We start from the raw sequence: 56296 nt of genomic DNA on the forward strand, positions 1-56296 counted from the left end.
TGGGGCTTGTCTCAATACTGGAAACGATTAACCGGCTTAGCCGCATAACCTGAACCGCCGTATACGGAACCGTATGTACGGTGGTGTGAGAGGACGGCGGTTGTGAAACCGCCTCCTACTCGATCCGGGATTTGTTGATGGCGCGAGGCTAGATCCGTTACGGGGCGGCCTTTATGTCGACCTGATTTATCGGTACACGCAACTTCCCTGTGGACGCTGGCTTGCCAACAAGGGAGGCGTGTCAGACGTCGTAGAAATCTCCCACATATCTTTCAGGTTGCCGCTCGGAAGTGCGCTATCTAGCCTTTGAGTATTGCAGCCAATCATGCGATTGGCACTGCAAGCTCTTCGATAGTTTGCATGGTGTTTATCACTTGGTTGAACCCTCACAAACATCATCGCCCTGCATCAGTATTTGAGGTTCAAGAATGGATTTGCCGGGCGCAGTAACTCCCCGTGTCAATACGAGTACGGCGTTGGGGCAGGCGTTGATTTCGTTGTTCAAATCCGTCGAAACGGAACTGGTGCTTGATGACGCTGAGCCAGGCGTGGTCAAAGTCATTGTGTTCGGCGGGTGTGCAGTTCATCTCTACACAAATCATCGTGTTTCCACGGACGTCGATGCCGAGATTTACTCTGCTAAGGTCCCTGAAGGCCTTCATCTTCAAACCTTGCTCGCAGAGGTTCCTGAGCAATTTGTCGATGACCGATCCGGCCGATTGATGGAGTTGAACTACGACCTTCAATACCATACAAGCTTTGGTCCGATTCACGAGGACTATTGGGAGCAGAGTCTTCCCCTTGCAGAGTTCCCGATCGAGTCGCCGCTGCATGTCCACATTGCAGCGCCTGTCGACATCGCCATCTCCAAGCTGGGCAGAGCCACGGATCAGAACATTGGCGACATCATGGCGCTTCTCAGAGCTGGCTTCATAGTGACAACCGAACTCCGTCGGCTGGCATTGGAGGCAATTGATGTATATGTTGGCAACAAAGAGTCACCAACCTCTGTTCTTGCAAATATTCTGCAAGACTACCTGGAGAAATCAGATGGCGAAGCCCCTTAACGGCCACGTCCTCTCATCCACCTTGGACACCCTGGTCAAATGCCCTTTGAATCAAGCAGATGACGCAGCGCTTGTGAGCCTCGCCAAAACTGTTTGGTACTCGAACTCGAACTCGAACTCGAACCTTGAAAGTGAAGTCAGGGCTTTTCTACGGCGGCACACTAGCGAAGTCGAAGTTCGTCGTGCGGGTTACTTGCTTGAGCGGCTTACCCGTTTTGCCTGTGTATCTGATAGCCGCGTGTCGGAAACCTTTAGCGCCCTGGAGCTTTTTTCAAGCTCGACTCCCAAGCAAGAAGTGAAGCCACAGGCAGCTGTTTCGCTACGCAAGCGCCGTGATGAACTCGCTGCTATTTGGGGGCTGAGTGAAGGTCTTGGACTTAAGGCCCAGACACTCATGCCCTTTCAGACTCGGCATTACGCGGCCGAGCAACGCGCGGCGTTTTCCTGAGCCCAATCAGCATTACAAGAACCCGGCTTAGTCCGGGTTCTTGCTGCCTTACAGGGCCTCTTCGCGGGCAAGCCTCGCTCCTACGGTCAGCGTTTTACCTGTAGGTGAGAAGCGTGCTCGCGATGGCGATTTCAGACCTTGGCGCTCACCTCACTGCGATTAACCAACCCCTCTAGCGCTTCACTCAAACTCAGCGCCTTGTCACCTACCAACAGATGCCACACGCCGCCGTCCAGAGCGCTGACACCCTGGCAGCCCAGTTCCTTGAGCTGATATTCCGACAGTGCCTTGCCATTGGCCAGTTGCAGGCGAATGCGGGTCATGGCGACGCAGTCGAGTTGCAGGACGTTGTCGCTGCCGCCCAGGGCGCTCAGCCATTTCTGGGCTTCTGGAGCGGCCACCGGGGCAGCAGTCGGGGCCGTGTCGGTCACCACCGCGGCTGCCGTGACGGTTCTGCCGGCAGTCGGCATGGCTTGGCGTATTTCATCGGCAATGCTGTCCGCCAGCGGACCGACCACCACCTGCAAGCTGCCGCCTTTGCCGGGACGCACCACGGCCATGGCGCCGAGGGCCTTGAGTTTGTTGTCGCAGACCTTGTTGCGGTCGACCATTTCCAGGCGCAAGCGAGTGGTGCAGGCGCCGACGGTGATCAGGTTGTCGGTGCCGCCCAGGGCCTGGATGTAGGCCTCGGCGCGCTGGTTTTCGCTCAGCACGGTTTTTTCACCGGCAACGGTGTCTTCGCGGCCCGGGGTTTTCAGGTTGAAGCGTCGGATGCAGAAGTTGAACACTGTATAGTAGATCACTGCGTAGGCCAGGCCTACCGGGAACACCATCCAGCCATTGGTGGACTTGCCCCAGCCGAGAATCATGTCGATGAAACCGCCGGAAAAGGTGAAACCCAGGTGGATGTTCAGCGCATTGGTGATGGCCATTGAAAAGCCGGTCAGTAGCGCGTGGACCAGATACAGCAGCGGCGCAAGGAACATGAAGGCGAACTCGACCGGTTCGGTCACGCCGGTGAGGAACGAGGTCAGGGCCATCGACAGGAGGATCCCGCCCATCACCTTGCGCCGCTGGGGCAGGGCGTTGCGGTACATCGCCAGGCATGCCGCTGGCAGGCCGAACAGCATCACCGGGAACATGCCGGTGGTGAATTGGCCGCCTTTGGGGTCGCCGGCAAAGTAACGCGCGATGTCGCCGGTGACCAGGGCGCCGGTGGTCGGGTCGGTGAAGTTGCCGAACACGAACCACGCCATGTTGTTGAGGATGTGGTGCAGGCCGGTGACGATCAGCAGGCGATTGAGTACACCAAAGATGAACGCGCCGTAGCTGCCGCTCTCCAGCATCAAAGCGCCGAAGCTGTTGATGCCGTGCTGGATCGGCGGCCAGATCAGGCCGAAGACCACGCCCAGGCCGACGGCGACGAACCCGGTGACGATCGGCACGAAGCGCCGGCCACCGAAGAACGCGAGGTATTCCGGCAGCTTGATGTCCTTGAAACGGTTGTACAGCGCACCGGCCATCAGACCGCTGACGATGCCGGCGAGCATGCCCATGTTGATGCTCGAGTCGAGGACCTTGAGCGTGGAAACCATCACCAGATAGCCAATGACGCCGGCCAGGCCGGCGGTGCCGTTGTTGTCCTTGGCGAAACCGACGGCGATGCCGATGGCGAAGATCATCGCCAGGTTGGCGAAGATCACTTGCCCGGCGTCGTGGATGATCGCGATGTTCAACAGGTCGGTGTCACCCAGGCGCAGCAACAGGCCGGCAATCGGCAGGATTGCAATGGGCAGCATCAGTGCCCGTCCGAGGCGTTGCAAACCTTCGATGAAGAGTTGGTACATGGCGTGTCTCCCTGGATTTTTGTTGTTGTTCAGCTCAGAGGCCAATGTTGATGGCAGGCGTGGCGCACGGCGGCGGCGCTGCCGAGGTCGAGCAGGCTGGTGCTCAAGCGTTGGCACTGGGCGGCATCCAGCTGGCGCACCCGTTCCTTGATTTCGCCGATTTGCGGCGGGCTCACCGACAGCTCACGAATCCCCAGGCCAATCAGTACCGGGGTGGCCAGCGGATCGGACGCCAGCGCACCGCAAACGCCCACCCAACGCTGGTGCTTGGCGGCACCACTGCAGGTCTGGGCGATCAGGCGCAACAGCGCCGGGTGCAGGGCGTCGACCCGCGCGGCGAGGCCGGCGTGGTCACGGTCCATGGCCAGGGTGTATTGGGACAGGTCATTGGTGCCGATCGACAGAAAGTCCGCGTGTTCGGCCAGTTGCTCGGCCAGCAAGGCAGCGGCCGGAACCTCGATCATCACGCCCAACTCCGGGCGCAGGGTTATTCCAAGTTCGACGCACAGGGCGTCGAGGCGCTGGCGGATGTGCAGCAGTTCATCCACCTCGCTGACCATCGGCAACAGAATCCGGCAGCGGTTCAGGGGGCTGACTTGCAACAGTCCGCGCAGTTGTTGATCCAGCAGTTCCGGCCGGACCTGGGCCATGCGGATGCCGCGCAGGCCCAGCACCGGGTTGGCTTCGGCCGGCAAGGGCAGGTAATCGAGCTGTTTGTCGCCACCGACGTCGATGGTGCGGATGATCACCGACTTGTCGCCCATGGCATCCAGTACGGCTTGATAGGCCTGGCGCTGCTCTTGTTCGTCGGGCGCAGTCTGGCGATCGACGAACAGAAACTCGGTGCGCAGCAGGCCGACACCGTCGGCGCCGCCCTTGAAGGCATCGGCCGCTTCGCTGCTGGAGGCGACATTGGCGGCGACTTCGACGCGCAGGCCATCGAGGGTCAGTGCCGGATGGTGCGCGTGCAGTTGCTGGCGTGCCCGGCGTTGAAGGTGTTCGCGCTGGGCGTGCGCCACCTGCTCCAGGCGTTCGCTATCGGGTATCAGTTCCAGTCGCCCGCCGTCCGCGTCCAGAACCATGGCGCGGCCTTGGGGTTGCTCGAGCAGGGATGAGCCGAGGGCGACCAGGCACGGCAAGCCTTTGCCGCGGGCCAGAATCGCCACATGGGACGTCGCTCCACCCTCGGCCATGCACAAGCCGGCGACACCCTGTTCGCACAGTTGCAGCAGGTCTGAAGGGGTCAGCTCATGGGCGGCGGCGATGGCCCCGGCCGGCACGTCGTAGTGCCAGTCCTGGCCGAGCAGGGCGCGCAGAACACGTTGCTTGAGATCACGTAGGTCGTTGGCGCGCTCGGCCAGCAGCGGGTTGCCGAGTGTTTGCAGAACTTTGCACTGCACCTCGATCGACTGACTCCAGGCGTGGGTCGCGGCGCTGTCCTGGTCGATGGACTGGTGGGCGGCCTCCAGCAGTGTCGGGTCCTCGAGTAGCGCCAGATGGGCGGCGAAGATCTGTTCTTCTTCCAGGTGCTTATGTTTTCTGGCGTGCGCCAGGGTGCCGCGAATTTCGCTGCGTACCTGCTCCAGCGCGGTGTCCAGTGCTTGGCGTTGGGCTTCGGCCATGTGGCCGCCGGTGTCTTCCGGCAATTGCAGGGCTGCCAACTGGAACAACGGCCCGCCCACCAGTCCGGGGGCAGCGCAGACACCGTGCAACACGCCGTCTTCGGCGACGCGCGAGCGTTGGACAATGGGCGTGGGGGCGACAGCGTGGCGGTCGTCGTTGACCGCGCTGGACAGGGCGTTGAGCAAGGCTTGCAGCGCCGCGTTGGCATCCGCGCCGCGGCTGCTGACTTGCACCTCGTCCTGCTCGCCAATGCCCAGGCCCATCAAGCCGGTCAGGCTGTCGCACGACGCGGATTTTTCGGCGAAATGCAGCTGGGATTTACTGGTGAACAGTTGCGCGGTCTGGCGGATCAGGGCCGCCGGTCGAGCATGCAGACCGCCACGATGGGTGACGCGTATCTGGCCGCGGACTTCGTTGCCCTCGCCTTGATCTTTGGTGTGCGCTCCGTTTACCGCCTTCGGCACGATGTGCAGCAGTGGTTCGCCGACCTTGACCGATTTGAGGGTGATCGGCAGTACCTGGAAGTCCTGGCTGTTGGTCAGGATCAGCAGGCTGACCAGGCTTTTACAGCCCCGGGCGACCAGGTCCTGATCAAAGCGCAGCAGTGCATCGCCATTGCTGACCCGTGCGCCTTCCTCGACCAGTATCGAGAATCCAATGCCTTGCAAGTCGACGGTATCCAGCCCCAGGTGCAGCAGCAGTTCGGCACCGTTGTCGGCACGCAGGGTCACGGCGTGGCCGGTGCGGGCGACATGCACCACCACCCCGGCACAGGGGGCGTGTAGGGTGTTGTTCAGCGGGTCGATGGCGATCCCGTCGCCCATGGCGCCGCTGGCGAACACCGGGTCCGGGACTTTGGCAAGCGTGAGCACAGGACCGCTGAGCGGGGCACTGAGGGTCAGTTCGTTATTGTTGTTGTGCATGGCTCGGTACTCGATTCAGGCGTGTTAATGGGTGCGGGTCACTTTGCTCAAGTGACGTGGCTGGTCAGGGTCCATGCCACGGGCTTGCGCGAGGCCGGCGGCCATCACGTAGAAACTCTGGATCGCCAGGATCGGGTCCAGCGCCGGGTGTTCGGCGCGGCTCAGCGTCAGGTCGCGTTCGCTGACGTCATCGGGAGCTGCCAGCAACACATGGGCACCGCGTTGGCGCATCTCGGCGGCCAGGCTCAACAGGCCAGCCTGTTCGGCACCCCGGGGGGCGAACACCAGCAACGGGTAGTGGTTGTCGATCAGGGCCATGGGGCCGTGTTTCACTTCGGCACTGCTGAAGGCTTCGGCCTGGATCGCCGAGGTTTCTTTCAGCTTCAGTGCGGCTTCCTGGGCGATGGCAAAGCCGGCGCCACGGCCGATCACCATCAGCCGCTGGCAATCGCGCAGGACATCGACAGCCAGGCTCCAGTCCTGGGTTGCCGCTTCGCGCAACCCTTGGGGCAGGGCGAGGCCGGCTTCCAGCAACTCGGCGTCCTGCTTCCAGTGGGCAATCAAGCGTGCGCTGGCGGTGAGGGTGGCGATGAAGCTTTTGGTCGCGGCCACGCTGCTTTCAGTACCGGCACACAGTGGCAGGCTGAACTCGCACGCGGCCTCCAGTGGCGAGTTCTCGGCGTTGACCATGGCAATGCTCAAGGCCCCGCGCTTGCGCAACAGACGCAGGCTGTTGACCAGGTCCGGACTCTGCCCGGACTGCGAGAAGCCGAAGACCGCCTGGCCGCTGACCTTCAGCGGCGCCTGCTGCAGAGTGACCACCGACATCGGCAGCGATGCCACCGGAACGCCTACGTGCTGCATGGCCAGATAGGCGAAGTAGCTTGCGGCATGATCGGAGCTGCCACGGGCGACGGTCATCGCCACTTGCGGTGGCTGACGGTTCAAGCGCCCGGCAATCTCGATCATCAGTGGATCGAGCTGCTGCAGCTGGGTTTCGACGGCCTTGTACGAGGACAGGGCCTCTTCAAGCATTTTTGAAGTCAATGTCTTCTCCTTCGACCATCACGGCGGTCAGTGTGAGTGAGCGATCCAGGCGTACGCAGTCGGCCCAGGCGCCGGGTTGCAGGCGGCCGCGCTCAGGGAGGCCGAGGTAGTCGGCGGGAAATTGCGAAAGGCGTTGCGAGGCCTCGCACAGTGGCAGGCCGATCTTCACCAGGTTGCGCAGGGCCTGATCCATGGTCAGGGTGCTGCCGGCCAGAGTGCCGTCGGGCAAGCGCACGCCGCCCAGGCATTTGGTCACGGTGTGGCTGCCCAGCTTGTACTCGCCATCCGGCATGCCAGCGGCGGCGCTGGAGTCGGTGACGCAATACAGGCAGGGGATCGAGCGCAGGGCCACGCGGATCGCCCCGGGATGCACATGAAGCAGGTCCGGAATCAATTCGGCGTATTGGGCATGGGCCAGTGCCGCGCCGACGATCCCCGGTTCGCGGTGATGCAACGGGCTCATGGCGTTGTAGAGGTGGGTGAAGCTGGTGGCGCCGGCCTCAAGTGCCGCGACGCCTTCCTCGTAACTGCCCAGCGTGTGGCCGATTTGCATGCGTACGCCACGGTCGCTCAAGGCGCGGATCAGTTTGTCGTGACCGGCGATTTCCGGGGCAATGGTGATCACCCGGATCGGAGCCAGTGCCAGATAGGACTCGACTTCGGCCAGCAGCGCGGTGTGGGCGAAGTTCGGTTGGGCGCCCAGTTTTTCGGGATTGATGTACGGCCCTTCGAGGTGCACGCCCAAGACCCGGGCACAGCCTTCAGGGCGCTGCTCGCAGAATTCACCGACCTGCCCCAGAACGCGAGCGATCTCTTCGCTCGGCGCGGTCATGGTCGTGGCCAGCAGCGAGGTGGTGCCAAAGCGAACATGGGTGCGGGTGATGGTCTCGAAGGCGGGCGTACCTTCCATGAGGTCCCGGCCCCCACCCCCATGTACGTGCAAGTCGATAAAGCCCGGCAGCAGGTACGGCAAGTCGTTGTCCGCCGGGTTGCAGGGCTGGCCTTCGATGCGCACGATCCTGCCGTGTTCATGGATCAGGCGGCCGCGAATCCAGCCTTGGGCGGTGAGGATGTTGTCTTCGGACATAGGGCAGCTCTCAGGCGCAGACGGCGCGGTTTTAACGACGCAGTTCGGCTACAAAGTCGTAGTAGTCGTTGCGGCAATAGGTGTCGGTGACTTCGATCGGGGTGTTGTCTTCCAGGTAGCCGACCCGGGTCATCAGCAGCATGGCGGTGCCAGGCGCGATGCCGACCAGGGCGGCGAACTCGTCAGAGGCATTGATCGCCTGAATGTGTTGCAGGGCGCGCACCACCGGCTTGCCGATGCTGTCGAGGTAGTGATAAAGCGAATCGCCGATGGCTTGCGGCTGGGCAATGATCGAAGCGGGCAGGGTGCTCATCTCGATGGCCATTACGGTGTCGTCGGCTTTGCGCAAACGCTTGAGGTGCGCCACTTTGTCATAGGGTGACAGGGCGAGGCGGATCAGTTCTTCGTGGGTCGGCTGGGTGATTTCCCGCTCCAGCCATTGCGAGCTGGGCACGAACCCCTTGAGGCGGAGCATTTCGCTGAAGCCGGACAGCCGCGACAGCGGTTGTTCCAGGCGAGGCGTGATGAAGGTGCCCGAACCTTGGCTACGGCGGATCAGGCCTTGTTCGAACAACACTTCCAGGGCTTTGCGCGCCGTCACCCGGGAGATGTTCAGTGTTTCACTGAGGTTGCGCTCCGAAGGCAACGCCTGCTCGGCTTTCCATAGGCCGGCATGAATCGCAGCTTCCAGGTTGCGTGCCAGTTGCAGGTACAGGGGGGTGGGTTGGGTGTCGTCAGGGCGCAGGGCCAGGATGGGATTCATGTGAGGTTTCCGATGCGGATATTGGAGTGTTGTCGCCCGGTAGTGGCGAAAAACTAATACCACTTAAATACCATGTCAACGCTGGTGGTTCGCTCCGGGCGAGCAAAAGCTCGCTCCGCTGGAAGGTGCGGTGGCTTTGGGTTTTAAGTGGTATTAGAGGTGGTGATGACAACGGATCAGATCACTGTCTGCGCCGGTGTTTTTGAAGGGAGGTGGTATTGCAGGTGGGTTGTTGGTTGGGGCTGAATTTTTTTTGAATTATTTTTGATAAATGATGAAGGAGGAGACCGTTTCCACGCTCCTGCGTGGGAATGCAGTCCGCGACGCTCTGCACCACATCAACAGCCGAACGCGGAGCGTCCGTAGAGGCACTCCCATGCGGAGCATGGGAATGCTCAGGGGGAAGAGGGGGTTACGGTCGGATTTCGATCATCGTGCCGTCCGGCACCAGGCCCCAGACTTCGCGCATGTCGACGTTGCGCATGGCAATGCAGCCGTCGGTCCAATCCAGGGTATGGAACAGGTCCTCGGGGTTGTCTTCGGTGTCGGGGGTGCCGTGGATCATGATCATGCCACCGGGGTCTACACCTTCACGGCGCGAGCGAGCGGCGTCGCTGATGTTCGGATAGGAGATGTGCATGGCCAGGTTGAAGCGGTCACTGACCTTGCGCCAGTCCAGCCAATACAGGCCTTCTGGCGTGCGGCGGTCGCCAGCCATGAGCTTTTGCCCCCTGGGGTTTTTGCCCAGGGAAATGCGGTAGGTTTTGATGGTCTGTCCGTTATTGATCAGTTGCAACTGATGGGCGGATTTGAGCACCAACACTTTGTCGATGATTTTGCCGTCCAGGGTTTCCAGGGTGGAGGCCTGTGAAACAGCGACGAACGACAGACAGAAGAACGCGAGCAACCAGCGCATTGACACGATATCCCTGAAAGTACGGCGTACTTTTTGTTGTTTAAGTGATCGCAGGCTGAGCAAGCGGAGGAATGGATTCGCAGCGCACCGGAAATTCCCCTGTCCGGCGGTCAGCGAAGAAGCATTCTAGAGTACGGCCCACGGTGCGGAAAGCCAGCTCGGACCAAGGGATGTCTGCTTCTTCGAAAAGCTGCACTTCCAGGCTTTCCTGGCCGGCGGCGAAGTCCAGGTCCGCAAGCTCTGCACGGAAGAATACATGCACCTGACTGATGTGTGGCACATCGATCAGCGTATAGATCTTCAGGTGACGCACACGGGCGCAGGCCTCCTCGAAAGTTTCCCGAATGGCAGCCTGCTCCACGGTTTCGCCGTTTTCCATAAAGCCGGCGGGCAAGGTCCAGTAGCCGCGGCGCGGTTCGATGGCGCGGCGGCACAGCAGCACCTGGCGGCCCCAGGTCGGCAGGCAGCCGGCGACAATGTTCGGGTTCTGGTAGTGAATGGTCTGGCACTGGTCGCAGACGTAGCGCAGGCGGGAATCGCCTTCGGGAATGCGTTGGGTGACCGGGTTACCGCACTGGCTGCAGAATTTCATGCTGGGATTCCGTGGAGGCTGCGCCTATCTTGGCGTGCGGCGGTGTCTGTCGGCAAGTTGTCGTTTAGCGACATGCCGCCGTTCAAGGGCTTGGGCGCTCTGTGCGTTTGGTGCATGATGCATGGTAGCCAACAGATCGAGAGCACTCATGCTGGACGAGCTACTGCAGCGGGTCATCAACCATACGCCACGTACGCTGGAAACCGACCGGCGTTTCCCCGAGGCCGCCGTGTTGGTGCCGATTACCCGCAGCGACGAACCTGAGCTGATCCTGACCCTGCGCGCCAGTGGGCTCTCGACCCATGGCGGTGAAGTGGCCTTTCCCGGTGGACGCCGCGACCCTGAAGACCCCGACCTGGTGTTTACCGCCTTGCGCGAGGCCGAAGAAGAAATCGGCCTGCCGCCTGGCCTGGTTGAAGTGATCGGGCCCTTGAGCCCATTGATTTCCCTGCACGGTATCAAGGTGACGCCTTACGTCGGGGTGATTCCCGACTTCGTCGAGTACCGCGCCAACGATGCCGAAATTGCTGCTGTGTTCAGCGTTCCGCTGGAATTTTTCCGCAAGGACCCCCGCGAGCATACGCACCGCATCGATTATCAGGGGCGCAGTTGGTACGTGCCCAGTTACCGTTACGGTGAATACAAGATCTGGGGGCTGACGGCGATCATGGTCGTCGAGTTGATCAATTTGCTCTATGACGCGAAGATCAACCTGCATCAACCTCCCCACAGCTTTATCAATATTTGAAGCCATCGCGCGTAGGGCGTGAATCTGTCTTGCAAGTGAAAACCTGCCTGAGCCTTGAGGATAACCACCATGAAATACCGTCTGGGCGACGCCCGCGTCGAAACCCATCCACAGAGCTGGGTTGCACCCAATGCCGTGCTGGTGGGCAAGGTCAGGCTGGAAGAGGGGGCCAATGTCTGGTTCAACGCGGTGTTGCGCGGTGACAACGAACTGATCCTGATCGGCAAGAACAGCAACGTACAGGACGGCACGGTGATGCACACCGACATGGGTTACCCGCTGACTATCGGCACCGGTGTGACCATTGGCCATAACGCCATGCTGCATGGCTGTACGGTAGGCGATTACAGCCTGATCGGGATTAACGCGGTGATTCTCAATGGCGCGAAAATCGGCAAGAACTGCATCATTGGCGCCAATTCGCTGATTGGTGAAGGCAAGGAAATCCCCGACGGTTCGCTGGTCATGGGCTCACCTGGCAAAGTGGTGCGCGAACTGACCGAACAGCAGAAGAAAATGCTCGAAGCCAGCGCCGCGCACTATGTGCATAATTCCCAGCGTTATGCCCGCGATCTGGTCGAGCAGGAGCAATGAGTACCGCCGAACGCCCCGTGCCATCGCCCTGCGTGAGCATCTGCGCGCTGGACGAACAGGACATCTGCACCGGCTGCCAGCGCACGGTGGAGGAAATCACCCGCTGGAGCCGCATGGACAACGATGAGCGCCGCAAGGTGTTGGGGTTGTGCCATGAACGGGCGAAATCGAGTGGGTTGCTCTGGATGTTACCTTCGAAATCCAGTTCCTGAATCTTGCGAACTTTTGTAGCGAGGGAGCAAGCGCCCTCGCGACAGGTTATCTGTGCATCGAAGATGAAGTACCCTGTGCGCCAATTTCGACAGGTATTCCCCGCGTCCCATGCTCTTTCTCATCGCCTACATCAGCAGCGTGGTGCTGATCAATTACGCCTTTTCCACCGCACCGCACTTGGACATCATCTGGTCGGCGTGGGGCGGGTTGGTATTCGTGTTGCGCGATATGGTGCAAATCCGCTTCGGCCACGGGGCGATCATTGCCATGCTGGCGGCATTGGCGTTGTCCTATATCACCTCCGATCCATCAATTGCCCTGGCCAGCGCCACGGCGTTCGCCGTTTCGGAATGTATCGACTGGCTGGTGTTCAGTATCACCCAGCGACCGCTGCATGACCGGTTGTGGATAAGTTCGGCGCTGAGCATTCCCCTGGATACCTTCATTTTTTTCGGCATGATCGATGCCCTGACACCGGGGGTGATGCTCACGGCCCTGGGGTCGAAATTCGCCGGTGTGACGGTGGTCTGGCTGGCCATGGCCTGGCGTTTGCGCAAGAACGCGCTGGCGAGCTGAGCCAAAGCCTGCGGTTCATGTAAAATGCCGCGCTTTCTCCCTATGGGAAGCGCGGGGCAGGCCACGTAGGCCAATCACGCAGCATCCCTCGATGATTCGCTCCATTGAGGACCTTCAGATGACTCGTATCGGAACTCCATTGTCGCCAACCGCGACCCGCGTTTTGCTGTGTGGCTGTGGTGAGTTGGGCAAGGAGGTGGTGATCGAGCTGCAACGCCTGGGCGTTGAAGTGATTGCCGTGGATCGTTATGCCAATGCCCCGGCCATGCAGGTGGCTCATCGCAGCCACGTAATCAACATGCTGGACGGTGCCGCGCTGCGTGCAGTGATCGAAGCCGAGAAACCGCACTTCATCGTGCCGGAAATCGAAGCCATCGCCACGGCCACCCTGGTTGAGCTGGAGGCCGAGGGCTTCACGGTCATCCCGACGGCGCGCGCCGCCCAACTGACCATGAACCGTGAAGGCATCCGTCGCCTGGCCGCTGAAGAGCTGGACCTGCCGACATCGCCGTACCACTTCGCCGATACCTTCGAAGACTACCGCAAGGCCGTCGACGACCTGGGTTTCCCCTGTGTGGTTAAGCCGGTCATGAGCTCTTCCGGCAAGGGCCAGAGCCTGTTGCGCAGCGTCGATGACGTGCAGAAGGCTTGGGATTACGCGCAGGAAGGCGGTCGTGCCGGCAAGGGCCGGGTGATCATTGAGGGCTTTATCGACTTTGACTATGAAATCACCTTGCTCACCGTGCGTCATGTCGGCGGCACCACGTTCTGTGCGCCTGTCGGCCACCGTCAGGAGAAGGGTGACTACCAGGAGTCCTGGCAGCCACAGGCCATGAGCCCGATTGCCCTGGCTGAGTCCGAGCGCGTTGCCAAGGCCGTGACCGAAGCCCTGGGTGGCCGTGGCCTGTTTGGCGTGGAGTTGTTCATCAAGGGTGATCAGGTGTGGTTCAGCGAAGTGTCACCGCGGCCCCATGACACGGGCCTGGTGACCCTGATTTCTCAGGACCTGTCGCAGTTCGCCCTGCATGCCCGGGCGATTCTCGGGTTGCCGATCCCGTTGATCCGTCAGTTTGGCCCGTCGGCCTCGGCGGTGATTCTGGTGGAAGGGCAGTCGACCCAGACCGCGTTTGCCAATCTGGGCGCCGCACTGGCTGAGCCGGACACGGCGTTGCGCCTGTTCGGCAAGCCTGAAGTCAACGGACAGCGCCGCATGGGCGTGGCCCTGGCGCGTGACGAGTCGATTGAAGCCGCCCGCGCCAAAGCGACCCGTGCGTCCCAGGCTGTTGTCGTAGAGCTGTAACCGCGTCGCAGCTATCGCGAGCCAGGCGGCGCTCCGCCTGCTCGCGAAGCTTTTACTTTAGGCAACCTGATTCAGGTCGTTATTGCGCGTTTCCTTCAGGCACAGCACAGCGATCAGGCTGAGCACCGCTGCCGCAGACACATAGCCGCCCACCCAACTCAAGCCGCCCATCGCTACCAGCTTCTGCGCGAAGAACGGGGCTGCCGAGGCACCCACGATACCGCCCAGGTTGTAGGCCGCTGACGCGCCGGTGTAGCGCACGTGGGTTGGAAACAGCTCGGGCAGCAGCGCGCCCATCGGGGCGAAGGTCACACCCATCAGAAACAGCTCGATGCACAGGAACAGGGCTACGCCCCAGGTCGTACCGTGGGTCAGCAGGGGTTCCATGGTGAAGCCCGAGAGCACGGCCAGTACGCCGCCGATGATCAACACCGGTTTACGTCCGAAGCGGTCGCTGGCCCAGGCTGACAAAGGCGTGGCCGCGGCCATGAACAACACGGCAAAGCACAGCAGGCCGAGGAAGGTTTCGCGGCTGTAACCCAGGGTCGACACACCGTAGCTCAGGGAGAATACGGTGGAGATGTAGAACAGCGCGTAACAGACCACCATCGCCGCCGCGCCCAGCAGGGTCGGTGCCCAATACTGGCTGAACAGCTCGACCAGCGGGATTTTCACCCGCTCCTGGCGCGCAACCGCATTGGCGAACACCGGGGTTTCGTGCAGTTTCAGGCGTACATACAGGCCCACCATCACCAGTGCGGCGCTCAGCAGGAACGGAATGCGCCAGCCCCAGGAGCGGAACTGTTCGTCGTCCAGGGTCAGGGCCAAGGTCAGGAACAGGCCGTTGGCGGCGAGAAAACCGATCGAAGGGCCCAGTTGCGGGAACATGCCGAACCAGGCGCGCTTGCCCTTGGGGGCGTTTTCGGTGGCCAGCAAGGCCGCGCCGCCCCATTCACCGCCCAGTCCCAGGCCTTGTCCGAAGCGCAGCACACACAGCAGGATCGGTGCCCAGGCGCCAATGCTGTCGTAACCAGGCAGCACGCCGATCAGCGTGGTGCAGACGCCCATTAGCAGCAGCGAGGCCACCAGGGTGGATTTGCGCCCGATACGGTCACCGAAGTGGCCGAACAGTGCAGAGCCCAGGGGGCGGGCCAGGAAGGCGATGCCAAAGGTCAGGAAGGCCGAGAGCATCTGGGCGGTGCCGGAAGTCTGCGGAAAGAACACCGGGCCGATCACCAGGGCCGCCGCCGTGGCGTACACGTAGAAGTCGTAGAACTCGATGGCGGTCCCGATGAAGCTGGCCGTTGCCACGCGGGTGGCGGAGTTCGTCGGTTGGGCGGGTGCGGTATCGCTATAAGTCGTGCTGGTCGTCATGCAGTAATCCCTGACAGTCATGTGCTCCGTTGGAGCGAATTATTGTGGTTGAAACACCCAGGGATGTGGGTTGGGGCGCGGCAGAGGCTCAAGGTAGGAGCGTTCGCCGGAAGGTTGCGTGGTGGTGCCGATGGACTGGCCGCCGGACGCTGAGTGCGGGTAGCACGTTCCGGGGCGGGGCTTGGGTAAGCGTTTCGATTATAGGAAGGAGGCTAACGATTCAACAAGGGGGCTCAGCGTACTGTCGGCACCGATGACGTCAGCCAGATCAGTACCTTGCTGACACGGTTGTCTTCGGTTTCGAGGATTTCCAGGCGATAGCGGCCGATTTTCAGGCATACCGGGCAGTCCGGGATACTTTCCAGCGCCTCGGTCACCAGGCCATTCAGGGTTTTCGGACCGTCGCTTGGCAGGTGCCAGCCCAGGCTCTTGTTGAGCTCGCGGATGGAAGCCGCGCCGTCGATCACCAGTCGGCCATCGGCCTGGGGGTGAATGTGTGGGTTGTCGAGGCTGTGCTGGCTTTCGAATTCACCGACGATTTCTTCGAGAATGTCTTCCAGGGTGACGATACCTTCCACTTCACCGTATTCGTCGACCACCATGCCCAGGCGGCGCTGCTGTTTGTGGAAGTTCAGCAGTTGCAGCTGCAGCGGTGTGCTTTCCGGAACGAAGTAAGGTTCGTGGCAGGCCGCCAGCAAAGCGTCCTTGGTCAGGCTGGCGTCGGCCAGCAAATGACGGATCTGCCGGGTATTGAGCACCGCCTCGACCTGATTGATGTCACTGTGAAACACCGGCAGGCGCGTGCGTTTGTTGGCGCGCAACTGTTCGATGATCGCTTCGATCGGGTCGTCCAGGTTGATGCCGTCGACTTCGCTGCGGGGTACCAGAATGTCATTGACCGTAATGTTGTCCAGCGCATGAATGCCGGCCAGCGCGTGCGGACGGCATGCCGGGTGTTCCTGTTCGTTGTCGCTGTTCTGCGGTGCGGCCGGCTCTTCATCGCTTTGCTGCACAACCTTGGCCTTGCGGGCGAAGGGCTTGAGCAGCAACAGGCTGATACCGCTGAGCGCCCAGGCGATCGGGTAGATGATTTTCAGGGGCGTGGCCAGCAGGGTGTTACCCAGCATCAGCACGGTGTCCGGGTAGCGGCTGGCGAGGGTGCGCGGCAGGTAATCGGCGAACACCAGCAAGGCCGCGGTGGCACTCAGGCAGGCTAGCCACGGACCATTGTCTGCCCAGCCGAACACGGCCAGTAAGGTGCTGATGACCACGACCAGCGAGCGACACAGGGTATTGCATAGCAGCAGGCTGCTGAGCGGGAAGCGGAGTCTGGCGACCGGCTTGTCGCTTGAGCGTGAGGCGATGCGCTGGGCCTGCAGGTACTGGTGCGCGGCCTCGATGGCGGTGAACAGGCCCGACCAGAGGATCAGCAGGGCCAGCACGGCGAGCAATGGCCCTATGGGCAGGTTATCCATAACGAATGCCCGTCAGATGTGCAGGATGAATTCGCGGACCAGCTTGCTGCCGAAGTAGGCCAGCATCAGCAGGCAGAATCCGGCCAGGGTCCAGCGAATGGCCTTGTGCCCGCGCCAGCCCAGGCGAGTACGGCCCCACAGCAGCACGCTGAATACAATCCAGGCCAGGCAGGCCAGCAGGGTTTTATGTACCAGGTGCTGGGCGAACAGGTTGTCGACGAATAGCCAGCCGGAGATCAGCGACAGCGACAGCAGGGTCCAGCCGGCCCAGAGGAAGCCGAACAGCAGGCTTTCCATGGTTTGCAGCGGCGGGAAGTTCCTGATCAGGCCGGACGGGTGCTTGTGCTTGAGCTGGTGGTCTTGCACCAGCAGCAGCAGGGCCTGGAACACCGCAATGGTGAACATGCCGTAGGCCAGGATCGACAGCAGGATATGCGCGAGAATCCCCGGCGCCTCGTCGATCACCTGCACGGTGCCCGATGGCGCGAACTGCGCCAGTAGCACCGTCGTCACCCCTAGCGGGAACAGCAGCAACAGCAGGTTTTCCACGGGGATGCGCGAGCAGGCCAGCAGTGTCAGGGCGATCACGGCGGCGGCAATCAGGCTGGCGGCGCTGAAAAAGTCCAGGCCCAGGCCGATCGGCGTCATCAGGTGGGTAAGCAGGCTCGCGCTGTGGGTCAGGACGGCGAGGACGCCGAGCGTGACCAGCAGGCGTTTGTTCGCCTTGGCGCCTACGGCCAGACGAGAGCCTTGGTAGAGGGTCGCAGCGGCGTACAAGCAGGCGGCGGCGAGGGTCGTGAGTAAACTGGGTGACAAGGGGAGCATAAATCCTGTTAGGCAAGCCCGAAAGAGAATGAGTTTGGCATACAACCCTTGTCGCATGAAAGACCGCACAACCAGACGGCGGGTGTGCGCCAGACGCAGTCTTCGCTATAATCCGCGACCTGCCCACGCCGCAGGCTCGCCGAGCACATGTTTTTCACGGTCTGGGCCGCCATTACCTCGGTCTCCATAGGGCCTGAAAGGATCGCGCATGTTTGAAAACTTAACCGACCGTCTCTCGCAGACGCTGCGCCATGTCACCGGCAAGGCCAAGCTGACCGAGGACAATATCAAAGACACCCTGCGTGAAGTGCGCATGGCGTTGCTCGAAGCTGACGTCGCCTTGCCGGTGGTCAAAGACTTCGTCAACTCGGTCAAGGAGCGCGCTGTCGGCACCGAGGTGTCGCGCAGCCTGACGCCAGGCCAGGCCTTCGTGAAGATCGTCCAAGCCGAACTCGAAAGCCTGATGGGCGCGGCCAACGAAGATCTGAACCTGAGCGCCGTGCCACCGGCCGTCGTTTTGATGGCGGGTCTGCAGGGTGCCGGTAAAACCACGACCGCTGGCAAGCTCGCGCGCTTCCTTAAAGAGCGCAAGAAGAAGTCGGTGATGGTGGTGTCCGCGGACGTTTACCGTCCCGCGGCGATCAAGCAGCTGGAAACCCTGGCCAACGACATCGGCGTCACCTTCTTTCCGTCCGACCTGAGCCAGAAGCCGGTCGACATCGCTGAAGCGGCTATTAAAGAAGCGAAGTTGAAGTTCATCGACGTGGTCATCGTCGATACCGCCGGTCGCCTGCACATCGACGAAGAGATGATGGGCGAGATCAAGGCCCTGCATGCCGCGATCAAGCCGGTTGAAACCCTGTTCGTGGTCGACGCCATGACCGGTCAGGACGCGGCCAACACGGCCAAGGCCTTTGGCGATGCGCTGCCGCTGACCGGTGTGATCCTGACCAAGGTCGACGGTGATGCCCGTGGCGGTGCTGCGCTGTCGGTGCGTGCCATCACTGGCAAGCCGATCAAGTTCATCGGTATGGGCGAGAAGACCGAAGCGCTCGAACCCTTCCACCCCGAGCGTATTGCTTCGCGCATCCTGGGCATGGGCGACGTGCTCAGCCTGATCGAGCAGGCCGAACAGACCCTCGACAAGGACAAGGCCGACAAGCTTGCCAAGAAATTAAAGAAGGGTAAGGGCTTCGACCTCGAAGACTTCCGCGATCAGTTGCAACAGATGAAGAACATGGGCGGCCTTGGCGGCCTCATGGACAAGCTGCCGAACATCGGCGGTGTGAACCTGGCGCAAATGGGCAATGCCCAGGGCGCGGCAGAGAAGCAGTTCAAGCAGATGGAAGCCATCATCAACTCCATGACCCCGGCTGAGCGCCGTGACCCTGAGCTGATCAGTGGTTCGCGCAAGCGCCGTATCGCCATGGGTTCGGGTACCCAGGTGCAGGACATCGGTCGCTTGATCAAGCAGCACAAGCAGATGCAGAAGATGATGAAGAAATTCTCCGCCAAGGGCGGAATGGCCAAAATGATGCGCGGCATGGGCGGTATGTTGCCCGGCGGCGGCATGCCGAAAATGTAAAGATTTCGCGTCGACATACCTGTCGGCGCGGTCCCCACACGGACGTGGGACCAGCAGTGGCCCGCCTTGGCGGGCGCTGACTCGCCGTTGTTCGCAACGGCTCTATCGCAAATCTGGATGGCATGCCTATAGGCGCCGGAAAAAGTCATTTGCAAAAGTCCGGATATTCCTTAGAATATGCGGCCTTTCGGGCACCTATGCCCGCTGTGCATTTAGATTTGCAGCACCGACTACAGGAACTATGTTCACATGCTAACAATCCGTCTTGCCCTTGGCGGCTCCAAAAAGCGCCCGTTCTACCACTTGACCGTAACCGACAGCCGCAACCCGCGCGACGGTTCGCACAAAGAACAGGTTGGTTTCTTCAACCCTGTTGCTCGTGGTCAGGAAATCCGTCTGTCCGTGAACCAAGAGCGCGTAGCCTACTGGCTGAGCGTTGGTGCACAACCTTCTGAGCGTGTTGCTCAGTTGTTGAAGGAATCTGCTAAGGCTGCGGCCTGAGCAATATGAACGCGACGCCAGCCATTGCTGATGATTTGATCGTTATCGGCAAGATTTACTCAATACATGGCGTTCGCGGCGAAGTGAAGGTCTTTTCCTTTACTGATCCGATTGGAAACCTGTTGGACTACAAAACCTGGACGCTGCGGCGCGAAGGCGATGTACGGCAGGTAGAGCTGGTCAGCGGCCGTGTACAAAACGGCAAGTTTCTGGTCACAAAGCTCAAAGGTCTCGATGACCGTGAAGAAGCTCGTCTTCTGGCCGGTTTTGAAATCTGCGTGCCGCGTAACCTGTTTCCTGATCTGACCGACGGCGAGTACTACTGGTACCAGCTGGAAGGTCTGAAGGTCATCGACCACCTTGGGCAATTGCTCGGGAAAATCGATCACCTGCTGGAGACTGGCTCGAACGATGTCATGGTGGTCAAGCCTTGCGCTGGCAGCCTGGATGATCGCGAACGCCTGTTGCCCTATACGGAGCAATGTGTGTTGGCTGTCGACCTGGCGGCGGGCGAGATGAAGGTGGATTGGGACGCGGACTTCTAAACGTGGCTAACTTGCGCGTCGAAGTGATCAGTCTGTTTCCCGAGATGTTTTCCGCCATCAGCGACTACGGCATCACCAGTCGTGCGGTGAAACAGGGGCTCTTGCAGCTGACCTGTTGGAATCCGCGAGACTACACAACGGATCGACATCACACTGTGGACGATCGCCCATTTGGCGGTGGCCCGGGCATGGTGATGAAGATCAAGCCCCTGGAAGATGCTCTGGTTCAGGCCAAGGCAGCAGCCGGGGAGGCGGCGAAGGTAATTTACCTGTCGCCCCAAGGCCGTCAACTGACTCAGTCGGCGGTACGCGGGTTGGCGAATGAGGAAGCATTAATCCTGATTGCCGGCCGCTATGAAGGCATTGACGAGCGGTTTATTGAAGCTCATGTCGATGAAGAGTGGTCGATTGGTGACTATGTACTGTCTGGCGGTGAGCTGCCGGCGATGGTCCTGATTGACGCGGTTACGCGACTGCTGCCTGGAGCTTTAGGGCATGCGGACTCCGCCGAGGAAGATTCCTTTACGGATGGTCTGCTGGATTGCCCGCACTACACCCGACCGGAGGTGTATGCGGATCAGCGTGTTCCCGACGTGTTGCTAAGTGGCAATCACGCGCACATCCGGCGTTGGCGTTTACAGCAGTCCCTTGGTAGGACCTTTGAACGACGCGCCGATCTTCTGGAAAGCCGCTCGCTTTCTGGAGAAGAGAAGAAGCTGCTCGAGGAATACATCCGCGAGCGGGACGATAGTTAACAACGTATCGATGGTAGATCCGACGATTTACCTTAGGAGCACAGCATGACTAACAAAATCATCCTTGCACTCGAAGCAGAGCAGATGACCAAAGAGATCCCTACCTTTGCCCCGGGCGACACCATTGTCGTTCAGGTGAAAGTGAAGGAAGGCGACCGTTCGCGTCTGCAAGCGTTCGAAGGCGTTGTAATCGCCAAGCGTAACCGCGGCGTTAACAGTGCATTCACCGTTCGTAAAATCTCCAACGGTGTTGGCGTAGAGCGTACTTTCCAGACCTACAGCCCGCAAATCGACAGCATGGCTGTCAAGCGTCGCGGTGACGTACGTAAAGCCAAGCTGTACTACCTGCGCGACCTGTCGGGTAAAGCAGCTCGCATCAAGGAAAAACTGGCTTAAGTCCAGCTTCCGATGCAGAAAAAAGCAGCCTACGGGCTGCTTTTTTGTTGTCCGCAATTTATTCACAGCACCTCTGTACCAGGCCTGACTCATGACTCCCCGTGAACTAGAAATCGAACGCCGCACCGAACTCTCGGTAACCCGCGTCACCAAAGCTGTCTTCCCGTCGACCACCAATCACCACAACACCCTGTTCGGCGGTACGGCACTGGCCTGGATGGACGAAGTCTCGTTCATCGCCGCCACCCGCTTCTGCCGCTTGCCATTGGTGACCGTATCCACCGATCGTATCGACTTCAATCATGCGATTGCAGCCGGTTCCATCGTCGAGTTGGTGGGGCGAGTGATCAAGGTCGGCAACACCAGCCTCAAGGTCGAGGTCGAGGTGTTTGTCGAGAGTATGAGTTGCGACGGTCGGGAAAAGGCCATCCATGGCCAGTTCAGCTTTGTCGCGATCGATGAGGACAAGCGCCCGGTGCCCGTGTTACCCGGATTTGCGGCCTGACCCGAAACCACGCGGCAATCGGTCAGGCGTTGCTAGTCTCGGGTTGGATCAAGGCCACCAGTGTCCAGCCGGCTGCCGGTTTGAGCAGGCTGTCGGGTGTCACCACATGCACCCAGCCAGCGGTGTCGCGGGCGAACAGCAGTGTGGCGCGATCGCCATGCAGCGCCTGGTAGTCCGCCCAGCCAAAGCCGTCTGTCAGTTGGGTGGTGTAGAGTTCGGCGCCCTGGCCGAGCAGGCTGGCCAGCTTGGTGTACGTCAGCACCTGACTGCCCAGCAGTTGCCCGCGATGTTCGTGACTGGCCCGGTGCTTGTCGGTGCGCCGGCTTTCCTGGCCGCTGGCCAGGGAGAACATGCGCTGATGGCCGAACTCATGGCGAAAACGCATGGACGCCAGCGTGTTCAGTTCCCCCGAGGGGGACAGCGCCAGCAGATGACCGAGGCCGACCAGGTCCAGGTGGGCATCGGCGTGTTGCGAGGCCGGGTTACCGAAGTAAGTAGGCAAACCTTCCATGCGTGCCGCGCGAATGTTTTCCCAGCTCGAGTCGGTCAGCAGCACGCGACACCCCAATTGTTGCAACGCTTTGCCGAGGGTTCGCGAAGGACTGTTGGCGCCCACGATCAGGAAGCCGCTCGGAGCAGGCTCGGCGACTTTGAGCAAGCGGGCGAGCGGGCGGGCAGTGGCGCTTTGCAGCACCACCGTGCCAATGATCACGGCAAAGGTCAGGGGAACCAGCAGCAGGGCCCCTTGATGGCCGGCTTCATGCAGGCGGATGGCAAAGATCGCCGATACGGCCGCCGCGACAATCCCCCGAGGGGCAATCCAGGCCAGCAGGGCGCGCTCGCGCCAGTTCAGGTTTGAGCCAAAGGTCGATAGCACAACGTTCAACGGTCGGGCGATAAACTGAATCACCAGCAGCAGGATCAGCACGAACGGCCCGAGGGCGATCATGGCGTAAAGGTCCAGGCGCGCCGCCAGCAGAATGAACAGCCCCGAAATCAGCAGCACGCTGAGGTTTTCCTTGAAGTGCAGGATATGCCGTACGTCCACACCCTTCATGTTGGCCAGCCACATGCCCATCAAGGTCACCGCCAGCAAGCCTGACTCACTCATCGTTTCATTCGCGGCAATGAATATCCCCAGTACCGCTGCGAGCGCCGCCAGGTTGTGCAGGTATTCCGGCAACCATTGCCGACGGATGACGGTGCCCAGCGCCCAGCCACCGGCGATCCCGAACAGGCTGCCACATAGAATGACTCCGCCGAACGTCAACAGGCTTTGCTGGAGGCCTTGGCCTGCACCGCTGGCGATGATGAAGCTGTAGACCACCACGGCGAGCAGCGCGCCAATCGGGTCGATGACAATGCCCTCCCAGCGCAGGATGTTGGCAATCGAGGCGTTGGGGCGCACCACGCGCAGCATCGGCACGATCACGGTGGGGCCGGTAACCAGGGTCAGGCTGCCGAACAGAATGGCCAGCAGCCAGTCGAAACCCAGCAACCAGTGGGTGGCGACGGCGATCACGACCCAGGTCGACAGTGCGCCAAGGGTCACCAGGCGGTGCACGACGCTGCCGATTTCACGCCACTGCGACAGATGCAGTGTCAGGCTGCCTTCGAACAGAATCAGCGCCACCGCCAGTGAAACCAGTGGCATCAGCAAGGGACCGAACATCTCCTGCGGATCCAGCCAGCCCAGCACCGGGCCTGCCAGAATGCCACTGAGCAGCAGAAACAGGATGGCCGGCAGTTTCAGGCGCCAAGCCAGCCATTGGCAGCCTAGCGCCGCCGCGCCGATGCCACCGAAGGCCAATAGAATTTGCTGCTCGTTCATTGATGCTCCCTGTTCCTTGAGTTCGCCGGCTATGAAAGACTAGCGGTGGTTTTTTATCGTTCATTCTTTTTTGCGCGCAGCCCTGGCCTGCGTGTCTTGAGTACCCATGCCCGCCATCGAACACCCATTGATAGACCAGTTTCTCGACGCCTTGTGGTTGGAAAAGGGACTTTCCGATAACACCCGGGATGCCTATCGCAGTGATTTATCACTGTTCAACGGCTGGCTTCAGGAGCAGGGGATTGAACTGCCCAACGCGGGTCGCGAGTTGATTCTCGATCACCTGGCCTGGCGCCTCGAACAGCACTACAAACCCCGGTCCACGGCTCGATTTCTTTCCGGAGTGCGTGGATTCTATCGTTATCTGTTGCGCGAAAAGCTGATCATGGTGGACCCGACATTACAGGTCGACATGCCACAGCTGGGCAGGCCGCTGCCCAAGTCGTTGTCCGAAGCCGATGTGGAGGCCTTGCTGGCGGCACCTGACTTGAGCGAAGCGATCGGTCAGCGCGACCGCGCCATGCTGGAGGTCCTGTATGCCTGTGGCTTGCGCGTCACCGAGTTGGTCAGTCTGACGCTGGAGCAGGTCAACCTGCGCCAGGGCGTGCTGCGGGTGATGGGCAAGGGCAGCAAGGAGCGCCTGGTGCCGATGGGGGAGGAAGCGATAGTCTGGGTCGAACGCTACCTGCGCGATGGTCGTGGCGAAATGCTTGGCGGGCGTCCCAGTGATGTGCTGTTCCCCAGCCTTCGCGGTGAGCAGATGACCCGGCAGACGTTTTGGCATCGCATCAAGCACCAGGCCCAGGTTGCCGGCATCGGCAAATCCCTGTCGCCCCATACTTTGCGCCATGCCTTCGCCACCCATTTGCTCAACCATGGCGCCGACCTGCGGGTGGTGCAGATGTTGCTTGGCCACAGCGACCTGTCGACCACGCAGATCTATACCCACGTTGCCCGGGCACGCCTGCAGGACCTGCATGCCAGGCATCACCCTCGCGGCTGATCAGTCCGAGGCCTGCTTTTTGTGGGGGCGAACAAGCGGAACGCTGCCCGGCTTGCTCCCACAGAGGTCTGTGCCTGCCACAATGTCTTACGTCAGCCACAGTCGGCCACGCTGGCCTTATGTGATAGGCTTTGCCGGTTTGCACGATGGACGGTTATGACCCGGTGTCCCGGTACGGGCGTTCTAACCGACCCATTTGTCCGCCTTCAGGAGTTCTCATGCGTCTGACCCAGATATTCGCCGCCGCAATCATTGCGTTGGTCAGCACCTTTGCCGTCGCCGATGATGCGGCCGACAAAGCCATTCGTAAAAGCCTGGAAAGCCTCGCGCTCGACACGCCGATCGAATCCATCACCGCCAGCCCGCTGGCCGGTCTCTACGAAGTCAAACTCAAGGGCAGTCGTGTCCTGTACGCCAGCGCTGATGGTCAGTACATTGTTCAGGGCTACCTGTTCCAGCTCAAGGACGGCAAGCCGGTCAACCTGACCGAGAAAACCGAACGCCTGGGTATCGCCAAGCTGATCAATGGCATTCCGGTTGCTGAAACCGTGGTTTACCCGGCTATCGGTGAAACCAAGACGCACATCACCGTGTTCACCGATACGACGTGCCCTTATTGCCACAAATTGCACGCTGAAGTGCCGGCCTTGAACAAAATGGGCGTCGAAGTGCGTTATGTTGCATTCCCGCGCCAGGGCCTTGGCTCGCCGGGCGACGAACAGCTGCAGGCCGTCTGGTGCTCCGCTGACAAGAAAGCCGCCATGGACAAGATGGTGGAAGGCAAGGAAATCAAGGCTGCGAAATGCGCCAACCCGGTTTCCAAACAGTTCGCCCTGGGTCAGTCTATCGGTGTGAACGGTACACCGGCCATCGTTTTGGCCGATGGCCAGGTGATTCCGGGCTACCAGCCAGCACCACAAATCGCCAAACTGGCGTTGGGTGCGAAATAATCCTGTGTCGTCACGGTAAGCCTTTGACGATCATGGTGCGACGACAGACGTCGGCGTTCCATTAATAGAGAGCCGCACACCGTGTGGCTGTTTTCCACGGCCGACCTTGAGTCGGCCGTTTTATGGGGAGTTCACAGTGAAACCGGTCAAAGTAGGCATCTGTGGGTTAGGGACCGTCGGTGGCGGTACCTTCAACGTACTTCAGCGCAACGCCGAGGAAATTGCTCGTCGTGCCGGGCGTGGAATCGAAGTGGCACAAATTGCCATGCGCACGCCAAAGCCTCAGTTCCAAACGACCGGTATTGCGATTACCAACGATGTCTTCGAAGTGGCCACGAACCCTGAGATCGACATCGTCATAGAGCTGATGGGCGGCTACACCGTTGCCCGCGAGCTGGTACTCAAGGCCATCGAGAATGGCAAGCATGTGGTCACCGCGAACAAGGCATTGATTGCCGTTCACGGTAATGAAATTTTCGCCAAGGCGCGCGAGAAGGGCGTGATCGTGGCGTTCGAAGCGGCAGTAGCCGGTGGCATTCCAGTGATCAAGGCGATTCGTGAAGGCCTGTCGGCCAACCGCATCAACTGGGTCGCCGGCATCATCAACGGCACCGGCAACTTCATCCTCACCGAAATGCGTGAGAAGGGCCGTACCTTTGAAGACGTGCTCGCCGAAGCCCAGGCCCTGGGTTATGCCGAAGCCGATCCTACCTTCGACGTCGAAGGCATCGATGCCGCGCACAAGCTGACCATCCTGGCGTCCATTGCCTTTGGTATTCCGCTGCAATTCGACAAGGCTTACACCGAAGGCATCACCAAGCTGACCACCGCTGACGTGAACTACGCCGAAGCCCTGGGCTATCGCATCAAGCACCTGGGCGTGGCTCGCAGCACCGCCAGTGGCATCGAGCTGCGTGTACACCCGACCCTGATCCCGGCCGATCGCCTGATCGCCAACGTCAACGGTGTGATGAACGCGGTGATGGTCAACGGCGATGCGGCCGGTTCGACCCTGTTCTACGGTGCCGGTGCCGGCATGGAACCGACCGCTTCGTCGGTGATTGCCGACCTGGTGGACGTGGTTCGCGCCATGACCAGCGACCCGGAGAACCGTGTGCCGCACCTGGCCTTCCAGCCGGATTCGCTGTCGGCTCACCCGATCCTGCCGATCGAAGCCTGCGAGAGTGCCTACTACCTGCGTATCCAGGCCAAGGACCATCCAGGCGTACTGGCCCAGGTGGCGAGCATCCTGTCGGAGCGTGGCATCAACATCGAATCGATCATGCAAAAGGAAGTCGAAGAACACGACGGTCTGGTGCCTATGATCCTGCTGACGCATCGTGTGCTGGAACAGCACATGAATGATGCGATCGCCGCCCTGGAAGCCTTGCAAGACGTGGTCGGCCCGGTCGTACGGATCCGCGTCGAGCATTTGAACTGAAGCCGCTGCAGCGTCTAGCTCCAAGCTGCAAGTAAAAGCAATCAACACAGCGGCAAGCTACAAGCCGCAAACTGCAAACAAAGGCCAATCGCTTTTGACGTGCAGCTTGCAGCTTGCAGCTTGAAGCCCAAACCGAAGGTTTGATCTTATGCGCTATATCAGTACCCGCGGCCAGGCACCGGCCCTGAATTTCGAAGACGTATTGTTGGCTGGCCTGGCCAGCGACGGCGGCCTGTACGTGCCGGAAAACCTGCCACGCTTCACCCAGGAGGAAATCGCTTCCTGGGCGGGCTTGCCGTATCACGAGCTGGCTTTCCGGGTGATGCGCCCGTTTGTTGCCGGCAGTATTCCGGATGCCGACTTCAAAAAGATTCTGGAAGCCACCTACGGTGCCTTCTCCCATAACGCGGTAGCACCGCTGCGCCAGCTGAACGGCAATGAATGGGTGTTGGAGCTGTTCCACGGCCCGACCCTGGCATTCAAGGACTTTGCCCTGCAACTGCTCGGTCGCCTGCTTGACTACGTGCTGGAAAAACGCGGCGAGCGTGTGGTCATCGTGGGGGCTACCTCGGGTGATACCGGCTCGGCGGCCATCGAGGGCTGCAAACACTGCGATAACGTCGATATCTTTATCCTGCACCCGCACAACCGTGTCTCGGAAGTGCAGCGCCGGCAGATGACCACACTGTTCGGCGACAACATCCACAACATCGCCATCGAAGGCAACTTCGATGACTGCCAGGAAATGGTCAAGGCCAGCTTCGCCGACCAGAGCTTCCTCAAAGGCACGCGTCTGGTGGCGGTGAACTCGATCAACTGGGCGCGGATCATGGCCCAGATCGTTTACTACTTCCATGCCGCCCTGCAGCTTGGTGGCCCGGCGCGTTCGGTGTCATTCTCGGTACCGACCGGCAACTTCGGCGATATTTTCGCCGGCTACCTGGCACGCAACATGGGGCTGCCGATCAACCAGTTGATCGTCGCCACCAACCGCAATGACATCCTGCATCGCTTCATGAGCGGCAACCAGTACGTCAAGGAAACCCTGCACGCCACGCTGTCGCCGTCCATGGATATCATGGTGTCGTCGAACTTCGAGCGCCTGCTGTTCGACCTGCATGGTCGTAATGGTGCAGCGATTGCGGGCTTGATGGACACCTTCAAGCAAGGTGGTGGTTTCAGCGTCGAACAGGAGCGCTGGACCGAGGCGCGCAAACTCTTCGATTCCCTGGCCGTGGACGATGCGCAAACGTGCGAAACCATCGCTGAAGTCTTCGCCCAGACGGGCGAGCTGCTGGATCCGCACACCGCCATCGGCGTCAAGGCAGCCCGTGAGTGCCGACGCAGCCTGGATATTCCAATGGTGGTTCTGGGCACGGCCCATCCGGTCAAGTTCCCGGAAGCGGTCGAAAAAGCCGGCGTAGGAAAAGCGCTTGAACTGCCTGCTCATCTTTCTGATTTGTTCGAGCGGGATGAGCGCTGCACCGTTCTGCCAAATGACCTGAAAGCCGTACAGGCCTTTGTCAGTCAGCATGGCAACCGCGGCAAGCCACTCTGATCGGTAAAGATCTGTCACATTTTGAAGCCCGTCACCTGACGGGCTTCTTCATTTCTGCATGCCACACTGATCGAAGTTTCGCCCCTCAAGGACGGGTGAGTGATTGAGAAGGAAGTGGGCATGTCGGTTTTCACAGGATTAAAACCCGTCTGGTGTTGGGCATTGCTACTGGCTGTCCTTGGATTGAGTCGATGGGGATTGGCCGGGCAGCCAGGTGCCTTGGACGTCGGCACCTCAGCCGCCCCAAAGCCCTTTGTGCTGACGCCTCGGGAGCTTCAATGGATTGCCGAAAACCGCCAGGTGATCGTCGCATCGGTGCAGTCCCCGGTGTACCTGTTCAAGGATGAACAGGGTCAATGGAGTGGTCTGAATAACGATATCCTCACGCGCCTTTCACGGATGACGGGGCTGCAGTTTGTTCATGAGGAGTCCTTTTCCACCGAGCATCTGCTGGGGTTGCTGGAAAGCGGTCGGGCGGACATGAGCACCACGCTGGCCGGAACCGACGAGCGCAGGGACTTCCTCGACTTCAGTCATGCCTTTGGCGGCGCTGGCTGGATGTTTGTCACGCAGGCGGGAGCCCACCCTGTCCATTCGCTGGAAGAGCTCTCAGGCAAGGTCCTGGTGCTGCCGACCCGACATGCACTGGAAGCCGGCATCCGGCGTGATTACCCGCAGATTCGCTTGCACTCGGTCAAGACCTACGCAGAAGCCCGCGCATGGGTGGAAAGTGGCGAAGCCTACGCAACCATTGAAAATGCAAACAGCGCCTACCTGTTCCCGGTCGGGCGACTGGCAATCGGCTCAAGCCTGGAGGGCAAGTGGGAGGCAGACCACTTGGCCTTGCGCAAGGGCCAGCCGCAACTGTTGAGTATCCTCAACAAGGCCCTTGAAGCGTTCCCGCCCGCCGAGTTGCGGGCTATCCGGATGACGTGGCTGGACGGCCTGGTCCCTGGCCCGGCGCCATCACCGTGGCAGCGGTTTTACCAGTGGGGCGGCTGGGGGCTGCTGTTCGTCAGCCTGTTCGGATTGATTTCATGGAGGTGGAACCGGCGCCTGAGCCAACAGGTCGAGCAACGACTCGCCGCCGAACGGGAGCTCAGCGACCAGTTCGCCTTTCAGAGCGCCTTGATCAATGCCATGCCCGATCCGGTTTTTGTACGGGATCTGGAGGGGCGGTTGATCCTGTGCAACAAAAGTTATGAAGAGCGCCTGTCGACCCGTTTTGACCGGGTGCAAGGCAAGCGGTTGACAGAGGTCGATGTGTTGCCGGCCTCGACCGCCGCCCTGCTGCACGCCGAGCTCATGGAGCAGCTCAGCAGCCGCAAGGGGCATTTCGTCGAACGCCAATTGATGTTCAAGAGCGGTAACAGAATTGTCTATCAATGGACTGTTCCGTTCTACGGCGCCGATGGTGCGCTGCGAGGTGTCGTGGGGGGCTGGACGGCTCCCCGCGGACCTCGGTGTCATGAGCCTGTCTGACGTCGGGGGCGTTTTTTTACTGTCATCTTTTCCGTGCATGCTCTGGCGACCAGGCACTTCGTTTGCGGACTATTGAGTGGTGATCGAGATGGAAAGAATCAGCCTGTTGATGGGTGAAGCGCTGAGTCCGTATCAGGTGACACTGACTCCATCGGGGACCCACGGCCAATGCCTGGTGACCTTGAGGAGTACCGTTGGCGCCATCGTGGTTGAACGTGAGTTCAATCAGGTGCAGTTCACCGATAAGCGCTTGCTGACGGACGTCGTCGATGGTTTGCACCGTGATGTACTGATCGCCGAAGGGCGACTGGAGCCCTGCGTCATTGCAGCTACGCGCACCGCTACGCAAGACGGGTGTCCTGCTGTCAGAAGCTGAATGTTTTTTTGCGGGAACCTTCTCGACATCCCGTTAGTCAGACCCCGTATCAACAAGATCAAGCATTGTGCTCCGGTGCTTGTCACTTGTTGTACGGGTCCTTGCAGACCACGTTTAACCCCGAGTTGTCTCCCCACTGCTCGGGGTTTCTTTTTGTCCGGCATTTGCTCAGGGCGTTTGCTCCTGAAAAAAGGTCCAGGTGTCCTCCCGGTATTCGTCACGCATCTGCGGGTCGAGCCACTGCGCGTAAAATTCCACCAGCCGGTTCTGCCTCAGCTCCCGTAGGGTCGCGTTGATACCCTGGATGGCCTGACGACCCAGCGGGGTGTCCGAGCATGCAATGTGGATCGATTGGTATTTGTCTGTGCCGCGAATCCCGTAGAACTCCAGCTCATCGGGCGATATGCCTTGCTGTTGCGCCTGATAGCGGATTTCCGGCCAATAGCCCAGCAACACAGACAAACGCCCCAGGCGCTGCATTTGCAGTAGGCTACCCAAGGCATCGTTGCCGTAATGGGATGACAGGCTGTTGTTCGGCGCCTGTTGCAGGATGCGATCGACCACCTGGCCATAACTGCGCTCGGCGACCACGCCGAGCTTGCCGTTTTCACGCGCCAGTAACAGCGTCAGGTCAACCTGGTTGTCGATGAGGTACGGGGCGAGTAGTCCACGGTCCTGTTGGCGTATCACAATGCCGTTGCTGCGGATTCGATAAGCCGGGATGGAGAAGGCAAGCCGTTGCGCCCGCTCCGGGCTCCAGAGCAGAGAGGGGTCGCAGGTGAACCCTGGCTCCAGCAGCATTTGCATGCCACGTGCGCGATTGACCCGCATGATCCGCTGTTCATATTCGGGCAGGCCGGCAATCAACAGCGGCATGAACCGGTCAATTGCGCCCTGGTTTTTCTGGGGACCTTCGAAAATCGTCAGCGGCGGTAAGTCCCGCAGCAGCCAGGTCAGTACCTCCCTGGCGTGCACTGCATCGGAAAAAACCAGCAGGCAGGCCAGGAGCGCGGCCATGCCCGGCACCCGCAGGCCCCGGCAGATCGATGACACCCTGTTCAGGCTAGATAGCCCCGTCTTCGCGCAGTCGCGCGATCTGTGCCGCGTCATAGCCAAGCTCGCGCAGTACCTGCGCATTATGTTCGCCTAGCTCGGCGCCGACCCACTCGCACGTCCCTGGCGTTTCCGACAGCTTGGGCACGATCCCTGGCATCTTGAAGTCCTTGCCATCGGGCAGTTTGGCTTGCAGGAACATTTCCCGGGCGAGAAATTGCGGGTCGCTGAACATGTCCTCGGCGCTGAAGATCCGGCTGGCGGGGACTTCGGCCTGGTTCAACTGTTCGATCACGTGATCGAGCGGCAGCGAGCCGACCCACCGGTCAATGACCCCATACAGCTCGTCACGACGGCTGTCACGGCCATCGTTGCTGGACAGGGCCGGATCCTTGGCCAGGTCGTCGCGGCCGATGGCCTGCATGAAACGCTTGAAGATTGCATCGCCGTTGGCGCCGATCTGGATGTGTTTACCGTCGGCGCTGGTGTGGATGGAGGAGGGCGTGATGCCGGGCATGATGTTGCCGGTGCGTTCGCGGATGAACCCGAACACGTCGAACTCCGGCACCATGCTTTCCATCATGGCAAAGATCGCTTCGTACAGTGCCACGTCGACGACTTGCCCCTGGCCACCATTGACCTCGCGATGACGCAAGGCCATCAACGCCCCAATCACCCCCCAGAGCGCGGCAATCGAGTCGCCGATGGAGATCCCGGTACGCACTGGCGGGCGGTCTTCGAAGCCGGTGATGTAGCGCAACCCGCCCATGGACTCACCGACTGCGCCAAACCCCGGCTGGTCTTTCATCGGTCCGGTTTGCCCGAAACCCGACAGGCGAACCATCACCAGCTTCGGGTTCAGCGCGTGCAGGACGTCCCAGCCAAGGCCCAGCTTTTCCAGCACGCCGGGGCGAAAGTTTTCGATCAGGATGTCGGCTTCAGTGAGCAACTGCTTGAGGATCGCCAGGCCGTCCGGGTGCTTGAGGTTCAGGGTGAGGGACTTCTTGTTACGCGCCTGGACAAACCACCACAACGAGGTGCCTTCGTAGAGTTTGCGCCACTTGCGCAACGGGTCACCGCCGTCCGGGGACTCGATCTTGGTCACATCGGCGCCGAACTCGGCGCAAATGCGCGAAGCGAAGGGTCCGGCAATCAAGGTGCCGAGTTCGATGACTTTCAGGCCGGCAAGCGGTTTGGCGGTGAGCGGCATGGGTGATCCTGTAGGACAAAGACGGAGTCGATGAAGCGTTTTAACATAGCCCGGCCCTCATCGCCCACGCATCGGTTAGACTTGCCGCCTTTCCTCGTATCAAGAAGCCCGTTCATGGCCCAGCCGTCCACGACCTACAAGTTTGAACTGAACCTCACCGACCTCGACCGCAGCGTGTACGAGAGCGTCAAGCAGACCATTGCCCGCCACCCTTCGGAAACCGAAGAACGCATGACCGTGCGGTTGCTGGCCTACGCCCTCTGGTACAACGAACAGCTGTCCTTTGGTCGTGGTCTGTCGGAAGTGGACGAGCCGGCCCTGTGGGAAAAGAGCCTGGACGACCGTGTACTGCACTGGATCGAAGTCGGCCAGCCAGACGCCGATCGCCTGACCTGGTGCTCGCGTCGTACCGAACGCACCAGCCTGCTGGCTTACGGCAGCCTGCGTGTCTGGGAAGGCAAAGTGGTGCCGGCGGTCAAGAACCTGAAGAACGTCAACATTGCGGCCGTTCCCCAGGAAGTGCTGGAAACCCTGGCCAAGGACATGCCCCGCGTCATCAAGTGGGACGTGATGATCAGCGAAGGGACGATTTTCGTCACCGATGACCGCGGTCAGCACGAAGTCCAGTTGCAATGGTTGGCGGGCGAACGCGGCTGATTGATTCGCCGTCAGCTCGTTGTGTCATCCGGTTTTATCCCACGTATTGAAGAGAAGCACCTGCCACCCCATGCGTATCGAACCTCGCCAGCTACCCGCCACCCTGCCGTTTCTCGGTGATCTGCCGCCGCTGTTGACCCGTCTGTACGCGGCACGGGGCGTGCAGTCTGAGACCGAACTGGACAAGAGCCTGGCGCGCTTGATCCCGTACCAGCAGCTCAAGGGCATTGAGGCGGCGGTGGACCTGCTGGTGACGGCCCTGGAACAACGCCAGCGGATTCTGATCGTTGGCGATTTCGACGCCGATGGTGCTACGGCCAGCACGGTCGGTTTGCTGGGTTTGCGCTTGCTGGGGGCTGCCCACGTCGATTATCTGGTGCCCAACCGTTTCGAGTACGGCTATGGCTTGACGCCGGAAATCGTCGCGGTGGCCTTGCAGCGTCAACCCCAGCTGCTGATCACTGTGGATAACGGCATTTCCAGCGTTGAAGGGGTGGCCGCGGCGAAGCAGGCCGGGCTCAAGGTGCTGGTCACCGATCACCACTTGCCCGGCGACGAACTGCCGCTGGCGGATGCCATCGTCAACCCGAACCAGCCGGGCTGCGGATTCGCGAGCAAGGCATTGGCCGGTGTCGGGGTTATTTTCTACGTACTGATGGCCTTGCGCGCACGTTTGCGCAGCCTGGGGTGGTACGAGAGCACACCGCAACCCAACATCGGCGAGCTGCTCGACTTGGTGGCGCTGGGCAGTGTGGCCGACGTGGTGCCGCTGGATGCCAATAACCGCATTCTGGTGCATCAGGGCCTGGAACGGATTCGAGCCGGTCGTGCCCGGCCGGGGATCAAGGCGATCCTGGAGGTAGCCAAGCGCGATCATTCACGCATCACCTCCACTGACCTTGGGTTCATCCTCGGGCCACGCCTGAACGCGGCGGGGCGCCTGGACGACATGAGCCTGGGCATCGAATGCCTGCTCACCGACGATGTGGGTGCTGCGCGTGAAATGGCCGCGCAACTGGATGGGATGAATCAGGACCGCAAGTCCATTGAGCAGGGCATGCAGCGCGAAGCCCTGGCCCAGCTCAAGGACCTGCCGCTGGAGTCCATGCCGTTCGGTTTGTGCCTGTTCGATCCGGAGTGGCACCAGGGGGTTATCGGGATCCTCGCCTCGCGCATGAAAGAGCGCTATTTCCGTCCGACCATTGCCTTTGCCGATGCGGGTGACGGCCTGCTCAAGGGCTCGGGGCGCTCGGTGCAAGGCTTTCATATCCGTGACGCGCTGAGCGTGGTGGCGGCCCAGCATCCAACACTGATCAGCAAGTACGGCGGCCACGCCATGGCGGCGGGCCTGACGTTGCCGCAGGAGAACTTCCCCCTGTTCGCCGAAGCGTTTGATGCCGAGGTGCGTCGGCAAATGCGCGAAGAGGACCTGACGGGCCGGCTGCTGTCTGACGGCACCCTGGCCGTCGAAGAGTTTCACCTGGAACTGGCCCGTGCCTTGCGCCATGCCGGCCCCTGGGGCCAGCACTTCCCGGAGCCACTGTTCCACGGGGTGTTCCAGCTGGTCGAGCAACGGGTGGTGGGCGAGCGGCACCTGAAGGTGGTACTCAAAAGCGAATGTGGCTCGGTGAAGCTTGACGGTATTGCCTTTGGTATCGACCGTGACATCTGGCCAAACCCGACCATCCGCTGGGTCGAACTGGCGTACAAGCTCGACGTCAACGAGTTCCGCGGCCAGGAAACCGTCCAGTTGATGATTGCCCACATCGAGCCCCGGTAACGCTTTTGTGGCGAGCGAGCGTGCTCCTCGCCACGTCCGATCTGCGTCAGCATCCAGTCCTCCCTCATCCGCCGATGTGGACTAGGCTCTAAACACTGCTTGATTGGCCTTGTGACGTATCGTCCATTTTTTGCCCGCGGGGGCGGGTGCCGCATCCTTTTCTGTCACTCGTCGACTTTTCAAACAGAACCCTGGAGCCTGCCCACTGATTCGAGAGGTGCCCCATGAGTCTGCTGCTTGAACCCTACACCCTGCGTCAATTGACCCTGCTCAACCGCATCGCGGTATCGCCGATGTGCCAGTACTCCAGTGTCGATGGCCTGGCCAATGACTGGCACCTGGTGCACCTCGGCAGTCGCGCCGTGGGCGGAGCCGGCCTGGTGTTTACGGAAGCCACGGCCGTTACCGCCGATGGCCGCATTACGGCCCAGGACCTGGGCCTGTGGAACGACGCGCAGATCGAACCCCTGCAGCGCATCACGCGCTTCATCACCGCCCAGGGCGCGGTAGCCGGTATCCAACTGGCGCACGCCGGACGCAAGGCCAGCACTCACCGGCCATGGCTGGGCACACATGGCAGCGTCAAACCGGCCGATGGCGGCTGGATTCCGGTCGGCCCGTCGCCGATTGCCTTCGACCCCGAACACACCGCGCCGACGCAACTGAGCGAAGCACAGATCCACGAGGTGATCCAGGCCTTCGTCGACGCCGCCAAGCGTGCGCTGGTCGCCGGTTTCAAAGTGGTCGAAGTGCATGCTGCTCACGGCTATCTGCTGCATCAGTTCCTGTCGCCCTTGAGCAACCAGCGACGCGACCAGTACGGTGGCTCGTTCGAAAACCGTATTCGCCTGGTGCTGCAAGTGACCGAGGCGGTTCGTGCCATCTGGCCCGAGGCGTTGCCATTGTTTGTGCGGGTATCGGCGACCGATTGGGTCGAGGATGGCTGGAACCCGGATGAGACCGTGGAGTTGGCGCGACGCTTGAAAGCACTGGGGGTGGATCTGATCGATGTGTCGTCGGGCGGGACCGCGGTCAATGCCGAGATTCCGACCGGGCCGGGGTATCAGACACGTTTCGCCGAGCGCGTGCGCAAGGAGTCCGGGATTGCCACCGGCACTGTCGGATTGATCACCGAGCCGGCGCAGGCCGAACACATTCTGCGCACCTGTCAGGCCGATATCATCCTGCTTGCCCGTGAACTGTTGCGCGACCCTTACTGGCCGCTGCATGCCGACGATGATCTGGGAGGGCACAAAGCGATCTGGCCGTCGCAATATCAACGGGCAACCCATCGGGATCAGCCGATTCATGAGTCGGATTTGCGCGATTGAATGAAGCGGTAAAAACAAAGCCCCGGTCAGTTGGCCGGGGCTTTGTCTTGTCTGGCGGGCGTCGCGGTCTTACGCTGCCGGCCAATCCGGATACGTGCGCTTCTCGGGTGCCGGCGGGAAGTACTGGTACAGCCAGGTCTCGCTCAATGTGCGGTCATGGGTACGGATGAACAACCGCAGCTCAACCGGCTCCACGCTGTCGTTGGTCGGGAACCAGTCAAAGGTGATCCGATAGCCCTTGATGTCATCGAGCACCAGCACGTTGAAGTCCTTGATCTGGCCGTTCGAGGCGGTGACCACCGGTTCGATGCCGGTGCCCGCCGGCAAGCGATCCAGTCCACCGCCGTTGAAGTCGACGGCAAAGCGGCGCGCCCAGACCTTCGGGTAGTGCTCGCCCGGCGCCCAGCCTTCGGTGAAGCCACCCATGCCCGAACGCGTCGCATTGACCCGTGCCAACGGCGTGCCCACCGGTGGAAGGGCGCTCCAGTAGAGTTTGTAGCCGTAGTTCAGGGAGTCGCCGGCGGCCACTGGTTTTTTCGGGGTCCAGAAGGCCACGATGTTGTCCAGGGTCTCACCCGTGGTCGGGATTTCCAGCAGGTCGATGGAGCCTTCACCCCAGGCGGTGGTCGGTTCGACCCACAGGCTCGGGCGCTTGCTGTACCAGTCGACGGTGTCCTGATAGCTGTCGAATTCGTGGTCGGTCTGGACCAGGCCGAAGCCCTTCGGATCCTTGTCGGCGAACGCATTGAACTGCAGGGTGGTCGGATTGTTCAGCGGGCGGCAGATCCACTCGCCATTGCCACGCCACATGGCCAGCCGGTCCGAGTCGTGGATCTGCGGGTGGATGGTGTCGCACATGCGCCGTTCGTGGGTGCCGCAGCTGAACATGCTGGTCATCGGGGCAATACCCAGTTGTTCGATGGCGGTGCGCGCATTGACGTGGGCGTCGACGTCCATGACCACGCGTTCGGCCTGGCAATCGATATCAAAGCGGTAGGCGCCGGTGGCGCTCGGTGAGTCGAGCAAGGCATAGACCACGAAGCGGGTGCTGTCCTTGTCCGGGGTTTCGAACCAGAACTTGGTGAAGTCCGGAAACTCTTCGCGCTTTTTCGCGTAGGTGTCGATGGCCAGGCCGCGGGCCGACAAGCCGTACTGGCCGGTGTTATCCACCGCGCGGAAGTAGCTCGCGCCGAGGAATGACACCACGTCGTGTTTATCCAGTTCCGGGGCCTTGAACAGTTTGAAACCGGAAAAACCCAGGTCACCCTTGAGTTGCGCGGTGTCGACATTGGAGTTCTGGTAGTTGAACAGGGATGGACGGAAATGCACTTCTCGCGCCAGGCGGGTTTTTGGGTCAACGCTGTACATGCGTACCGGTTGCTTGAAGCCCATGCCGACGTGGAAGAACTGCACGTCCAGTTGCCCGTTCAGCTCATTCCACAGCGAGTGGTTGGCGTCGTACTGGATGGCATTGAAATTCTGCGGCGTCATGCTCGCCAGAGTCGGTGGCAACACTTGCTTGGTGTCCTGGTATCGACTGCTGGCCAACTGCTTGGCCTGCGCTTTCAGCGCCTCGAAATCGAAGGCTTGCGCCTCGCCATCGGCCGTCCCGGCCCAGGCGCGAGCGGCCAACAGACCGGTAGCCGAGAGGCCAGTGTAGGCTGCGATGGCCATGGAGGCCTTGAGCAAATTCCTGCGGTGCATAGGACAACCTTCTTGGGCGATCCCGCGGCGTTCCTGGCTGCGTTACGGATCAGAAATAGAGGTTCGGACAAGCCTTCGGCCAAACGCGTCGGATTTTAAACGGATGTCCCGCAAGTTAAAGGGTTCGAAATAACTCGCAAAAGGATTAACGGGCACCGCACTTGAAATTTCCACAGGCCACGAGCCAACCGTCAGCACGCAGCAAAATACTATGCCGGTGCTGTCCGTCTGTGTCGTGTTTGAAATGAACGTTTTTTTTTTGACTGATGACTTTAAACATAGCCCACAAAGGTTTTTTTGTTTCTATTCTTCGGGGCGTCACCGGCTTTTGCCCTTGGGGCGGGTGAGCGTTCAGCGGCATTCAGGCAAGCGCCGGTATCGCTGACGATGGGGAAGGGCGATGAGGTATCTGAAGTTTCATTTCACGTGCAGAGGGACATCGTTCATGACGAAAGCGCAAGGCATCATCGGGTTTCCGGGGATCATTTCAGGTGTGAACCTCTCGCGTAGAGCACGCTGGCTCAGTACAGAGGAGCTGCAGCTCGTCGAGCATTACCGCGAGTTGTCAGAGAGCGACCGGATCGCCATGCGCTGTCTGGTGGATGCGATGCGTAGCGTTTCGCGGTTTTGAGAGGTGCCCGCTGTCCCGGCGCGGCGCATGAGGTTGTTCGCCTGCGCCAAGGGCTGTCTGTAGGTCACCACTCCTGAGTGCGCTCGCTTCGCTGATGCAGTATCCGAAGTACTTGCACCTGGCCCTGTGTTACCCGATAGGGCACAACGAAGGGGATCTGGTTCAGAACCAGCTCTCGCACATCCGGTACCTGGGACGGACGACCCGAGCCCGGGAACCGTTCCAGTTGATCGAAGGTGTCCAGGATACTTGCCACGACATGGCTGGCGGCGTTCGAGCCGATCAATCCACAGTAATGTTCATGAATGGCATCCAGATCACTCTCGGCTTTCTCGGTCAGTGCGACTCTCGGCACGGTTTGCCCACTTAGCCTTCACGGCGTCCAGGTCAGTCAGTTTGCCAGCATCGGCATCGGCAATGCCCTCGCCGATGGCTTGCAGATGCCAGGATTCGGCTTCCACGTAACGCACCAGTGCACGCTTGAGGTGGTATTGACGGTCGCGATCGGTCGCTGCGGCCAGCTGATCCAGTTGCTGGGCAAGGATCTCTTCGACTCGAAAGGACAAAACGGGTGAGGCCATGGTGGCACTCCTGTGAAGGTGTATACGCTGTAAACGACGTATACACCCTAGGCTCTACCAGGACTTCAGTCAACCATCGTCGTGTGCATTGGTTCCGAACAACCTTAGCGGCACAACGGCTGGAGGGAGCACGCGAAGTATTGCCAAATGCTTTGTCCCTCCATCGGAGTCGGCCGGCGCCGAAGCGCTCTTTGGCGAAGCACACCGCGCGCGATATTGTCAGTGCTTGAACATCACATGCCTGACGACGGTGTAGTCCTCCAGCCCGTACATGGACATGTCCTTGCCGTAGCCGGACAGTTTCTGACCGCCATGGGGCATTTCGCTGACCAGCATGAAGTGCGTGTTGACCCAGGTGCAGCCGTACTGCAAGCGGGCCGAGAGGCGATGGGCGCGACCGACATCGGCGGTCCACACTGACGAGGCCAGGCCGTAGTCCGAGTCGTTGGCCCAGCCCAGTACCTGGGCTTCGTCGGTGAAGCGGGTCACCGATACCACGGGGCCGAACACTTCACGACGCACGATCTCGTCATCCTGCCGGGCGTCGGCCAGCACCGTGGGCTCGAAGAAGAAGCCGTTGCCTTCCACGACCTTGCCGCCAGTGATCAGGCGAATGTGCGGTTGGGCCATCGCCCGCTCGACGAACCCGGCGACGCGGTCACGATGCTGGGCGGTGATCAGCGGGCCCAACTCGGTGGCCGGATCATCCTGCACGCCGTACTTGATGCTGCTGACGGCCGCGCCGAGCTTCTCCACAAACCTGTCGTAGATACCGTCCTGGGCATAGATGCGGCAGGCGGCGGTGCAGTCTTGCCCGGCGTTGTAGAAACCGAAGGTGCGGATGCCTTCCACGGCGGCGTCGATGTCGGCGTCGTCGAAGATGATCACCGGTGCCTTGCCACCCAGTTCCATGTGCATGCGCTTGACGCTGTCGGCGGTGCTGGAAATGATGTTCGAACCGGTGGCAATGGAACCGGTGAGCGACACCATGCGCACCTTCGGATGAGTCACCAGTGGGCTGCCGACCGTAGGCCCACGACCGAATACCAGGTTGAGTACACCGGCCGGGAAAATCTCCGATGCCAACTCGGCCAGGCGCAGGGCGGTCAAGGGGGTTTGTTCCGAGGGCTTGAGCACCACGGTGTTACCGGCCGCCAGGGCCGGGGCGATTTTCCAGGCCACCATCATCAGCGGGTAGTTCCACGGCGCGATGGAGGCGATGACACCCACCGGGTCGCGACGGATCATCGAGGTGTGACCGGGCAGGTATTCGCCACCTGCCATGCTGCTCATGCAACGGCTGGCCCCGGCAAAGAAACGGAACACATCGGCAATCGCCGGGATCTCGTCATTGAGCACCGCGCTCAAGGGTTTACCGCAGTTGTCCGACTCCAGTTTCGCCAGTTCCTCACCGTGGGCCTGAATCGCGTCGGCCAGTTTGAGCAACAACAGCGAACGGTCTTTGGGCGAGGTCTGCGACCAGCTTTCGAATGCGTTGTCGGCAGCCCGCACGGCGGCATCCACCTGGGCTTCGCTGGCTTCGTTGATTTCCACCAGCACACGACCCAGGGCCGGGTTGAAGACGGCTTGAGGGGCGCCTTCACCATTGACCAGTTGGCCGTTGATCAAGAGTTTGGTTTGCATGTTCGTGTCCTCATTGGCGCTTTTATGTTTCTGTCGGAACCGGGACCTGTAGGAGCGAGCTTGCTCGCGAAGGATGCAAGGGCACCGCGCTCATCCAGACAGCCCTCGTCATCGTTAACGTTCTTCGCGAGCACTCGGGCGTCGACCGGCTGCTCCTACACCAAACCGTTTCCACAGTAAGAAAGGGTTGTCAGTTATTTACCACCACTGCCCGCGACGCTTTCGCCACCGCGAGTCAGGTAATAGGCGCCGAGGATCGGCAGCATGGTCACGATCATCACCAGCATCGCCACCACGTTGGTCACCGGTACGTCCCGCGGGCGGCTCAGTTGATTGAGCAGCCACAGCGGCAAGGTACGTTCGTGGCCGGCGGTGAAGGTGGTGACGATGATTTCATCGAACGACAACGCAAACGCCAGCATGCCGCCGGCCAGCAACGCCGAGCCGAGGTTCGGCAGGATGATGTAGCGGAAGGTCTGCCAACCGTCGGCGCCCAGGTCCATCGAGGCTTCGATCAGGCTGTGGGACGTACGCCGCAGGCGGGCAATGACGTTGTTGTAGACGATCACCACGCAGAAGGTCGCGTGACCGACGATGATGGTGAACATCCCCGGTTCTATCCCCAAGGTCTTGAACGTCGCCAGCAAGGCAATCCCGGTGATGATCCCCGGCAGCGCAATCGGCAGGATCAGCATCAGCGAAATGCCCTGCTTGCCGAAGAAGTCACGGCGGTACAGCGCCGCCGACGCCAGGGTGCCAAGGACCATGGCGATCAGCGTGGCAATCGAGGCGATCTGCAGCGACAGCTTGATGGCTTCCAGCACATCGGGCCGTGAGAACGCCACGGCGATCCACTTCAGGGTGAAGCCCTTGGGCGGGAAGCTGAACGCGGCGTCTTCGGTGTTGAAGGCGTACAGGAAGATGATCAGGATCGGGAAGTGCAGGAACACCAACCCGCCCCAGGCGGCGATGCGCAAGCCTAAAGAGGCCTGCCCTTGGGAGGAAGAGTCAGAGCGCATCGAAGGCCCCCAGGCGTTTGACGATGGACAGGTAGATGGCAATCAGCACGATGGGCACCAGGGTGAAGGCCGCGGCCATTGGCATGTTGCCGATCGCGCCCTGCTGGGCGTAGACCATGCTGCCGACGAAGTAGCCCGGTGGGCCCACCAGTTGCGGCACGATGAAGTCGCCCAGGGTCAGGGAGAAGGTGAAGATGGAGCCGGCGGCGATACCGGGAATCGACAGCGGCAGAGTCACTTGCATGAAAGTCTGGCGCGGTTTGGCCCCCAGGTCGGCGGAGGCTTGCAGCAACGACGGCGGCAAGCGCTCCAGTGACGCCTGGATCGGCAGGATCATGAACGGCAACCAGATGTAGACGAACACCATGAAGCGTCCAAGGTGCGAGGTCGACAGGGTGCTGCCGCCGACACCGGGAATGCCCAGGATGAACTGCAGCACCGGTTCCAGCCCCAGGTACTGAACGAACCACTGGGCCACGCCACCTTTGGCCAGCAGCAAGGTCCAGGCGTAAGCCTTGACGATGTAGCTGGCCCACATCGGCATCATCACCGCGATGTAGAAAAACGCCTTGGTCTTGCCGGTGGTGTAGCGCGCCATGTAGTAGGCAATCGGGAACGCGACGATGGCGCTGGCGATCGAGACCACGATGGCCATGCTCAGGGTGCGCAGGATGATGTCGAAGTTGGACGGCTGGAACAGTGCCGTGAAGTTCGCCAGGGTCAGGTCTGGCGTGACCGCCATGGTGAAGTCGTCGAAGGTGTAGAAACCCTGCCACAGCAAGGTCAGCAGCGATCCCAGATAGATCGCGCCGAACCACAGCAGTGGCGGTACCAGCAGCATCGAGAGGTACAGGTTGGGCCGGCGATACAGCAGGTTGGAGAGCCTGCGCAACGGTGAGCCGCCGGAGGGTGTTCGGGTCAGTGCCACAGTGTTCATCTCATACCCCGCTCACCAGGGTGTCGTGTAATGGAATCATGGCCTCGCGCGCCCAGCGTGCGCTGATGCGTTGCCCGGTCTGGTGCTGGGCGCCGCTGTCGCTCCACTGGTTATTGGCCTTGCTGATGTTCAGGGTCTGGCCGTTTTCCAGCTTCAGCTCGTAGCGTGTGGCGCTGCCCTGGTACTGGATATCGTGCAGCAGGCCGCTGACTTCGATCTCATGGCTGGCCAGCGGGCCTTCAGCGAAACGCACGTGTTCCGGACGGATCGAGAAGGGTTGGGCGTTGCCGTTCAGCTGTTGCGCCAGTTCGCCACGAATCACGTTGGAGGTGCCGACGAACTCGGCAACAAAAGTGGTCGCCGGTTTCATGTACAGGTTACGCGGGGTATCGACCTGCTCGATGTGCCCCTTGTTGAACACCGCCACGCGGTCGGACATCGACAGGGCTTCGGTCTGGTCGTGGGTGACGAAGATGAAGGTAATACCCAGCTGGCGCTGGAGCTTCTTCAGTTCGCCCTGCATTTGCTCACGCAGTTTCAGGTCCAATGCCCCCAGCGGTTCGTCGAGCAGCAGGACCCGGGGGCGATTGACCAGGGCGCGGGCCAGAGCCACGCGCTGACGCTGGCCGCCCGACAGTTGCACCGGCTTGCGCTCGCCGTAGCCGCCGAGGGCGACCATGTCCAAGGCCTCTTCGGCACGCTTGAGGCGCTCGGTCTTGCCGACGCCCTTGACCTTCAATCCGTAGGCGACGTTCTCGCGAACGTTCATGTGCGGGAACAGCGCGTAATCCTGGAACACGGTGTTCACGTCACGCTGATAGGGCGGTAATCCGGCGGCTTCTTCGCCGTGGATACGGATGGAGCCGGTGCTTGGTTGTTCGAAGCCGGCGATCAGGCGCAGGCAGGTGGTTTTGCCCGAGCCGGATGGGCCGAGCATGGAAAAGAACTCGCCGTCCTGGATGTCGATGGAAACCCGGTCTACGGCTTTCACTTCGCCGAACAGACGGGAAACGTTGGTGAACTGGACTGCAAGCGTCATGGTGCGGTGCTCCCAAAAGGCGAGGGCCGTCACAGCGGCCCTGCCTGGACGTCTGAAAACTCTATCAATCGAAAATCAATTCTGCTTTTGGCAAAGCGATGGAGGTGGAAAAGTCGTTCAGGGAGCGTCGCGAGCGGCGATTAGCCGTGTTCGGCCAGCGCACAGCACCCGGAGCGTACGTCAGTACGTGAGGATGCGAGCACTGCCCGGGCGCGGATAATCGACGCGCAGCAGCTACCGGAATGACTTTTATCTACCGCCCATGATCGCGATGTAGTCCTGGGTCCAGCGGCTGTACGGTACGAACTTGCCGCCTTCAGCCTGCGGGGTTTTCCAGAAGGCGATCTTGTCGAACTGGTCGAAGCCGTTGGTCTTGCACCCTTCGGCGCCCAGCAGTTCACTGCCCTGACAGGCGGCGGGCACGGCTGGCAGCGAGCCGAACCAGGCGGCGACGTCGCCCTGGACTTTCGGTTGCAGCGACCAGTCCATCCACTTGTACGCGCAGTTCGGGTGCTTGGCTTCGGCGTGCAGCATGGTGGTGTCGGCCCAGCCGGTGGCGCCTTCTTTCGGGATGGTGGAGGCGATGGGCTGTTTCTCGTTCACCAGGCCGTTGACCTGATAAGGCCAGGCGCCGGAGGCCACCACGCCTTCGTTCTTGAAGTCACTCATCTGCACCGTTGCGTCATGCCAGTAGCGGTGGATCAACGGCTGCTGCGCCCGCAGCAGGTCGAGCACGGCCTTGTACTGGGTTTCCGTCAGTTCATACGGGTTCTGGATGCCCAGTTCCGGCTTGGCAGTCTTCAGGTACAGCGCCGCGTCGGCGATGTAGATCGGGCCGTCATAGGCTTGCACGCGACCCTTGTTGGCTTTGCCGTCCGGCAGGTTTTGTGCGTTGAACACCACGCTCCAGCTGGTGGGCGCCTGCTTGAACACCGTGGTGTTGTACATCAATACGTTCGGGCCCCATTGGTAGGGCGTGCCAAAGGTCTGTTTGTTGACCACGTACCAAGGGGCATCCTTCAAGCGTGGGTCGAGGTTTTTCCAGTTCGGGATCAGGCTGGTGTTGATCGGCTGCACGCGCTTGCCGACGATCAGGCGCAGCGAGGCGTCGCCAGAAGCGGTCACCAGGTCGTAACCGCCCTTGGCCATCAGGCTGACCATTTCATCGGAGGTGGCCGCGGTCTTGACGTTGACCTTGCAGCCGGTTTCCTTCTCGAAACCGGTCACCCAGTCGTACGCCTTGTCGCTTTCGCCCCGTTCGATGTAGCCCGGCCAGGCGACGATATCCAGCTGGCCTTCGCCAGCGCCAACGGCCTTCAGCGGTTCGGCGGCCTGAACACTGGCACTGGCCAGCAGTGCGGTGGCGATTGCACTAAACAGTGCGGTTTTATGCAGGAGCATGGGGACTTCCTCTTTTTTATTTGTATTAAGAGTAGCTGCAAGCCCCAAGAGAGGAGCATGTCCGCATTCGGCTTTTTCCTGACGCATGAAACTTGCCGCTTACAGGAAAACCCGGTGGGCTGTTTTTATGGATTTTCCCGAGTGTAGATCTTTTTTTCTGAATGACAGCGACGCCTCACGGGGCGGCGGTAACGCTGAAATGATCAGCCCCGCCGGCGTCGAAACCCTCGTGGAACCTTGTCATGAAATGAAAAGCCCTTGTCGTCTGATGAGAAGCGTTCGGTCAGCCTGCGGCCTACAGTCCAATCAACGCAATTCCAGGCATACGCCAAAATCGCAGATTGGAGAAAAACAGGCATGGCCAAAGCCGTACGCTTCTACGAAACCGGTGGTCCCGAAGTCCTTCGCTATGAAGATGTCGAGGTAGGCGACCCAGGCCCGGGTCAGGTTCGACTTCGTCACGTGGCGGTCGGGCTGAACTATGCCGACACTTACTTCCGCAACGGTACCTACCCGATCCCGCTCGCCAACGGCATGGGGGTCGAGGCTTCCGGTGTGGTGCAGGCCGTCGGCGAGGGCGTGACCCATGTCGCGGTTGGGGATCGTGTCACTTACACGGGCTTTCTCAACACCCTGGGTGCCTACAGCACCGAACGCCTGATTCCGGCGGCACCGCTGATCAAGCTGCCTGAAACCATCAGTTTCGAGACCGCCGCGGCCATGACCATGCGCGGCTTGACGTCTTCGTACCTGATGCGTCGTCTCTACGACTTCAAGCCCGGGGATACCATTTTGCTGCACGCCGCCGCCGGTGGTGTGGGCCTGATCGTCTCGCAGTGGGCCAAGCTGCTCGGCCTGACCGTGATCGGTACCGTCTCCACCGAAGGCAAGGGCGAAATCGCCAAGGCCCACGGTTGCGACCACATCATCAATTACAGCCATGAAGACGTCGCCCCGCGCGTTCGCGAGCTGACTGACGGCGTTGGCGTCAACGTGGTGTTCGACAGCGTCGGCAAGAACACTTTCATGGGCTCGCTCGACTCGCTCAAGCGCCGTGGCCTGATGGTGTGCGTGGGTACCGCGTCCGGCCCGATCCCGGCCTTTGACCCGGTGCTGCTGGCGATGAAAGGGTCGCTGTTCCTGACCCGTCCGGCGCTGGCTGACTACATTTCAGACCCGGCGGAAAAAGCCGCCCTGGCTGGTGAGTTGTTCGACCACGTGGGCAGCGGTCGAATCAAGATCGAAATCAACCAGCACTACGCCTTGCAGGATGCCGTGCAGGCCCACCGTGACCTGGAATCTCGCAAAACCACGGGGTCGTCGATTTTCGTAATCTGAGGAATCTGAGGAAGCCTGTTGCCATGAAAGTAGAACAATTAACTTGCAACATTGGTGCACAACTCATAGGCGTCAACCTCTCTGACGCCATCCACGACGACGGCCTTTTTGCCGAGATTCGTGCCCAGCTGGTCAAGCACCGTGTGCTGTTCCTGCGCGACCAGGACATCACGCGCGCCGAACACGTTGCCTTCGCTCGCCGTTTCGGCGAGCTGGAGGATCATCCGGTCGCCGGCAGTGATCCGGAGCATCCGGGCCTGGTGCAGATCTACAAGCGCCCGGACCAGCCCATGGACCGCTACGAAAACGCCTGGCATACCGATGCCACCTGGCGCGAGGCGCCACCGATGGGGTGCGTGTTGCGCTGCGTGGAATGCCCGCCGGTGGGCGGCGACACCATGTGGGTGAACATGGTGCAGGCCTACGAGCGCCTGCCCGAAGACGTGAAGGTGAAGATCGCCGGCCTGCGCGCCCGCCACAGCATCGAAGCGAGTTTCGGCGCAGCCATGCCGATCGAAAAGCGCCTGGCGCTCAAGGCCCAATACCCGGATGCCGAGCACCCGGTGGTGCGCACCCATCCGGAAACCGGTGAGAAGGTGCTGTTCGTCAATGCCTTTACCACCCATCTGAGCAACTACCACACCGCTGACCGGGTGCGCTTCGGCCAGGACGCCAACCCGGGTGCGTCCGACCTGCTGCGCTATCTGATCAGCCAGGCCTACATCCCTGAATATCAGGTGCGCTGGCGCTGGAGTCCCAACAGCATAGCCATCTGGGACAACCGCAGTACCCAGCATTACGCCGTCATGGACTACCCGCCTTGCCATCGCAAGATGGAGCGTGCCGGCATCATTGGCGACAAGACCTACTGAACGCCAGCCCCTGCTCTTGGTCTGCCCCGGCAAAGTCTGCCGGGTGACTTACAATAAAAACACTGGAGTAACTCATGCAATTCTTCGACGATTCCCTGCACCCCGAAAACATGGAAAAGGTGGTGATCACCGTTGCCCCTTACGGCCCTGAATGGATGCCGGAAGACTTCCCGGAAGATATTCCGCTGACCATGGACGAGCAGGTGCAAAAGGCGGTTGACTGCTATGAAGCCGGCGCCACCGTGCTGCACTTGCACGTGCGCGAGCTGGACGGCAAGGGTTCCAAGCGCTTGTCCAAGTTCAACGAACTGATTGCCGGCGTGCGTGAAGCGGTGCCGGACATGATCATTCAGGTCGGCGGCTCGATTTCCTTTGCCCCCGAGAGCGATGGCGAGGCGGCCAAATGGCTGTCCGACGATACCCGCCACATGCTTGCTGAGCTGACGCCAAAACCGGACCAGGTCACGGTGGCGATCAACACCACCCAGATGAACATCATGGAGCTGCTGTATCCGGAATACCTGGAAGGCACCTCCCTGGCCAACCCGGCCTACCAGGCTGCCTACAGCGAGATGACCGTACCGGCCGGCCCGGCTTGGGTAGCAGAGCACCTCAAGCGCCTGATGGCCAACGGTATCCAGCCGCACTTCCAGCTGACCGGCATGCATGCGATGGAAACCCTCGAGCGTCTGGTCCGCAGGGGCGTCTACAAGGGCCCGTTGAACCTGACCTGGATCGGCATTGGCGGTGGTTTCGACGGTCCTAATCCGTTCAACTTCTTCAACTTCATCCACCGTGCGCCGGACGGTTGCACCCTGACCGCCGAGTCGCTGCTGAAAAACGTATTGCCGTTCAACACCATGGCGCTGGCCATGGGTATGCACCCACGGGTGGGTATCGAAGACACGATCATCGATCACCACGGCAAGCGTTTCAGCTCCGTACAACAGATCGAGCAGACCGTGCGTGTCGCTCATGAGTTGGGCCGCGAAATCGCCAGCGGCAAGGAAGCGCGGGAAATCTACCGCATCGGTGTGCAGTACGAGACCGTCGAGGAAACCCTGCTGGCCAATGGCATGGCGCCAAACCGCAAGGCTGGCCAGAAAGGAGTACCACAGCGCGGTTGATGAACTGCGGGGCAAGCGACAGGCATCGCTTGCCCCGTATTGATGTAACAAGGTCCACATGCCCTATAAAAACAAATACAAGTTACGCCTGAGGAGGCAGCATGGCCTTTCACCCTATTGCAGCAGGTGACGAGGACCCGGATACCGTCACGGTTGAGCGTCCTTATGCCTGGATCGTCTTTGCCCTGACCTTCGGCCTGTTGATTTCAGACTACATGTCGCGGCAAGTGCTTAACGCCGTGTTCCCCATGCTCAAGAGCGAGTGGGCGTTGAGCGACGGTCAACTCGGCCTGCTCAGCGGCATCGTCGCCTTGATGGTCGGTCTGTTGACGTTCCCCCTGTCCTTGCTCGCAGATCGTTTCGGCCGGGTCAAAAGCCTGGCGCTGATGGCCATGCTCTGGAGCCTGGCGACCCTCGGCTGCGCGTTGGCCGAGAACTATCAGCAAATGTTCATTGCCCGCTTCATGGTGGGTGTCGGCGAAGCGGCCTATGGCAGCGTGGGTATCGCCGTGGTTATTTCCGTGTTTCCCAAGCATATGCGGGCTACGCTGGCCAGCGCCTTCATGGCGGGTGGCATGTTCGGCGCGGTGTTGGGCATGGCCTTGGGCGGCGTGATCGCGGCCAAGCTGGGCTGGCGTTGGTCGTTCGCCGGCATGGCCCTGTTCGGCTTGCTGCTGGCGTTGCTGTATCCGGTCATCGTCAAGGAGGCGCGCATCGCCCCACGACGTGCCATGGCGGCGGCGAACAAGGCTGCGGCGGCGGTCAAGCGCCCGCTGCGTACGCTGTATTGCAGTCGCTCGGTGGTCAGTGCCTACATCGGTAGCGGCCTGCAGTTGTTCGTCGGTGCCACCGTGGTGGTGTGGATGCCGAGCTACCTGAACCGTTACTACGACATGGGGACTGACAAGGCCGGTGCCTTGGCGGCGCTTATCGTACTGTGCAGCGGCGCGGGGATGATTCTGTGCGGCATTCTCAGCGACCGCCTTAGCCAGCAATCGCCGGAACGCAAGGTGACCCTGGCCATCGCCTATTGCCTGGGCAGTTGCCTGCTGTTGTCGATCGCCTTTGCCCTGCCGGCGGGGCCTGCGCAACTGGTGCTGATCTGCCTGGGCATGCTGATTGCCACGGGGATCACCGGCCCTGCGGGAGCCATGGTTGCCAACCTGACCCATTACTCGGTGCATGGCACCGCCTTTGCCACGCTGACTCTGGTCAACAACATGCTCGGGCTTGCCCCGGGCCCGTTCGTGACCGGCAAGGTATCGGACCTGATCGGCCTGCATGCGGCCTTCCAGTTGGTACCACTGATCAGCATCGCGGCAGCGGCGGTGTTCTTTTATGCCAGGTGCCATTATCACAACGACATTGCTCGCCTGAAGGGTGAGCGCGGCAATACGCCGGTCGCAGATGTAGCGTTAGAGGTGAGATCGTGAGTCATCGTTTGCACGTCGAAGTGTTCTTCGATTTTATTTGCCCCTGGTGCCTGATCGGCAAGCGCCAGCTGGAAGTTGCATTGGACCGGTTGCGCAGCGAGCGACCGGATGTCGAGGTTGACCTGGCATGGCAGGGTGTTCAGTTGCTGCCCCATCTGCCGCCCCAGGGCGAACCCTTTGCCGAGTTCTACCTGCAGCGCCTAGGCAGCGTCGAGGCTGTGCGCATGCGTCAGGCCCAGGTGCAGCAGGCCGCGGCTGCGGTCGGTGTCAGCATCGACCTGCGCGGTATCGAGCGGATGCCCAACACCGCCGACGCCCATCGCTTGATGGAGCAGGCGGCTGTACTGGGCAGTGCTGCCCAGCGTGATGCCCTGCTGGAGCGTCTGTTCAGCGCCTACTTTGTGCGCGGTGAAGACTTGGGTTGTGCCGATACACTGCTGGCCATTGCCGAGGAGTGCGGTTTCGACCGTGCCGCCCTGGCCGGCTGCCTGAGCGGTGATGCCAGTCCGTACCTGGGCAGCGACACAAGGCCGGTCAAGAGCGTGCCGCATTTCCAGTTCGACCGTCGCCTGGCGATCAGTGGGGCGCAACCTGCCGAAGCGCTGTTCGGTGCCATGTGTGAAGCGCTGCAGCAAGAGCGGCAACCTTCATGAGCCAGCGTGTACCCGTGCCTGCCGGCAAGCTCCCGCAGGCCGGAGGACGGTCGCTGTTCGAATTCGCCGACAAGAGCCTGGCGTTGTTCAACGTCGACGGTAGGCTCTACGCCATCGACGACAGTTGTCCGCATCAGGGCGCCTCGCTGTGTGGCGGGCGCCTGGAAGGGCGAGTGATTCAGTGCTGTGCCCATGGCCTGCGTTTCGACCTGGCCAGTGGTTACCTGCTCAATTCCGACAAGCTCAAGGTTGCCAACTACCCGGTCGAGGTCGTCGACGACCAGGCCTATATCGTGATCGTTCCTGAGGAGTCCGCGCCATGAGCGCCATCGCTCTGACCAGTATCCATAGCCGCGCGCGCGAACTGGCGCCGGGTTTTATCGTCAGCCTGACCGTGGCCGCGGCGGCGACTTTCTTGTCCGAGCACTACGGTGCACCGGTCATGTTGTTCGCCCTGCTACTGGGCATGGCGTTGAACTTTCTCGCCGGTGAGAGCAAATGCAAGGCCGGCATCGAGTTCACGGCGCGCACGGTGCTGCGTATCGGCGTGGCGCTGCTGGGGATGCGCATCACCCTCGAGCAGATCGCCGCCCTCGGCTGGAAGCCGGTGGCTCTGGTGGTAATCCTGGTGGTGGTGACCATCGGCGTCTCGGTGCTGGCCGCCAAGGCCATGGGCTTCCAGCGCCTGTTCGGCATGCTCACCGGCGGCGCTACGGCGATCTGTGGTGCTTCGGCGGCGTTGGCGTTGGCAGCGGCGCTGCCCAACCACCCGCAGAAAGAGCGCGCGACCCTGTTCACCGTGATTGGCGTCTCGGCGCTGTCCACCCTGGCCATGATCGTTTACCCGATGATTGCCAACTGGTTCGGCTTGTCACCGCAAGTGGCGGGGGTGTTTCTCGGCGCGACGATCCATGACGTGGCCCAGGTGGTCGGTGCCGGTTACAGCATGTCGACCGAGACCGGCGACACGGCCACGGTGGTCAAGTTGATGCGGGTCGCGATGCTGCTGCCGGTGATTCTGTGCGCTGCCATGATCACCCGCATGCAGGGCGCCGACACTACCGGCAAGCGGCCGCCGTTGCTGCCGTGGTTCGCGGTCGGATTCCTGTTGCTGGCCTGTCTCAACAGTACCGGCTGGGTGGCGCCGGTGGTGCAGGGCGGGGTCAATGAATTGTCGCGCTGGTGCCTGGTGATTTCCATCAGTGCCCTGGGCATGAAGACCCAGCTCAAGGAGCTGGCGGCCGTCGGCATCAAGCCCATCTTGCTGATGGTTGGGGAAACCGTGTTCCTCGTCGCCCTGGTGCTGTTGTTGCTGCATTGGGGGCTGTAAGCCTAATGCCAGTCAGTTAATTGTAGGAGCGAGCGTGCTCGCGATGAGCTCAAGGGCATCGCGTTTAATCAGATAACACGCGTTATCGTTAACGTCCATCGCGAGCGTGCTCGCTCCTACAAGGGGCGTGGCGCCCTGTCTTTCCCCGCAAGTACTGCACGAGCAGCGCTGCGCTACGTTGCCTCCATGGCGTAGCGCGGCACTCGACCGGGCCACTGGCATCGGTTTTTTTGCGGCGGCTGTGACGACAGCCGACCGCTTTTTTTTTCTGTTGGATTCCTGCCGACCGAGGAGGGTGCCTGTTCAGTCAGGCATTCTGGACGGGGCGTTCTTGTGCGTGCTGCGCCAGGAGGCAGGCGGCATGCCGAACTGCGCGATGAACCAGCGGGTGAACGAACTTGCCATGGAGTAACCGAGCATGTCGGCGATACGCCCCAGCGAGTAACTCGGGTTCTCCAGGTAGCGCAGGACCAGGTCGCGGCGCACATCATTGATCACATCGTTGAACGTGCAATTGTCCTCTTTCAAACGTCGCTGCAGGGTGCGCACGTTCATGCCCTGGGTCTGGGCTATCTGCTCGATGGTGGCGTGCCCCATCGGTAGCAGCAGGTAGATGGCCTTGCGGATTTCAAACAGAGTCGACGGCCCCTGGTCGCCTTGCAACGAGTCGAGATAACGCTGGGCGTGACGCGCCATCGCCGGGTCGGCATGGGGGTTGGTCATGTCCAGGTTGGCGTTGGGGCAGACAATGCCATTGAACTCACTGCCGAACTCCAGCTTGCAGCCGAACAGGCGTCGATGCAGCTGCAGGTTGTCGGGCGCCTGGTGCGTGAAGTTGACGCTGTAGGGCTGCCAGCTGGAGCCGAGCAGGGCGGCGCAGAGCCGGAACATTACGCCGATGGCCAGCTCGTTGGCCTGGCGGCAGGGCATCGGTACCTCGGTCACCACTTCCTCGCGGATGATCACCATCTTGCCGGCTTCTTCGATGAAGATGGCCAGCGAATCGTTGAGCAGATGTCGGTAGTGCACCACCACCTGCAGTGCATCGCGCAGGGTTCGCTGGTGAGTCAGCAGCAGGCTGACGACGCCGAAGTCGGAGAGCTGGCGCGATTCGGCCATGCTCAGGCCAAAACTCTGGCAACCGCTGGCAGTGGCCGAGTCCTCCAGCAAGCGTACGGCCGCATCGATCGCAATCCGGTGTTCGGGCACTTGCAGTCGATTTTTGTTCAAGCCGACGGAGGCCAACAAATCGTGTGGGTTGAACCCCAGGTAGTGGGCCACCTCCAGGTAGTTGGTCAGGACGGCGGCACGAACGAGCTTGGTCATTCAGTGGTATTTCCTAGTGTTGTTTTTATGGAAATAAGCCGCTCGACTATAAGCCAGCGCGTCATGAAATGAAAAATACTTTGATGTGAGTTACCCGTTACATCCGCGTACTAGACACCTCGAAGCCCCGCCCACGGCCGCCTCCACGATAAATGGCATGGCGTCACTTTCCATTCCCGGCATTGGCTGCCGGACTGCTTGAACGCATGAGCGGTATGGCACCTGTCATCAAAAGAAAAGTGACTGACGTCAAATGAAAAGCGCACCGGATGGGGGGTCTTTAAGGTCGGTACTACAAAAAAGTTCTGGCCAACGAGCCAGTCGAGTCTTCGAGAAGCCGAGGGTGTTCAAGTGGACAAGCTGCAAACTGCCGCAACCGTTCTGATCGTGCCTGGCCTGCGTGAGCACGTGGCCGAGCATTGGCAAACACTGCTGGAGGCCCGCCTAGGCAAGGTACGTAGCGTACCGCCACTTGAAACCGACAAACTCGACTGCGCGGCCCGGGTCCGGGCGATCCAGCAGCAGTTGGAACAGATCGACGGTCCGGTGATCCTGGTGGCCCACAGCGCCGGGGTCTTGATGGTGGCGCACTGGGCTGCGAAACATCACCGTCCGATCAAGGGCGCTCTGCTGGCCGCGCCACCCGACCTCGATGCCGCCTGGCCACAAGGCTATCCCACCCCGGACAGCCTGCGCGCCAATGGCTGGGATCCCCTGCCCAAAGGCCCGTTGCCGTTCCGCAGCCTGGTGGCCGCCAGCACCAACGATCACCTTGCCAGCCTGGATGCCGTCACTCGCATGGCCCAGGGCTGGGAGTCCGAACTGCGCAATCTCGGCCAGGTCGGCCATCTCAACCCCGCTTCGGGCTTTGGCCATTGGCCAGAGGCTGAAGCCCTCATCCTGGAGCTGGATCGCTAGTTCAGGAACCGGTTTGACCACAAGCCAACCGGTAATTGCCCTCACTCCTGAATATCGCAGGTGCCTTGATCAAAGGATTGCGCGAGGGCTGCTGCGCTTAAAACAAATACAAAAAGGCGGAGACAACACAATGCATAACAATAAGAGTCACGGCTTCACACCCACGTGTCACACATTGCTGGCCTCGGCCATTCTGGCTGCCGCCATGCCAGGTGCCTATGCCGTCGAACTGGATACCGGTAACCCGGACCTGGCCGTGCGCCTGGACAACACCGTCAAGTACAACTACGGCGTGCGTACCGAAAGCGCGGACAAGCGCATGCTGGCGACACCGAACAACAACGATGGCGATTACAACTTCCGCAAGTCCGGCACCAACATCACCAACCGTGTCGACCTGCTGACCGAGATGGACGTGGTCTATCAAGATCACATGGGCTTTCGCGTCAGTGCTGCCAGTTGGTACGACAAGGCCTACGAGAACACCGGTTCCAACTCCAACCCGTTCGTCAACGGTAATGACGCACGGTCCGGCCTGATCGCCAACGACCCGCGCCTGGCCGGCGTCACCGGGGACAATGTCGGCAACGGCAGCCCGCACCTGAGCAACTACGCCCAGCGTTATTACACCGGGCCCTCGGGCGAAATCCTCGATGCCTTCGTGTTCTACAGCACCGAAGTGGGCGAAGAGTCGTTGTTCAGCGTCAAGGCCGGCCAGCACAACGTGTTCTGGGGCGAGACCTTGCTCAACCCTGTGCACTCGGTCAGCTTCGGCCAATCCGGCCTGGACCTGGCCAAGCTGGCGGCGTCCCCTGGTACCGAGGCCAAGGAGCTGTTCGTTCCGCGCAATCAGATCTCGACGTCGTTCACCGTCAACCAAGAGTTGACCGTCGGTGCCCAGTACTTCCTGGATTGGGACGCCGCCCGCCTGCCTGAGGCCGGCACGTACTACGGCGGTTCCGACCTGGTGGGGTCTGGCGCGCAGTCGTTCCTGCTCGGCAACACCAACGGCGTGGTACCTGGCAGCCCATTGGGTTGCGGCCTGGCGCCTTGCAACGCCCTGACCAACGTCCGCCGTGGCCATGACCTGGAACCGGACAAGCGGGGCGACTGGGGCGTGATGGCCAAGTGGTCGCCGCAATGGCTCGATGGCACCCTCGGCGTCTACTACCGCAAGACGTCGGACATCCTGCCGCAGGCCTGGTTGAACGCCACAGGGCTGAGCTCGGCCAATGCCAACGGCACACGCCCAGCGGGCCAGGTGCCGGCTGTCGTCAATACCCTGAACTCGTTGAGCTCGGCCACCTATCAAATGGCCTATGGCGGCGACATCGACATCTTCGGCTTGAGCCTGTCCAAGGATGTTGGCGGCATCAGTGTCGGCAGTGACTTGAACATCCGCCACAACATGCCGCTGGCCAGTATCCCGGCCATCCTCAGCTCCACCAGCCCGCTGGGGCTGGGTAATGGTCTGGGCCTGTTGCCGCCGCGTACCGACGCCACTGGCATTGTCTATGACGCCCCCCACCATGGGGACAGCATGAGCGCTACCGGTGAAACGCTGCACTGGACCCTCAATGGCCTGATGACCATTCCCAAGACGGCGCTGTTCGATTCGGCCGTCCTGCTCTCCGAGCTCTACTACAGCAACCTGCTCAAGCTCGATGGCAAGAACGAGGCACTCTACAAGGGCAAGGGCAGTTACCGCGGCATTGATGCCCCGACCCGTGACAACTGGGGTCTCGCGGTCAACTTCACGCCGACCTGGTACCAGGTGTTCCCGGGTGTGGATATGACCATGCCGCTGTCCGTCAATGTCGGCCTCGATGGTGTTTCGCCGGTTTCCGGCGGTGGCGCGGAAGACACCGGCAACTATGCGGTTGGCGTCGGTGCCGCCGTTTACAACAAGTACTTTGTCGACCTCAAGTACGTGGACTCCTTTGGCCAGACTGACAAGTGCGATGTC

The 56296-nt window shown here is 60.9% G+C and carries 54 protein-coding genes (1 of these 54 cut by a window edge); 32 read left to right on the top strand and 22 right to left on the bottom strand.

The genetic code is table 11. The features are described from left to right. The first annotated feature begins 428 nt into the window (after positions 1-428). Both CKW07_RS18575 and CKW07_RS18580 read left to right on the top strand, forming a co-directional pair. Positions 429-1067: a DUF6036 family nucleotidyltransferase gene (locus tag CKW07_RS18575; protein ID WP_176465339.1), complete on the top strand. Its 639-nt coding sequence runs from the start codon at positions 429-431 to the stop codon at positions 1065-1067. Beyond that, on the top strand, positions 1051-1515 hold the full coding sequence (locus CKW07_RS18580; RefSeq protein WP_095146450.1) for a hypothetical protein: 465 nt from the start codon (positions 1051-1053) through the stop codon (positions 1513-1515). The genes CKW07_RS18575 and CKW07_RS18580 overlap by 17 nt, the downstream gene beginning before the upstream one ends. Before the next feature lie 131 nt (positions 1516-1646). Here CKW07_RS18580 and nagE read toward each other — a convergent pair whose 3' ends face one another. From nagE to CKW07_RS18615, 7 genes are all read right to left on the bottom strand, one after another. Continuing rightward, positions 1647-3362: an N-acetylglucosamine-specific PTS transporter subunit IIBC gene (nagE, locus tag CKW07_RS18585; protein ID WP_095146451.1), complete on the bottom strand. Its 1716-nt coding sequence runs from the start codon at positions 3360-3362 to the stop codon at positions 1647-1649. Positions 3363-3391: 29 nt separating this feature from the next. Continuing rightward, entirely contained in the window at positions 3392-5908 is a 2517-nt protein-coding gene (ptsP, locus tag CKW07_RS18590) for a phosphoenolpyruvate--protein phosphotransferase (protein WP_095146452.1), read from the bottom strand. Between the two features lie 24 nt (positions 5909-5932). Beyond that, positions 5933-6943 (bottom strand): SIS domain-containing protein, encoded by a 1011-nt coding sequence (locus CKW07_RS18595; RefSeq protein WP_371850658.1) that lies wholly within the window; start codon positions 6941-6943, stop codon positions 5933-5935. Further along, a complete protein-coding gene (nagA, locus tag CKW07_RS18600; protein WP_095146454.1) occupies positions 6936-8042 on the bottom strand; it encodes an N-acetylglucosamine-6-phosphate deacetylase in 1107 nt (368 codons plus the stop codon). Before nagA ends, CKW07_RS18595 begins: the two co-directional genes overlap by 8 nt. A gap of 31 nt (positions 8043-8073) precedes the next feature. Further along, positions 8074-8805, bottom strand: coding sequence for a GntR family transcriptional regulator (locus tag CKW07_RS18605; protein WP_095146455.1), 732 nt, complete (start codon positions 8803-8805; stop codon positions 8074-8076). A 412-nt stretch (positions 8806-9217) separates the two neighbouring features. Then, complete coding sequence (locus CKW07_RS18610) at positions 9218-9721, bottom strand: murein L,D-transpeptidase family protein (RefSeq protein WP_095146456.1); 504 nt, start codon at positions 9719-9721, stop codon at positions 9218-9220. A gap of 40 nt (positions 9722-9761) precedes the next feature. After that, on the bottom strand, positions 9762-10313 hold the full coding sequence (locus CKW07_RS18615; RefSeq protein WP_095077607.1) for an NUDIX hydrolase: 552 nt from the start codon (positions 10311-10313) through the stop codon (positions 9762-9764). Between the two features lie 148 nt (positions 10314-10461). On the opposite strand from CKW07_RS18615, the gene CKW07_RS18620 reads away from it, so the two are divergent. From CKW07_RS18620 to purT, 5 genes are all read left to right on the top strand, one after another. Continuing rightward, on the top strand, positions 10462-11061 hold the full coding sequence (locus CKW07_RS18620) for a CoA pyrophosphatase (protein WP_095146457.1): 600 nt from the start codon (positions 10462-10464) through the stop codon (positions 11059-11061). A 69-nt stretch (positions 11062-11130) separates the two neighbouring features. Beyond that, positions 11131-11655: a gamma carbonic anhydrase family protein gene (locus CKW07_RS18625; protein ID WP_095146458.1), complete on the top strand. Its 525-nt coding sequence runs from the start codon at positions 11131-11133 to the stop codon at positions 11653-11655. Next, positions 11652-11867 carry a DUF1289 domain-containing protein gene (locus tag CKW07_RS18630; protein WP_095146459.1) on the top strand — a complete coding sequence of 72 codons (216 nt, stop codon included), beginning with the start codon at positions 11652-11654 and terminating at the stop codon, positions 11865-11867. Before CKW07_RS18625 ends, CKW07_RS18630 begins: the two co-directional genes overlap by 4 nt. 109 nt (positions 11868-11976) lie before the next feature. Next, the gene (locus CKW07_RS18635) at positions 11977-12444 is read left to right on the top strand and encodes a preQ0 transporter (protein WP_095077603.1); all 468 of its coding nucleotides are present in this window, start codon (positions 11977-11979) and stop codon (positions 12442-12444) included. A gap of 118 nt (positions 12445-12562) precedes the next feature. Beyond that, entirely contained in the window at positions 12563-13744 is a 1182-nt protein-coding gene (gene purT / locus CKW07_RS18640; protein WP_095146460.1) for a formate-dependent phosphoribosylglycinamide formyltransferase, read from the top strand. Positions 13745-13801: 57 nt separating this feature from the next. Here the strand turns inward: purT and CKW07_RS18645 are convergent, their stop codons facing one another. The 3 genes from CKW07_RS18645 to CKW07_RS18655 form a co-directional block, all read right to left on the bottom strand. Continuing rightward, entirely contained in the window at positions 13802-15118 is a 1317-nt protein-coding gene (locus tag CKW07_RS18645; RefSeq protein ID WP_095146461.1) for an MFS transporter, read from the bottom strand. 233 nt (positions 15119-15351) lie between these two features. After that, positions 15352-16593 carry a transporter associated domain-containing protein gene (locus CKW07_RS18650; protein ID WP_095146462.1) on the bottom strand — a complete coding sequence of 414 codons (1242 nt, stop codon included), beginning with the start codon at positions 16591-16593 and terminating at the stop codon, positions 15352-15354. 12 nt (positions 16594-16605) lie between these two features. Further along, positions 16606-17418, bottom strand: coding sequence for an inner membrane protein YpjD (locus CKW07_RS18655; protein WP_095146463.1), 813 nt, complete (start codon positions 17416-17418; stop codon positions 16606-16608). Positions 17419-17626: 208 nt separating this feature from the next. Between CKW07_RS18655 and ffh the strand changes: the two genes are divergently transcribed. From ffh to CKW07_RS18685, 6 genes are all read left to right on the top strand, one after another. Next, positions 17627-19003, top strand: coding sequence for a signal recognition particle protein (ffh, locus tag CKW07_RS18660; protein ID WP_095146464.1), 1377 nt, complete (start codon positions 17627-17629; stop codon positions 19001-19003). Positions 19004-19252: 249 nt separating this feature from the next. Then, positions 19253-19504, top strand: a complete 252-nt coding sequence (gene rpsP / locus CKW07_RS18665; RefSeq protein ID WP_003185073.1) for a 30S ribosomal protein S16 — start codon at positions 19253-19255, stop codon at positions 19502-19504. A 5-nt stretch (positions 19505-19509) separates the two neighbouring features. After that, a complete protein-coding gene (gene rimM / locus CKW07_RS18670; RefSeq protein WP_095077594.1) occupies positions 19510-20049 on the top strand; it encodes a ribosome maturation factor RimM in 540 nt (179 codons plus the stop codon). Positions 20050-20051: 2 nt separating this feature from the next. After that, positions 20052-20804 carry a tRNA (guanosine(37)-N1)-methyltransferase TrmD gene (gene trmD, locus CKW07_RS18675; RefSeq protein ID WP_095146465.1) on the top strand — a complete coding sequence of 251 codons (753 nt, stop codon included), beginning with the start codon at positions 20052-20054 and terminating at the stop codon, positions 20802-20804. Positions 20805-20849: 45 nt separating this feature from the next. Beyond that, on the top strand, positions 20850-21200 hold the full coding sequence (gene rplS, locus CKW07_RS18680; protein WP_003175895.1) for a 50S ribosomal protein L19: 351 nt from the start codon (positions 20850-20852) through the stop codon (positions 21198-21200). A 91-nt stretch (positions 21201-21291) separates the two neighbouring features. Beyond that, positions 21292-21705: an acyl-CoA thioesterase gene (locus CKW07_RS18685; RefSeq protein WP_095077592.1), complete on the top strand. Its 414-nt coding sequence runs from the start codon at positions 21292-21294 to the stop codon at positions 21703-21705. A gap of 22 nt (positions 21706-21727) precedes the next feature. On the opposite strand, the gene CKW07_RS18690 is transcribed toward CKW07_RS18685, so the two are convergent. Beyond that, positions 21728-23536, bottom strand: coding sequence for a sodium:proton antiporter (locus CKW07_RS18690; RefSeq protein WP_095146466.1), 1809 nt, complete (start codon positions 23534-23536; stop codon positions 21728-21730). 106 nt (positions 23537-23642) lie between these two features. Here CKW07_RS18690 and xerD point away from each other — a divergent pair, with 106 nt between their 5' ends. The 6 genes from xerD to CKW07_RS18720 all read left to right on the top strand — a co-directional run bounded on the left by xerD (position 23643) and on the right by CKW07_RS18720 (position 30346). Next, the gene (gene xerD, locus CKW07_RS18695; RefSeq protein ID WP_095146467.1) at positions 23643-24539 is read left to right on the top strand and encodes a site-specific tyrosine recombinase XerD; all 897 of its coding nucleotides are present in this window, start codon (positions 23643-23645) and stop codon (positions 24537-24539) included. Positions 24540-24757: 218 nt separating this feature from the next. After that, positions 24758-25489, top strand: a complete 732-nt coding sequence (locus tag CKW07_RS18700) for a DsbC family protein (protein ID WP_095077586.1) — start codon at positions 24758-24760, stop codon at positions 25487-25489. Positions 25490-25625: 136 nt separating this feature from the next. Then, on the top strand, positions 25626-26930 hold the full coding sequence (locus CKW07_RS18705) for a homoserine dehydrogenase (protein ID WP_095146468.1): 1305 nt from the start codon (positions 25626-25628) through the stop codon (positions 26928-26930). Positions 26931-27078: 148 nt separating this feature from the next. Next, entirely contained in the window at positions 27079-28488 is a 1410-nt protein-coding gene (gene thrC / locus CKW07_RS18710) for a threonine synthase (RefSeq protein ID WP_095146469.1), read from the top strand. Between the two features lie 120 nt (positions 28489-28608). Beyond that, the gene (locus tag CKW07_RS18715; RefSeq protein WP_095146470.1) at positions 28609-29970 is read left to right on the top strand and encodes a transporter substrate-binding domain-containing protein; all 1362 of its coding nucleotides are present in this window, start codon (positions 28609-28611) and stop codon (positions 29968-29970) included. A gap of 88 nt (positions 29971-30058) precedes the next feature. After that, complete coding sequence (locus CKW07_RS18720) at positions 30059-30346, top strand: DUF3509 domain-containing protein (RefSeq protein ID WP_095146471.1); 288 nt, start codon at positions 30059-30061, stop codon at positions 30344-30346. Positions 30347-30514: 168 nt separating this feature from the next. On the opposite strand, the gene CKW07_RS18725 is transcribed toward CKW07_RS18720, so the two are convergent. Then, entirely contained in the window at positions 30515-31456 is a 942-nt protein-coding gene (locus CKW07_RS18725) for a TIGR02285 family protein (protein ID WP_095146472.1), read from the bottom strand. Further along, on the bottom strand, positions 31410-32609 hold the full coding sequence (locus CKW07_RS18730; RefSeq protein ID WP_095146473.1) for a CaiB/BaiF CoA-transferase family protein: 1200 nt from the start codon (positions 32607-32609) through the stop codon (positions 31410-31412). The genes CKW07_RS18725 and CKW07_RS18730 overlap by 47 nt, the downstream gene beginning before the upstream one ends. Positions 32610-32723: 114 nt before the next feature. Here CKW07_RS18730 and CKW07_RS18735 point away from each other — a divergent pair, with 114 nt between their 5' ends. The 3 genes from CKW07_RS18735 (at position 32724) to CKW07_RS18745 (ending at position 36377) form a co-directional block, all read left to right on the top strand. Further along, positions 32724-33266 (top strand): YaeQ family protein, encoded by a 543-nt coding sequence (locus CKW07_RS18735; protein WP_054593842.1) that lies wholly within the window; start codon positions 32724-32726, stop codon positions 33264-33266. Positions 33267-33336: 70 nt separating this feature from the next. Further along, positions 33337-35046, top strand: coding sequence for a single-stranded-DNA-specific exonuclease RecJ (gene recJ / locus CKW07_RS18740; protein ID WP_095146474.1), 1710 nt, complete (start codon positions 33337-33339; stop codon positions 35044-35046). Positions 35047-35270: 224 nt separating this feature from the next. After that, positions 35271-36377 carry an NADH:flavin oxidoreductase/NADH oxidase gene (locus tag CKW07_RS18745; protein ID WP_095146475.1) on the top strand — a complete coding sequence of 369 codons (1107 nt, stop codon included), beginning with the start codon at positions 35271-35273 and terminating at the stop codon, positions 36375-36377. 69 nt (positions 36378-36446) lie between these two features. Here CKW07_RS18745 and CKW07_RS18750 read toward each other — a convergent pair whose 3' ends face one another. Then, positions 36447-38081, bottom strand: coding sequence for a glucan biosynthesis protein D (locus CKW07_RS18750; RefSeq protein ID WP_095146476.1), 1635 nt, complete (start codon positions 38079-38081; stop codon positions 36447-36449). Between the two features lie 445 nt (positions 38082-38526). Between CKW07_RS18750 and CKW07_RS18755 the strand changes: the two genes are divergently transcribed. Beyond that, positions 38527-38712 (top strand): hypothetical protein, encoded by a 186-nt coding sequence (locus CKW07_RS18755; RefSeq protein WP_095146558.1) that lies wholly within the window; start codon positions 38527-38529, stop codon positions 38710-38712. Positions 38713-38776: 64 nt separating this feature from the next. On the opposite strand, the gene CKW07_RS18760 is transcribed toward CKW07_RS18755, so the two are convergent. The 7 genes from CKW07_RS18760 to ydcS all read right to left on the bottom strand — a co-directional run bounded on the left by CKW07_RS18760 (position 38777) and on the right by ydcS (position 45333). Further along, the gene (locus CKW07_RS18760) at positions 38777-39067 is read right to left on the bottom strand and encodes a type II toxin-antitoxin system RelE/ParE family toxin (protein WP_095146477.1); all 291 of its coding nucleotides are present in this window, start codon (positions 39065-39067) and stop codon (positions 38777-38779) included. After that, entirely contained in the window at positions 39030-39293 is a 264-nt protein-coding gene (locus CKW07_RS18765; protein ID WP_095146478.1) for a CopG family ribbon-helix-helix protein, read from the bottom strand. Before CKW07_RS18765 ends, CKW07_RS18760 begins: the two co-directional genes overlap by 38 nt. Before the next feature lie 219 nt (positions 39294-39512). Continuing rightward, entirely contained in the window at positions 39513-40937 is a 1425-nt protein-coding gene (locus CKW07_RS18770) for a gamma-aminobutyraldehyde dehydrogenase (protein ID WP_095146479.1), read from the bottom strand. A gap of 194 nt (positions 40938-41131) precedes the next feature. Next, positions 41132-41956 (bottom strand): ABC transporter permease, encoded by an 825-nt coding sequence (locus CKW07_RS18775; protein WP_095146480.1) that lies wholly within the window; start codon positions 41954-41956, stop codon positions 41132-41134. Continuing rightward, positions 41946-42893 (bottom strand): ABC transporter permease, encoded by a 948-nt coding sequence (locus CKW07_RS18780; protein WP_095146481.1) that lies wholly within the window; start codon positions 42891-42893, stop codon positions 41946-41948. The genes CKW07_RS18775 and CKW07_RS18780 overlap by 11 nt, the downstream gene beginning before the upstream one ends. Before the next feature lies 1 nt (position 42894). After that, positions 42895-43932 carry an ABC transporter ATP-binding protein gene (locus tag CKW07_RS18785; protein WP_095146482.1) on the bottom strand — a complete coding sequence of 346 codons (1038 nt, stop codon included), beginning with the start codon at positions 43930-43932 and terminating at the stop codon, positions 42895-42897. Positions 43933-44181: 249 nt separating this feature from the next. Continuing rightward, a complete protein-coding gene (gene ydcS, locus CKW07_RS18790; protein ID WP_095146483.1) occupies positions 44182-45333 on the bottom strand; it encodes a putative ABC transporter substrate-binding protein YdcS in 1152 nt (383 codons plus the stop codon). 357 nt (positions 45334-45690) lie between these two features. Between ydcS and CKW07_RS18795 the strand changes: the two genes are divergently transcribed. From CKW07_RS18795 to CKW07_RS18825, 7 genes are all read left to right on the top strand, one after another. Then, positions 45691-46671, top strand: coding sequence for a quinone oxidoreductase (locus CKW07_RS18795; RefSeq protein ID WP_095146484.1), 981 nt, complete (start codon positions 45691-45693; stop codon positions 46669-46671). Positions 46672-46694: 23 nt separating this feature from the next. Beyond that, the gene (locus CKW07_RS18800) at positions 46695-47543 is read left to right on the top strand and encodes a TauD/TfdA family dioxygenase (RefSeq protein WP_095146485.1); all 849 of its coding nucleotides are present in this window, start codon (positions 46695-46697) and stop codon (positions 47541-47543) included. Positions 47544-47617: 74 nt separating this feature from the next. Continuing rightward, positions 47618-48670 carry a 3-keto-5-aminohexanoate cleavage protein gene (locus CKW07_RS18805; protein ID WP_095146486.1) on the top strand — a complete coding sequence of 351 codons (1053 nt, stop codon included), beginning with the start codon at positions 47618-47620 and terminating at the stop codon, positions 48668-48670. Positions 48671-48771: 101 nt separating this feature from the next. Next, positions 48772-50103 carry an MFS transporter gene (locus CKW07_RS18810; protein ID WP_095146487.1) on the top strand — a complete coding sequence of 444 codons (1332 nt, stop codon included), beginning with the start codon at positions 48772-48774 and terminating at the stop codon, positions 50101-50103. Further along, the gene (locus CKW07_RS18815; RefSeq protein ID WP_095146488.1) at positions 50100-50756 is read left to right on the top strand and encodes a DsbA family oxidoreductase; all 657 of its coding nucleotides are present in this window, start codon (positions 50100-50102) and stop codon (positions 50754-50756) included. The genes CKW07_RS18810 and CKW07_RS18815 overlap by 4 nt, the downstream gene beginning before the upstream one ends. Beyond that, positions 50753-51079 carry a Rieske 2Fe-2S domain-containing protein gene (locus CKW07_RS18820; protein WP_095077539.1) on the top strand — a complete coding sequence of 109 codons (327 nt, stop codon included), beginning with the start codon at positions 50753-50755 and terminating at the stop codon, positions 51077-51079. The genes CKW07_RS18815 and CKW07_RS18820 overlap by 4 nt, the downstream gene beginning before the upstream one ends. Next, positions 51076-52086, top strand: coding sequence for a YeiH family protein (locus tag CKW07_RS18825; RefSeq protein ID WP_095146489.1), 1011 nt, complete (start codon positions 51076-51078; stop codon positions 52084-52086). The genes CKW07_RS18820 and CKW07_RS18825 overlap by 4 nt, the downstream gene beginning before the upstream one ends. A gap of 303 nt (positions 52087-52389) precedes the next feature. Here the strand turns inward: CKW07_RS18825 and CKW07_RS18830 are convergent, their stop codons facing one another. Then, positions 52390-53412: an AraC family transcriptional regulator gene (locus CKW07_RS18830; protein ID WP_095146490.1), complete on the bottom strand. Its 1023-nt coding sequence runs from the start codon at positions 53410-53412 to the stop codon at positions 52390-52392. A 351-nt stretch (positions 53413-53763) separates the two neighbouring features. On the opposite strand from CKW07_RS18830, the gene CKW07_RS18835 reads away from it, so the two are divergent. Together CKW07_RS18835 and CKW07_RS18840 are read left to right on the top strand one after the other, a co-directional pair. Further along, positions 53764-54330, top strand: a complete 567-nt coding sequence (locus tag CKW07_RS18835; protein WP_095146491.1) for an alpha/beta hydrolase — start codon at positions 53764-53766, stop codon at positions 54328-54330. A 130-nt stretch (positions 54331-54460) separates the two neighbouring features. After that, positions 54461-56296: the 5' portion of a DUF1302 domain-containing protein gene (locus CKW07_RS18840; RefSeq protein ID WP_095146492.1), read on the top strand. It continues 177 nt past the right edge of the window; the window shows 1836 of its 2013 coding nt (coding positions 1-1836); it begins with the start codon at positions 54461-54463; the stop codon falls past the right edge of the window.

The organism is Pseudomonas sp. Irchel s3b6, assembly GCF_900187415.1.
Taxonomy (GTDB): domain Bacteria; phylum Pseudomonadota; class Gammaproteobacteria; order Pseudomonadales; family Pseudomonadaceae; genus Aquipseudomonas.

Bases quoted from the DNA above. Each gene is read 5' to 3' on its own strand.
- CKW07_RS18715 (WP_095146470.1), top strand. From the start codon at position 28,609: ATGTCGGTTTTCACAGGATTAAAACCCGTCTGGTGTTGGGCATTGCTA.
- ydcS (WP_095146483.1), bottom strand. From the start codon at position 45,333: ATGCTCCTGCATAAAACCGCACTGTTTAGTGCAATCGCCACCGCACTG.
- nagA (WP_095146454.1), bottom strand. From the start codon at position 8,042: ATGTCCGAAGACAACATCCTCACCGCCCAAGGCTGGATTCGCGGCCGC.
- CKW07_RS18785 (WP_095146482.1), bottom strand. From the start codon at position 43,932: ATGACGCTTGCAGTCCAGTTCACCAACGTTTCCCGTCTGTTCGGCGAA.
- nagE (WP_095146451.1), bottom strand. From the start codon at position 3,362: ATGTACCAACTCTTCATCGAAGGTTTGCAACGCCTCGGACGGGCACTG.
- CKW07_RS18630 (WP_095146459.1), top strand. From the start codon at position 11,652: ATGAGTACCGCCGAACGCCCCGTGCCATCGCCCTGCGTGAGCATCTGC.
- CKW07_RS18635 (WP_095077603.1), top strand. From the start codon at position 11,977: ATGCTCTTTCTCATCGCCTACATCAGCAGCGTGGTGCTGATCAATTAC.
- CKW07_RS18625 (WP_095146458.1), top strand. From the start codon at position 11,131: ATGAAATACCGTCTGGGCGACGCCCGCGTCGAAACCCATCCACAGAGC.
- thrC (WP_095146469.1), top strand. From the start codon at position 27,079: ATGCGCTATATCAGTACCCGCGGCCAGGCACCGGCCCTGAATTTCGAA.
- CKW07_RS18645 (WP_095146461.1), bottom strand. From the start codon at position 15,118: ATGACGACCAGCACGACTTATAGCGATACCGCACCCGCCCAACCGACG.
- CKW07_RS18720 (WP_095146471.1), top strand. From the start codon at position 30,059: ATGGAAAGAATCAGCCTGTTGATGGGTGAAGCGCTGAGTCCGTATCAG.
- CKW07_RS18800 (WP_095146485.1), top strand. From the start codon at position 46,695: ATGAAAGTAGAACAATTAACTTGCAACATTGGTGCACAACTCATAGGC.
- recJ (WP_095146474.1), top strand. From the start codon at position 33,337: ATGCGTATCGAACCTCGCCAGCTACCCGCCACCCTGCCGTTTCTCGGT.
- CKW07_RS18805 (WP_095146486.1), top strand. From the start codon at position 47,618: ATGCAATTCTTCGACGATTCCCTGCACCCCGAAAACATGGAAAAGGTG.
- ptsP (WP_095146452.1), bottom strand. From the start codon at position 5,908: ATGCACAACAACAATAACGAACTGACCCTCAGTGCCCCGCTCAGCGGT.
- CKW07_RS18690 (WP_095146466.1), bottom strand. From the start codon at position 23,536: ATGAACGAGCAGCAAATTCTATTGGCCTTCGGTGGCATCGGCGCGGCG.
- CKW07_RS18580 (WP_095146450.1), top strand. From the start codon at position 1,051: ATGGCGAAGCCCCTTAACGGCCACGTCCTCTCATCCACCTTGGACACC.
- rplS (WP_003175895.1), top strand. From the start codon at position 20,850: ATGACTAACAAAATCATCCTTGCACTCGAAGCAGAGCAGATGACCAAA.
- CKW07_RS18725 (WP_095146472.1), bottom strand. From the start codon at position 31,456: ATGACGCGGCACAGATCGCGCGACTGCGCGAAGACGGGGCTATCTAGC.
- CKW07_RS18745 (WP_095146475.1), top strand. From the start codon at position 35,271: ATGAGTCTGCTGCTTGAACCCTACACCCTGCGTCAATTGACCCTGCTC.
- CKW07_RS18650 (WP_095146462.1), bottom strand. From the start codon at position 16,593: ATGGATAACCTGCCCATAGGGCCATTGCTCGCCGTGCTGGCCCTGCTG.
- CKW07_RS18655 (WP_095146463.1), bottom strand. From the start codon at position 17,418: ATGCTCCCCTTGTCACCCAGTTTACTCACGACCCTCGCCGCCGCCTGC.
- purT (WP_095146460.1), top strand. From the start codon at position 12,563: ATGACTCGTATCGGAACTCCATTGTCGCCAACCGCGACCCGCGTTTTG.
- CKW07_RS18780 (WP_095146481.1), bottom strand. From the start codon at position 42,893: ATGAACACTGTGGCACTGACCCGAACACCCTCCGGCGGCTCACCGTTG.
- CKW07_RS18700 (WP_095077586.1), top strand. From the start codon at position 24,758: ATGCGTCTGACCCAGATATTCGCCGCCGCAATCATTGCGTTGGTCAGC.
- CKW07_RS18770 (WP_095146479.1), bottom strand. From the start codon at position 40,937: ATGCAAACCAAACTCTTGATCAACGGCCAACTGGTCAATGGTGAAGGC.
- CKW07_RS18820 (WP_095077539.1), top strand. From the start codon at position 50,753: ATGAGCCAGCGTGTACCCGTGCCTGCCGGCAAGCTCCCGCAGGCCGGA.
- CKW07_RS18575 (WP_176465339.1), top strand. From the start codon at position 429: ATGGATTTGCCGGGCGCAGTAACTCCCCGTGTCAATACGAGTACGGCG.
- rimM (WP_095077594.1), top strand. From the start codon at position 19,510: ATGAACGCGACGCCAGCCATTGCTGATGATTTGATCGTTATCGGCAAG.
- CKW07_RS18795 (WP_095146484.1), top strand. From the start codon at position 45,691: ATGGCCAAAGCCGTACGCTTCTACGAAACCGGTGGTCCCGAAGTCCTT.
- CKW07_RS18595 (WP_371850658.1), bottom strand. From the start codon at position 6,943: ATGCTTGAAGAGGCCCTGTCCTCGTACAAGGCCGTCGAAACCCAGCTG.
- CKW07_RS18810 (WP_095146487.1), top strand. From the start codon at position 48,772: ATGGCCTTTCACCCTATTGCAGCAGGTGACGAGGACCCGGATACCGTC.
- CKW07_RS18620 (WP_095146457.1), top strand. From the start codon at position 10,462: ATGCTGGACGAGCTACTGCAGCGGGTCATCAACCATACGCCACGTACG.
- CKW07_RS18750 (WP_095146476.1), bottom strand. From the start codon at position 38,081: ATGCACCGCAGGAATTTGCTCAAGGCCTCCATGGCCATCGCAGCCTAC.
- CKW07_RS18825 (WP_095146489.1), top strand. From the start codon at position 51,076: ATGAGCGCCATCGCTCTGACCAGTATCCATAGCCGCGCGCGCGAACTG.
- CKW07_RS18765 (WP_095146478.1), bottom strand. From the start codon at position 39,293: ATGGCCTCACCCGTTTTGTCCTTTCGAGTCGAAGAGATCCTTGCCCAG.
- CKW07_RS18775 (WP_095146480.1), bottom strand. From the start codon at position 41,956: ATGCGCTCTGACTCTTCCTCCCAAGGGCAGGCCTCTTTAGGCTTGCGC.
- rpsP (WP_003185073.1), top strand. From the start codon at position 19,253: ATGCTAACAATCCGTCTTGCCCTTGGCGGCTCCAAAAAGCGCCCGTTC.
- xerD (WP_095146467.1), top strand. From the start codon at position 23,643: ATGCCCGCCATCGAACACCCATTGATAGACCAGTTTCTCGACGCCTTG.
- CKW07_RS18830 (WP_095146490.1), bottom strand. From the start codon at position 53,412: ATGACCAAGCTCGTTCGTGCCGCCGTCCTGACCAACTACCTGGAGGTG.
- CKW07_RS18605 (WP_095146455.1), bottom strand. From the start codon at position 8,805: ATGAATCCCATCCTGGCCCTGCGCCCTGACGACACCCAACCCACCCCC.
- ffh (WP_095146464.1), top strand. From the start codon at position 17,627: ATGTTTGAAAACTTAACCGACCGTCTCTCGCAGACGCTGCGCCATGTC.
- CKW07_RS18615 (WP_095077607.1), bottom strand. From the start codon at position 10,313: ATGAAATTCTGCAGCCAGTGCGGTAACCCGGTCACCCAACGCATTCCC.
- CKW07_RS18685 (WP_095077592.1), top strand. From the start codon at position 21,292: ATGACTCCCCGTGAACTAGAAATCGAACGCCGCACCGAACTCTCGGTA.
- CKW07_RS18610 (WP_095146456.1), bottom strand. From the start codon at position 9,721: ATGCGCTGGTTGCTCGCGTTCTTCTGTCTGTCGTTCGTCGCTGTTTCA.
- CKW07_RS18735 (WP_054593842.1), top strand. From the start codon at position 32,724: ATGGCCCAGCCGTCCACGACCTACAAGTTTGAACTGAACCTCACCGAC.
- CKW07_RS18755 (WP_095146558.1), top strand. From the start codon at position 38,527: ATGACGAAAGCGCAAGGCATCATCGGGTTTCCGGGGATCATTTCAGGT.
- CKW07_RS18730 (WP_095146473.1), bottom strand. From the start codon at position 32,609: ATGCCGCTCACCGCCAAACCGCTTGCCGGCCTGAAAGTCATCGAACTC.